Genomic DNA, 57671 nt, shown 5'->3' on the forward strand with positions numbered 1-57671 from the left:
ATGCAGGCCCGGCACGTCGAAGCGCTCGACGTCACCGTGAACGAGGTGGGCAAAGTATGCGCGTACCGAGTCCGGCGTCAGTTGCTCGCGCAGCAGCGTCAGGTACTCGGGCCGCCGCGCGATCACGCCGATGTTCTCATCGTCGCCCTTGTCGCCGCTGCGGGCATAGGCCAATGCCACCAGCGGGCGCTGCACGCGGGGCTCGTCGGGCACCGGCGGGAGTGCCGGGATATCGATCGCGGCGGGGGCGGCAGCGTCGCCACACTGCGCGGCCTTGGACAGCACGATCTCGCCGTCCTCGAACGCCACGCGCATCGGCACGTCGCCCTTCGGCACCAGGAAGGAAAACACCTTGACCACGGGTTGGATGTCGACGCGGCCCGAGAACGACGAACGCGTACCCGCCGCCATCGACGTGCCGGCCGACGAGCATTCGCGCTGCAGGAAACTCAGCGCCTTGGCCTGCGCGTGCCGTGCGCCAATGCGCAGCACGACCTCGCGCGTCGGCAGCTCGCGCGCATGCGGGCCGTATTGGGATTCACAGCCGAGCAGCTCGACGATCGTCTCGCTGTAGTCGGGCAAGCCGCGCTCGGCCAGCATGGCGCGCGTGCGCGTGAGCAGCGCATCGGCCGTGCGGCGTGCCTTGGCCGGCGCGTCGATGCCGCGGATCGCCATCATCAGGCTGATCTGGTAGCCGTCCTGCCACGTCGCATTGCCCTTGTAGTGGCCGCCCGGTGCCCGGCCGCGTGCGCCGGACACGCGCACCTGTCCCGGCGCGGCCAGTTCGGTGCGCACCGTGCGGAAGTCGCAGGTCACGTCGGGCATCAGGTAGTTGGCCGGATCGCCGACCTCGTACAGCACCTGCTCCGCCACGGCGGCGGGATCGATCAGCCCGCCCGTGCCTTCGGGCTTGCTCAGCACGAAGCTGCCATCGTGCGCGCAGTCGATCACGGGATAACCCATGCGGTCCCAGTCCGGCACGCGCTGCCAGTCCGTGAACAGGCCACCCGTGGCCTGCGCACCGCACTCGATCACATGGCCCGCGAGCGTGCCGGCGGCCAGGCGGTCCCAGTCGCTCCAGTCCCAGTCGAACTCGTGCGCAAGCACCCCAACCACCACGGCACTGTCCACGCAACGGCCGGCAATGACGATGTCCGCGCCAAGCGCCAGCGCGCGCGTAATGCCCTGCGCGCCGGTGTAGACGTTGGCCGACCATGGCTCGGTCGTTGGCACCGGCTGGCCTGCCAGGTCGGTCAGGCCGTCCGCGCACCATTGCGCGAAGTGCGGCTGCACATCGTCACCGGTCACCACGGCGATGCGTGGCGACAAGCCCTGCTGCGCGGCCACCTTGAGCAGCGCGTCACGGCAGGCTTCCGGATTGAGGCCGCCGGCATTGGCCACGACGCGGATGCCGCGGCGCAGGATCTCGCCGAGGTTCGGCGCCATGGCGGCGTTCACGAAATCCGTGGCATAGCCGAGTGCCGGGTCTTTGGCACGCGCACGCGCCAGGATCGACATCGTGGTCTCGGCCAGGTAGTCGTAGACCAGGTATTGCATGCCGGGCACGGCCAGCAACTGCGGCGTGGCGATCGCGGAGTCGCCCCAGAAGCCCGAGGCGCCACCGATGCGTACGGTCTTGGCGGTATCGCTCATGCCTTCTCCTGTTCAGCGTCATCGGCTTCCACGCGCGCCAGCAGCGCGCCGGCACTGGCCTGTCCACCAGGGCGAGCCGACAATTCCGCGACCACGCCGGCAAACGGCGCGGCAATGATGTGTTCCATCTTCATGGCCTCGAGCACCACCAGCGGCTGGCCAGCCTGCACGCGATCTCCCTCGGCCACGTGCACGGCCACGATGCGCGCGGTCAGCGGCGCCTGCAGCATGCCGTCGGCATCGCCTGCGTCGCGGCGGCGGCGCGGATCGTGGCGCTGGAACTTCCACGCACGGCCGGCCTGGAACAGGTGCAGCGCATGCTTGTCCGTGGCAAACACCAGCGGATAGGCGACGCCGTCGCACTCCACCAGTGCAGTGCCCGCCTCCGCGTCGGCCCGCAGTACGCGCAGCACGCATTCCTGGGCCGGCGCTTCGCTGTCGCGCTCGCGCAGGCTGACATGCCAGCCATCGCGGCCGGCGCGCAGCATGGCCTGCCACGACTGGCCCGCAGCATCCAGCGCTACGCTGGCCGCCGCGCGTGCCAGCGCCGCCGGCCGGCTGCCGCCTTCCAGCACGCCTGCGGCCACCAGCGCGGCGCTGGCTGCCACATGCTGCGGCGGCACCGTGGCTTGCAGCGCGGCTTGCATGTGAGTGTCGACGAAACCGGTGTGGACGTCGTTGCCGGCAAAGGCCTCGCTAGCCAGGCAGTCCGCCAGGAACGCCTGGTTGGACGGCACGCCGAGCAGCACGCAATCCTCAACCGCGCGCAGCAGCTTGCGCCGCGCTTCTTCGCGATCGGCACCGTGTGCCACGAGCTTGGCCACCATCGAGTCATAGTGGGTCGGAATCGCCCCGCCCTCTTCCAGCGCGTGGTCCACGCGCACGTCGCGGCCCGTGGCAGGCGGTCGCCAGCGCATCAGCGGCCCGCCCTGCGGCAGGAAGCCTGCGGGCACGTCCTCGGCGGTCAGGCGGACTTCGATCGCGTGGCCGTTCAGCTGCACTTCGTCCTGCGTGACCGGCAACAGTTCACCGGCTGCCACGCGCAGTTGCCACTCGACGAGGTCGAATCCGGTGATGGCTTCTGTCACCGCATGCTCGACCTGCAGGCGCGTATTCATCTCCATGAAGTAGAAGTTGCCTTCGCTATCCAGCAGGAATTCCATGGTGCCGGCGCCGACGTAGCCGATCGAACGCGCGGCACGCACGGCAGCCTCGCCCATGCGCGCACGCAGCGCGGGGCCGACGGCCGGCGACGGCGCTTCTTCGATGACCTTCTGGTGGCGGCGCTGCACCGAGCAGTCACGCTCGCCGAGGTGGATCACGTTGCCGTGGGTGTCAGCAAACACCTGGATTTCCACATGGCGCGGAGCGATCACGGCCCGTTCGAGGATCAGTTCGCCGGAACCGAATGCGGTCTCGGCTTCCGAACGCGCACTCGTCAGCGCAGCGGGCAAGCCTGCGGCATCGCGCACCAGACGCATGCCGCGTCCGCCGCCACCAGCTGCTGCCTTGACCATCAGCGGAAAGCCGATCTCGCCGGCCTGCGCGAGCAGCGTGGCGTCGTCCTGCGCCGTGCCCTGATAGCCAGGCACGCAGGGCATGTCGGCGTCCAGCATCAGGCGCTTGGCCTCGGCCTTGTTGCCCATCGCGCGGATGGCCTTCGCCGGCGGGCCGACAAAGATGAGTCCGGCAGCCGCAATCGCTTCCGCGAACTCGGCGTTCTCGGCCAGGAAGCCGTAGCCGGGATGCACGGCATCGGCGCCGCTGCGGCGTGCGGCATCGATGATGGCGGCAATGTTCAGGTACGACTCGCGGGGCGCCGCGGCGCCGATGCAGACGGCGCGATCGGCAGCAGCCACGTGCGGGCTGTGGCGGTCGGCTTCGGAATAGACAGCCACCGTGGCCAGGCCGAGGCGGCGCGCGGTGCGCATAATGCGCACGGCAATCTCGCCGCGGTTGGCGACGAGCAGCGTATGGAAGGGTCGGCGGGTAGCGGACATGAGGGAATCCCGTGAATCTCTTTGAAATCTCAGGCGACGGCCTGCGCCGCGCGGACGGTGTCGGCATCGAAGCGCGCGACCCAGCTGGCATCGCGCTTCTCGCGGAAGGCAGCGACGCCCTCGGCGCCTTCGTGCCGCATGCATTGGGCAAACAGGTGCGAGGCCTCGTCGAGCAGCGGCGAGAGTGACGAGGACGCTTCGCGACCGCAGCGGCCCACCAGCGTCTTGAACACGCGGTTCGCGTTCGGCCCGCAACGGCCGATGCGCGTCAGCCATTCGGCGATCAGCGCATCGAGTTCGGCGCTGTCTTCGGCAAGCTGGTCGACCAGGCCGATGGCGACGGCCGACTGGCCGCTGACGCGCTCACCGGTCAGCCCGAGGCGGCGCGTCGCGACTGCACCGAGACGCTGCACGACGAACGGCGCGATCTGTGCGGCAATGATGCCCAGCGTGGTTTCCGACAGTGCAAAGCGCGCGTCGCGCGTGGCCAGCACGATGTCTGCCGCGCACGCCAGCCCCATGCCGCCGCCCATTGCAGCGCCGTCCACGGCGGCAATCACGGGCACCGGCAGCACCGACAGGCGCTCCATGAAATAGCCGAACTGGCGGTTGCGCGTGGCGACCGGGTCCTCCTGGCTGGCCTCGGCCTGCAGGCGCGCCTGGAAATTGCCGACGTTGCCACCGGCGCTGAAGATGCCGCCGGCGCCGCGCAGCACCAGCGCGCGGACTTCCGGGTCGGCCTCCGCCTGTCCCACCGCGGCGGCCAGCGCCGCCACGACTTCAGGCGCCAGCGCGTTGCGCGTGGCCGGGATGTTCAGCGTGGCGAACAGCACGCCGCCGGAGCGGCGAACGATCACGCCGTCGTTCTGGGAGGTGTCTGGCATGGCAGTGTCTCGTCGAGTGTGGAAAGACACGCGCTCAGCCGCGCGACATCAGGCCCATCTGCTTGGCGATGACCTGCAGCATCACCTCGTCCGCACCGCCGCCGATCGAGCCGAGGCGGAAATCGCGATACGCACGCGACGCATGGTTGTCCCACGTGTAGCCCATGCCGCCCTGGAACTGCATGCACCAGTCAGCCACCTCGCGCGACAGGCGCCCGGCCTTGAGCTTGGCCATGGACGCCAGCTCGGTCACTTCGCCGCCGTTGATGTAGGTCTGCGTGGCGACATAGACCAGCGCGCGCAGCGCTTCCATCTCGGTCTTCAGTTCCGCCAGCTTGAACTGGATGAACTGGTTGTCGAGCAGCGGCTTGCCGAACGCGATGCGCTGGCGCAGGTAGTCCGCGGTCTCCTCGATCAGTGCGGTACAGGCCAGGCGGCGCGCGGCACCGTTCAGGCGTTCTTCCTGGAACTGCTTCATCTGGTAGATGAAGCCCATGCCCTCTTCGCCGATGCGGTTGCGCACCGGCACGCGCACTTCGTCAAAGAAGATCTGCGCGGTGTCGGAGCACCACATGCCGAACTTCTTGATCTTCTGGATTTCCACGCCCTTCACGCGCTTGCCGTTCTCCTTGAGCGGCACCACGATCAGCGACTTGTTCTTGTGCACGGGGCCGTCGGACGTGTTGCACAGCAGGCAGATCCAGTCGGCCTGCGTGCCGTTGGTGATCCACATCTTGGAGCCGGAGATCACGTAGTCGTCGCCGTCACGGCGTGCGCGCGTCTTCAGCGATGCCACGTCGGAGCCCGCTCCGGCTTCCGAGACGCCGATCGAGCACACCATGTCGCCGGCAATGGCGGGCGCCAGGAACTCGCGCTTGAGCGCGTCGGAACCGAACGCGGTCAGCGCCGGCGTAGCCATGTCGCACTGCACGCCAACGCCCATGCCGATGCCCTGCGCGCGCGCATAGCCGAGCGCCTCGGCCGCGGCGATCGCGTAGGAGAAGTCGAGCCCGAGGCCGCCGTATTCCACCGGCTTGGTAATGCCCAGGAAGCCGAGGTCCCCCATCTTCTTGAACAGTTCGTGCGCCGGGAAGATCTCGGCGGCTTCCCACTCATCGACATGCGGATCGATTTCCGCCGACACGAAGCGGCGGATGCTGTCCATGATATTGCGGTGGTCTTCGGTGTACAGCATGCTGGTCTCCAGGAATTCTTGTTGGCTTGTTGGCTTGATATTCGTTGATGGCTCAGAGGCGTGCCACGCCAAACTGCATGGCACGCGGCTCGCGGCGGCTGGCTTCGCGGGCGGTGGCCAGCACGAAGGCCAGCACGGCACGCGTGTCGCGCGGATCGATCACGCCATCGTCCAGCAGCAGGCCGCTGGTCACGAAGGCGCTGGCCTGGCGCTCGAAGTTGGCGACGATCTCGGCGGTCTGCGCCGCGAGTTGCGCTTCGTCCACGGCCTTGCCTTTGCGCTCGGCCTGCTGGCGCGCCACGATCTCCAGCGTCATGGCGGCCTGCTCGCCGCCCATCACCGCGGTGCGCGCATTGGGCCACGAAAAGCAGAAGCGCGGATGGAAGCCCCGGCCGCACATGCCGAAATTGCCCGCGCCGAACGACGATCCGCAGTAGATCGTGATCTGCGGCACGGTGGAATTGGAAAGCGCCTGGATCATCTTCGAGCCGTGCTTGATCATGCCCGCCTCTTCCGAGGCGCGCCCCACGATAAAGCCCGTGGTGTTCTGCAGGAACACAATCGGCGTGCCCGACTGGTTGCAGAGCTGGATGAACTGCGCGGCCTTGGTCGCGCCGGCCGGGTCGATCGGGCCGTTGTTGGTAATGAAGCCGACCGCGTGGCCTTCGATGCGCGCATGGCCGCAGACGGTGCCGGGGCCGTAGTCTGGCTTGAACGGCAGCCACGCGGAATCGTCGACGATGCGCGCGATGACTTCGCGCATGTCCACGGGGCGCTTCATGTCGAGCGTCATCACGCCATCGAGTTCGGCCGGGTCCAGGCGCGGCGCGCGGACCGGCTGCGCCGGAGCAAGAGCCACATCAGGCCAGTCCAGGCTCGCCACGATATCGCGCGCGGTGGCAATCGCATGCTCGTCGTCTTCGGCAAGGTACTCGGCCAGGCCGCTCACGGTCGCGTGCAGGTCGGCACCGCCGAGTTCCTCGTCGGTCGCAATCTCGCCGGTCGCGGCCTTGAGCAGCGGCGGGCCGGCCAGGAACGCGCGCGCGCGGTTGCGCACCATGACCACGTAGTCCGACAGGCCCGGCATGTAGGCGCCGCCAGCCGTGGACGAACCGTGCACCACGGTAATGACCGGCAGGCCGGCCGCCGAGAGGCGCGCCAGGTTGTAGAAGATGCTGCCGCCGCGGATGAACTTGTCGACGCGGTACTTGCGCAGGTTGGCGCCGGCCGATTCGACCAGGTGGATGAACGGCAGCCGGTTTTCCAGCGCGATCTCCTGGCAGCGCATGAGCTTCATGTTGCCGGCCTCGGTCATGGCGCCGGCGTCGATGCCCGAGTCCGTCGCCAGCACCATGCAGCGCACGCCGCAGACGATGCCGATGCCGGCCACGAGCGAGCCGCCGGGAATCGACGTCTCATGGTTCGGGTCGTCCATGCCGAAGCCGGCCAGCGTGGCAATGGGCAGGAACGGCGCGCCGGCGTCGAGCAGGCGGCCGATGCGCTCGCGCGGCAGCAGCGCGCCGCGCTTGGCAAAGGCCGGGCGGGCGCGCTCGGAGGCGGCCACGGCGCGCTGCTCCAGGCTGTGCAGGCGGTCGATCAGGGCCTGCATGCCGGCGCGCTGGCTGGCAAACGAGTCGGAGGACGGGTCGATGCGTGTCTCGATGGGAATCATGGCGCTGGCTTGGTTGGCGTGATGGGAGGATTGCAAACCACCGCGCCCCGCGGGACAACATCAATCGCTCAGTTTGTGCATAATGTGCACGCCCAACCCAATGCTCCCCGACCGGAAGCCGCCCGCGCATGCCTGCCAAGCCATCTACGCCCAGTGGGGTCCAGAGCCTCACCCGCGCCTTCGCCCTGCTGGAACTGCTCGCCGAGCACCATGAAACCGGGTTAACCCTGCAAGAACTGGCCATCAAGGCCGAGATCGACCGCACCACGGCCCACCGCATGGCCCGCTTCCTGGAGGCGGCTGGCTACATCGAGCGCGAGTCGGCCAGCAAGCGCCTGTACCTGGGCACCACGGCCATGTCGCTCGGCCTGCGCGCGATGAACCGCCCGCCGCCCGGCAGTGTGCTCGTGACCAAGATGAAGGCGCTCGCGCGCCTGACCGGCGACGCCGTATTCCTGATCGTACGCATCGGCGACCACGGCCATTGCCTGCACACCGAGGAAGGCAGCCACCGCATCAAGTCCTTCCACATGCTGACCGGCAGCTCGCGCCTGCTGGGCCAGGGCACGGGCAGCATGGCCTTGCTGGCGCGCCTGGACAACGACGCCGTGCGCGCGCACTACGAACGCCACCGCGCCGAGTACGAAGCCAGCGGCCGCAGCCTGATGAAGCTGATGCGCGGCGTCGAACGCAGCCGCACGTGCGGCTACGCGCTGGCCGGCGCCGATGGCGTGGCCGGCGTCGGCTATGCACTGCCGATGGCCATGCACGCCGACGCGGCCATCAGCATTGTGTCGGCGGCATCACGCATGCCGGTGGCGCGCCGGCACGAGATGGGGCAGATCATTGGCGGGATGTTTGCGGGCGAGTGAGGCGCGCCCTGCAACGTGCGAACGATGCCGCTGTGCAGGGCAGGTTCGCATCCGGGGGAATCCCCGTCGTCATCCCCTCAGGAGAACGGGCGGCTTGAATGAAAAGGCTGCGGGAACAGCCTCTTCGTTCAAGCGCTGGAGGGCGTCGGTCCGCAGAATCAGCAGACCGAAACACTCTCCAGGAGCCCATCATGTCTCGCATGTCAGACCGCCTCCGGCGGGCCATTGACGCCGAAATCCAACTCGCACGCACCGCCGAGTTGCGCGGTGAGTTTCACACCGCGTTCCGGCAACTCGAACGTGCTCATGTCCTCGCGCAGCGGTCTACCGCGCATCACGTGCGCGTCCACTGGCTGATGCTGCGGTTTGCCATGCGGAACCGCCTGACGGGGGAAGCCATGGGACAGCTATGGCGTGTTGGGGCCGCCGCGCTGCTGACGCGGGTCGGCTTGCTGCCGTGGGGAAACCCGGGCGGATCTGGCGTGAGCGGCATCACGCCGTCCCCGGTTGCACCCGACCTGCAACGTGTCATCGACAGCGCCCAATGAAGGCCAGCCCCATGCCATCCCCCGCCCGCGCCCTCTGCGCACTTGCGATGTTCTCAATGCTTTTTGCCGGCTACGGCTGCAGTACGCCGCCGCAGGACCTCGACCTGTCCCGCGACAAGTTCACGAACGACGGCCGCTACAGGGTCGCGATCCTCGCGCCGACGCCGGCGCCTGCCATCAACCAGATGCATGCCTGGACGGTCAGGCTGACCACGCCGGAAGGCCAGCCGGTCAGCGACGCCCAGTTCTCGGTGGCCGGCGGCATGCCGCAGCACGGCCACGGCTACCCGACGCAGCCGCGCGTCACGCGCGGCCCCGAGGCAGGCACCTACCTGCTCCAGGGCATGAAGTTCAGCATGAGCGGATGGTGGGACCTCAAGCTGGGCATTCGCGCGGCGCCAGGCCCCGACACGGTGGCGTTCAACATCGTTGTCGACCCTGCTTCGCAGCGCCAATGATGAAGTCCCGCCTGAAGGCCGTCGTGGCGATTGGCGGCGCACTCATGGCAATCGCCCTCGCGTTGCGGGTGTCGGCATCCCCGCCGCAATCCGCGTTGCGTGACCCTTGGCTGCCGGATGACCTGCGGACACTCGCGAGCCTGCAACTGGACCCATCCAGGCCGCGCCCCGCGGACCCCTCCAATGCCTACGAAGCAAGCGGCAATGCGGCCAGTCTTGGCCGCGCGCTCTTCAGCGACGCCCGCCTGAGCCGCAATGGCCGTGTCTCGTGCGCAAGTTGCCATCAGCCGAACGGCCAGTTCGAGGATGGACGTCCCGTGGGGCTTGGCATTGCCACAGGCACGCGCCGGACCATGCCGGTGATGGGCGCGTCTGGCGCCCCGTTCCTGTTCTGGGACGGCCGCAAGGACAGCCTGTGGTCGCAGGCACTGGGACCCATGGAGGACGCCGCCGAGCATGGCGGCAATCGGGTGCGCTTTGTCCGGATCATGCAGGCGAACTACGCGACGCAGTACGCGCAGGTCTTCGGGCCGCTGCCGGCCATGCCCGCGCTTCCGACGGATGCCTCGCCACTGGGCACGCAGGAAGAGCGGGCGGCCTGGGCCGCCCTGCCGTCCGCCACGCGCGAACAGGTGAATCGCGTGTTCGCCAACATGGGCAAGGCCATCGCCGCCTATGAAAGCCGCGTGCGATATGGTCCTTCGCGTTTCGACCGCTATGTGGGATCCACCCTCGCCGCGGATCGCCGCGGACAGGACGTGCTCACTGCGCAGGAGGTGCGCGGACTCAGGCTGTTCCTCGGCAAGGGACAGTGCATCACTTGCCACAACGGACCAATGCTGAGCGACCAGGCGTTCCATAACACGGGGATACCACCGTTGAACCCCGCACGTCCGGAGCGCGGGCGGGCCGACGCCATCCCGAAACTGCTGCGCGACGAATTCAATTGCCTTGGACCATTCAGCGATGCCAGCCCCGAACAGTGCGCGGAGCTGAACTTCCTGGCAAAAGACGATCCTGCCCATCTTGGCGCCTTTCGCACGCCGAGCCTGCGCAATGTCGCAGAACGAGCGCCTTATATGCATGCCGGGCAGTTCGCCACGCTGACTGACGTGGTCCGGCACTACGCGAAAGCTCCGCCCGCGGCAATTGGGACAAGCGAACTGGCACCCGCTGGCGAGGCACCGGGATCACGGCAGGCAATCCGGCTGTCGCCGCAGGACGTCGAAGACCTGGCTGCATTTCTTGGCACCCTGACCGGCACCATCGATCAGCCCCGTTAGGAGGACGGTGCACGCATCCGTTCGCTCAGCGGCCCTTTCATCTGCATCGCGGACGGTGCCAGTCCGAACATGGTCCGGCACGTGCGCGACAGATGGGCTGAATCGGCAAAGCCGGCGGCGTGCGCGGCACTGGCGAGGTTGTCGCCGCGCATGAGGATTTCCCACGCTTTCAGCAGCCGGCGCCAAAGCTGGTAGGTCCGCAGCGGCATCCCGGTTTCTTCGACAAAGACATGGCGGAACCGGCTCGGGGACAGGTGCACGACCGCCGCCACGTCTTCGAGCGCCAGCGTATTGCCATCCTGCGCACGGAGATGCTCGATCGCCGCCAGCACCCGTGGATCCGATGGCACGTGCGGGATGGTCCGCGACAGCGAACTCACCAGTGCCTGCGCGGCGCCTTGCACGGCTTCGGCAGTCCGGGTCAGGCGCCACGCCTGCTCCAGCGCCGGGACCACGCCAGCCAGCATCTCTTCGCTCAGGAACTCGACCTGCCCACCCATCCTTGCCGACAGCGCGCGGCCCTCCTGCGTCTCCGGCTCGATGAACAGCACCGCGCTCCAGTCGCACGACGAGACATCGATGCTGTGCACCGCGCGGGACGGCACCAGTGCGCCATGGCAGGCGATCGATGGTCCGCGATGGCCCGACTGGACCTGAAGACCCGAAGGCGCCCCAATCACCAGCTGGATCGCGTAGTGCGAGTGCGGCGCGACCGCGCCGCCTCCGGAACCGATGAACAGGCAGCCTCCAGTCCAGGCAACGTAATCGCCCTGGTATCGCGCGGGCGCCGTCCCGGAGCGCTGCACACTGTCCTCCGTGTTCGCCGGGTCGGTCGGGCTCCCTTGGGAATCGCGTCGGGTCATGCCTTGCTTAGCTGTGGGGTTTTGATGGTTCGGCGGATTGCCTCCCAGTAGAAGCTTCACGCGCCGGCGCTAGTGTCGCATGGCACGCGCGCAGGAGTGCACTGCACCGTTCAGGGCAACCGGGCCATCAGCCGGTCGCGCAGCGACGGCGGCAGCACGAGCCTGCCTTTGCCGTCAGCGGCAGCCGCATCGAACACCAGCACGCTGCGATCCCAGTGCAGGCGGACCGGTCCCGAGTTCGGGACGGTGCGCTGGGCCAGCACGACATTGCGGCCCGCGCTGTACACGCGCACCAGCACCTTGTGCTGCGAGAGGTAGCAGTACTCCGCTTCATACCTGGCGGAAGCATCCGGCATGGGCAGGCGCCGGCAGTTGTGGGCGCCGGCGCGCTCCCAGGCACCGCTGCCATAGACGATGGCCGTCCACATCGCGCCCAGCGCCAGCCCGCAGCGCGTGACGGCGGCAGCGAGCCGCATGGCGCGTTCGCGTCGGCCTTCGCGCCGCGAAAACACGAACCACACCGCACGCGCCACGCCGAGCACCAGCACCAGTACCGCCACCCCGGCCAGGTGGAAATAGAACGATGATTCCGGCATGGTTGCCATGGCATGGCTCATGACCGCTCCCCAGACAAGCGTGGATGGAAACCCAGACTCCGTCATTCATTCCGCGCACACATGAAATTCGCGTTTTAATTTTGATTAATTCATTATTCCCGCGCGGAATTCAAATAATAATAATCGCGACCATGGATATTTAAATCCGGGGAATTACGGTGCATTACCGTGAATTCCAACGCATCATGGCAAACGAGAGAAGAGCCTCAACGCTATTTGCAGGCACTCGCCAGCAGCATAGCGCGAAATTCGTGCGCGGTCGGCACAAACACTTCCGCAAGCGCGCCCGTCAGCCTGACGTCTCCGCCGCGCGCCACGGTTTCCAGTCGTTGCGCGAGCCGCTGGAAGCCTTCGCAGCGGGCCAGATGCGCCGATGCTTTCACGCGGTGTGCGACGCTGCGCCACGTTTCCAGGCTGTCGTCTTCCGTCTGGAGCCGATCGAGGTCCGATTCTGTGGATGTCGCAAGCGCTTCCACCAGTTCGGCGGCGAGCGTGGCGTCGCCGAACGTCTGGCTGGCGATGGCATTGGCCAGGCCTGCGCGCTCGCTGACCGAAATGGCCACGTATTGGTGTCGCGCCAGCAACCTGAACAAAGCCTCTTCCGTCATGGGGTCACTCAGCACGTCGTCGCACAGTGTCGATACGTCCTCCTGCGCGGGGCCGACGCAGACCAGCAGCGCGCCCTGCCGGCGCGCGCGCTGCAGCAACGGCGTGGCGACAATCTCGGGCGGGGCCAGCATGACGCGCGGCACGGCAGCCGCCAGTAGCGCCTCGGCTTCCGTGGCCGTCACGCATTGCGCCGGCAAACCCGCATCGCTCAGATACTGCGTGGCCGGTTCGATCCAGGCGCTGCCCGACGTGGCGAGGATGAATGCGCTATGCATGGGAATCTCCATCAGCCGATGGCAATGTGGTTGCGCCGCGCGAAATCGATCACGTCGACGAGCGACCGCGCGCCCAGCTTTTCCATGATACGGGTCTTGTGCGTGCTGACCGTCTTGTTGGAGATAAACAGCACTTCGCCGATCTGCTTGTTGGACATGCCCTTGGCCAGCATCTGCATGATCACGAGTTCCTTGTCAGACAGGCTGCCCAGCCGGCGCGTTTCATCCAGCCCGTCGGCGCGTCCGCCATCGACATCCGGCATGACCGAGTACCCCGCCAGTACGGATTCGACGCACCGCACGATCTCGGGCAATTCCTGGGTCTTGCTGACATAGCCATTGGCGCCGGCCTGCCGCGCACGCGGCGCGAAGGTATTCTGGTCCTGTCCGGAGATCACCAGGATGCGCACGCTGGGCTGGATGGCCTTGAGGCGCGGGATGACGTCCAGGCCATTGATGCGGGGAATGTCGAGGTCGAGGATCACGACGTCTGGCGCATACTGGCGCACGATCTCGACAGCAGCCTGGCCATTGTCCGCTTCCAGCACATGCGTCACGCCGAGGACCTGCGACAGGTGCGTTTTCAGCACGACGCGTACAGCAGGATGGTCGTCGACGATCAGGATTGTGGCCACGGCAAGCACTCCATCGCTAATGGCATTGGGCATTGCCTGACGAACAATCCGACAGGCATTTATGGTCTGGCACATCATTGTGCTCAGCATTTTTCCGCGCAGGCGCAGGAAATTTCCGAGCGCCTGTACGACTTTTCCCGATTGACCTTCACGAGCAGGATCCTGCACCCGCCGACCTCCCTTGCGCACTGCAACGGCGCGCGGACAGTCGCCTCATGATGCGCCTTACCGCGCCCATCGGGCAATGCATGCGCGCAGGTCGTCCATGCGAACGGGCTTGGCGAGGCAGGCGTCCATGCCCGCGTCGTGGCATTGCCGGGCCACTTCCGCGCCGGCAGAAGCGGTCAGTGCGACGATCGGCACGTCGGCATTGGCGCCCGGCCCGGATGCCCGGATCCGGCTGGCCAGTTCGAAGCCGTCCATGCCGGGCATCTGGCAATCGGTCAGTACCAGCGCAAAACGCTGTTGCCGGAGCTGCTCCAGCGCGGCTTCGCCCCCGGACGCCACCGTGCAATCCTGCCCCAGCATCTCCAGTTGCCGGCGCATGATGACCTGAAATGGCAGGTGGTCTTCCACCACCAGGATGGCCTTGCGCACCTCCAGCGGCTCTATCGGCGGCGGCGGCCCTGCCGGCCCTGCGACGGTCTGGAGCGCAGGGCTCGCGGCCACCGGCAACGTCACGCACAGCACGATCGTGGTGCCCGCCCCAGGCTGGCTTTGCAGCGTCAGCGTGCCGCCCATCCGTTCCGCCAGGCGACGGCAGATCGCCAGCCCCAGCCCGCTGCCGCCAAACCGGCGCGAAATGGAGCTATCTGCCTGCGAAAATGGCGCGAACAGCTGCTCCTGCTGCCCGGGCGCGATACCCACGCCGGTATCAGCGACGCTGAGCGACACACGCTGGCGCTCCCCCATGTCTTCGAGCAGGTCCAACCGCACGGTGATGCCGCCCTGCGCCGTGAACTTCACCGCATTGCCGATCAGGTTGAGCAGGATTTCCTTGAGCCGGGTGGGATCTCCGAGCAAGGCGCCGGCAACGCGCGCATCGGCTTCGAACGCGAACGCAAGCCGCTTGGCTGCGCCCCCCGGCCCGTGCACCTGCATCACCGACTCGACGAGGGCGCGAGGATCCAGCGGCAACAACTCCAGCGTGAGTTGTCCGGCCTCCAGGCGGCTGTAGTCGAGAATGCCGTCGAGGATTTCCATGAGCAGGCGCGCCGCATTGTCGGCCAGCGCGACCTCGCTGGCCTGCTGCGGGTTCATCGGGCTGCCGCGCAGCAGTTCCAGCGCGCCGATGACCGCTGCCAGCGGCGTGCGGATTTCGTGCGTCATCGTGGCCAGGAAGCGCGCCTTCGCCTGTGCGGCGTTTTCCGCGGCCGCGCGCGCCGCCGCCAGCGCTTCGAGCTGGCGATGCTCGTCGGTCGCGTCGCCGGCATAGCCGCTCCAGCGCAACTGTCCGGATGGCGCACGCACCGGTGCGCCCACGAACAAGCGCAGCCACCGCGTTTCGCCGTCGACAAGAATCCGGAGTTCGAACTGCGCGGCCGATTGCGCGGCAGCGGACTGATGCAACGCGTCGGCCATTTTCAAGCGGTCATCGGGATGGATCGACGGGTATTCGCCATCGACCACGGCGAGCAGCCGCTCGGCGGACCAGCCGCGATACCGCTCCGCCTTCGCGGAAAAGTACGAAAACCAATACCGGCCACCCGGCTCCGCGCAGAGCTGGAACGACGCCACGGGCAAGGCGTCGGCAATCTCGTCGAGCAGGCGCTTGGCCCCGAGGGCGGCCTGTTCGGCGGCGAGCTGGGCGGTAATGTCGATGGTCGCGGAAACGGTGCCTGCCTGGGTGCCGTCCGGCAGGCGCAGCGGCTGCGTGGCAAACAGCAGGTCATGCCAGTCGCCGGCGGCATCACGCACGCGCAGCGTCTCGTCGACCCGCTGGCCAGACGCCCGCGCGCGCGCGATCGGCGATGCCACGGCAGCAACGATGTTGGGCGGCACGCCGGCGTCTTCCATGGTCTTGCCCAGCATCGTCTCGCGGCGGATGCCGAGAAAATCCTCAAGCACCGCATTGACCGCGACGAAGCGCCCGCGCTCGTCCCGCGCCGCGATCGGATATGGCGCGGCATCGATGATGGCGGCCAGCACATCGCGCTGGCTGCCCAGCGTTCGCAGGCGCCGGTGCCAGTGCAGCAGCCAGGCGGCCATCAGCACCAGGCAGGCTGCCAGCAGGCCAGTGATCGCGGTCGGCGCAGTCAGCATCGGAAAACTCCATCGCAGACAGGTAACAGACAGGTAGGGCAAGACAATGATAGCGTTGCCCGGTGGCTTGCCAGCCGCTCGGCCCGGTGACCGCGACGGCATTCGGCTAGCGTGGCTGCCGTCTGAATAGGAATTTTCCCCAGCCAGACTCCGACGCGTCTGAAACTGGGGCGATGCAGGCATCCATAGAGTCATGGATCGCGCCCCGCAACGGCAACGCCGAGCAGGGCTGTCCTCCATGCCTGTCGCCTGCATTGAATTTGTCCGCCTTGCCCCCGCCCATCGTCTGGCTGGCTTTGAGCCTGACGCTGCTGCTCGCGTCCGCGCTGCTGGCTGCACGCGTGCGCGTGTTGCGGCGCCGGCTCGCGCGCAGCCAGGCCTGCACGGCACGGCTGCGCCAGCGCCTGACGCTGCATACGGCGGTGCTGGACAGCATTCCCCTGCCCGTCTATGTGCGCGACGCCCGGCAGCGGCTCATCACCTGCAACCGGCGCTACGAGGAACTGGTCGGCGCCTCACGCGCATCGCTGCGAGGCCTGCCGCCGGACAAGCCGGAACCGCTCGCCGGCGTGATCACGGACGTTGCTGAACTCTCCGAGGACTATCGCGACGTCATTAGCTCGGGCCGCGCACTCAGCAAGGACCGCTGCCTGCACATCCAGGGCGAAAAGCGGCATGTACTGAACTGGGTCGCACCGTTGCAGGGCCCCGGCAAGGCCGTGACGGCACTGGCCGGTGGCTGGGTCGACCTGACCGAGCGCCACGACATGCTCGCCCAGCTGGCCGAAGCCAAGGCGCGTGCCGAGGCGGCAAACCGGGCCAAGTCCACCTTCCTCGCCTCGGTCAGCCACGAGATCCGGACCCCGATGAACGCCGTGGCCGGCATGATCGAACTCGCCCTGAAGCGACCGGAGATGCCGCCCGACGAGCGCCGCATGCTGTCCACCGCGCACGATTCCGCGCTCGCACTGCTCGCATTGATCGACGACATTCTCGACTTGTCGAAGATGGAAGCGGGCAAGCTGCGCGTCCATCCCGTGCCCGCCAGCTTGCCGGCGCTGGTGGAGGAAGTTCTGCAGATGCTCGGGCCGGTAGCCGCGCAGAAGCCGTTGCCGCTGGTGCCGGTCATCGACCCGGGGATCGCGGCAGCGCATATGGTCGATCCACTGCGTGTCAAGCAGGTACTTGGCAATCTGGTGTCCAACGCCATCCGCTTCACCGACAAGGGCGAAGTACGCGTGCATCTGCACGGCGGCCGCGTGCATGCGGGAAAGCAGAAGATCGTGCTGACGGTCACTGACACCGGCATTGGCATCGCACACGCCGACCAGGCGCGCCTGTTCCAGCCGTTCGAGCAGGCGCACGATCGATCCCGGCCACAATCCGGTGGCACCGGGCTGGGCCTGGCCATCTGCCGCCGGCTGGTCGCGGCCATGGGCGGCCAGATCCGTCTCGATAGTCAGGCGGGGACCGGCACACGTGTGCGGGTCACCCTGCGGCTGCGCACGGCCTGCTTGCCCGTCTCGCCCGAGCTGCCCGCGGCTTCCGCATGCACGGCTGTGACCGATGCGCTGCATATCCTGGTCGTGGACGACCATGCGCCGAACCGCCTGCTACTGAAGTGGCAGCTCGAACATCTGGGCCACCGCGTGGACACGGCCGCAGATGGCAGCGAGGCACTGGAGCGGCTGGCCCGGGCTCCGACGGCCTCCGAGGGGCCATTTGACCTGGTGATCTGCGACTGCGCCATGCCAGTCATGGATGGCCAGACCTTTGCGCGCGCACTGCGCGCGCGCAACGACGCGCTCGCCCGAATTCCGGTGATCGGATGCACGGCCAGCGCGGTGCCCGAGGACCATCAGTCAGCGCTTCAGGCTGGCATGGATGGCGTGCTGGTCAAGCCGGTCGGCCTGGCGGCACTCGCCGAAGCCGTGCGCGCGTATGCCTGTGCGGGTCGCGGACTGCCTAGCCTGGCACAGATGCCGTTGCCATGGCCCACGGCTGGCACGGAGCCAGCGCGCGTGTCTCCGGCGCCGGACCGATGGTGCGAGGTCTGCCGGGCCTTGAATGTCCAATGCGGGCGGGCTGGTGACGGCTCGTGATACTGGGCTGAATTGTGGGGAGTTGTCGTTCTTGGCAGGCGCCGCTGTTTCGCCGGCGTAGCCGGCGAGTCACTTTTGTCCGAGCGACAAAAGTAACCAAAAACGCGTTTTGGTTGCCCCAAAGGGGCGAATTTTTATCGTAGTGGGCCAGGGGTGTTGTACGGGTATGGGCTTCAGAGTGATTTACGCTGCCTGCCGCGTGGGGCACCACCGTGGTCAGAATTACAGCGCTGATTGAACGAGCCCTGCAAGCGTTTGTGGACCCTGCTGCGAGCGATATCGTGTGATCGCCTTCGGCTGCGCTGCGCGCAGAGCTCAAGTCTGAGCACACAAGTCCAGGGCAAACCACGCCTCGGTGACGACGCCCGCGCATGGCATGCGCGAAGTCGAGAAAGGACCTCGGACGAACCTGGGCGCCAGCGACGCTGATGAGCTCGCACCCAGACGACGACGCGCGCGCAGCGCAGCCGAAGGCGTCCCACCACTGACCTGGTTGAAACGCTGTACCCGAGTCCGTCTTGGGGATCGTCCAAACGCCGTGCCGCGCGAGGCACAGGTTCTGACTCACATGGCGTAGCAGGGTCGAACGGCCGACCACCATCGTTGGCGTCCAAAGCCGCTTGAACCACTGCCGCCGTGGAATTGATGGCCAGCGGCAACGACGCGCTTTTCTGCCTACTCTTTTGTCGCTCGGACAAAAGAGTAGGTCGCCGGCTACGCCGGCGAAACAGCGGCGCCTGCCAAGAACGACACCCCATTCCCAACCACAAAACCCCCGCCACTCAGCAGAAGAACTATAAAAAAAACCCGGCTGGCAGCCAACGCAAAGCCACCCCGCCGGAGCAAAACCTGCAAGCTTGCACACTCGCAGGCGGTAGTCAGAAGATATGGTTCATCCCAAGGCTGAACGCGGAGTTACCAGCAGCGGGGTTGCCCACATCATTCGCGTTCCACACGCGGTAGAACCCCGACGTCGCCGTATTCGGCGCACGGTTCCAGATATGCGCATATGAGGTATAGACGCTGGTGCGCTTCGACAGCTTGTACACGTACCCGATGCCCGCCTGCTGCGCATCATTATTGGCAGCGGTGCGATCGTTCTTGTAGATGTAGGACGCAACGATCCGCCCTGCACCCACGGGAATGGACGCGCCGATCAGGACATCTTCGGACTTGTAGTTCGGCGTGCCCGGCACGATCGCTCCGCGGTTGATCACGTAGTTGAGATAGCCCGTGGCAACACCAAAGTCGTACTTGGCGCCGAAGAACACCTCGCGCGCATCCTTGCCGGGACCGTTCGCGTCATGCGCATCGGCATAGGCAACGCGCCCCATGAATCGCTCGTTCGAATACCCGAGCGAAGCGCCAAACTGGCCATTGGTGCTCACGCTGCCCGGGGCTTCGCCAAAGCTGTATGACACTTCACCGTCCAGTCCGCCCAATGTGTTGGGCAGGTTGTACTTGATCGCGTTGTCGAAGCGGTTGCTGCCGCCACGGCCGCCAGCCGAGATCAGGTTGGCCGAGGTGCCCGCGAGCCCCGTCACGAACGGATCGAATTCGACCTGGGCAAGCGCCAGCGTCGTGTATTGCCGACCCAGCGTCATACGACCCGCCCTGGCGTCGAGACCGACATAGGCTTGTCGGCCGAACAGCAGGCCGCCCTGGCCAGAGGCGCCGGTGTCCATCAGAATGCCGGCCTCCAGCGTGAAGAATGCCGCCGTGCCGCTACCGAGATCTTCACGCCCGCGCATGCCGACGCGCGAGCCGGACATCATGCCGCTCGTCACCTTGGTCACCGAGCCTGCGGCCGCGCCGCTTTCATGGACGAGGCCCATGTCCGCCACACCATAGAGATTCACCGACGATGACTGCGCCCGCGCCGCGCCATACGTGCCAAGCGCAGCCAACGCGGCCGCCAGGATTACCCGCTTCTTCATTCCGCCGTCCTTCCAGTCATTGAGTTGCAAGATTGAATTTCCAAATTCATGTTTTTCTTATAAATTCCTGCAGCGCGCGAGCGACGTCCTCCCAGGTACATGGGCCTTACATGTGATACGGGATAGAACTCGTCACGCGCGCGGCTGGCGCGATCAGTCGGCCTGGATGCCGAATTCCTTTACGAGCTTGCCGTAGCGCGCGTAGTCGTTCGCGATCAGCGTGCGCAAGGTTGCGGGGTCACCGCCAACGGGCGTGGTGGCAACGGTCGCCATGCGCGCGACCACCTCGGGCATCTTCAGGATCTCGTTGAAGTGCTTGTTGAGCATGCCGACCATTTCGGCGGACATGCCTTTCGGCCCGAGTACGGCTTGCCATGCCCCGACTTCGACATCCTTGTAGCCGAGTTCAGTCAGCGTCGGGACATTGGGCGCGAACGGCGAGCGCTTTGTGTCGGCGACAGCGAGAGGACGAAGCTTCCCGGACTGGAAGTACTGCGCTACCGGGCCCAGCGTCGAGTACATCATCGGCACCTGGCCGCCCAGCAGGTCAACGATGGCGGGTGCGCTGCCACGATAGGGAACCTGAGCGATTTTGACGCCTGCGGACTTGTTGAACAGTTCGCCGAGGATGTGCATCGGGGAACCGTTGCCCGGGCTGGCGTAGCTTTGCAGATTGCCGGACTTCGCGCGCGTCACGAGTTCCGACATCCTGGTCACGCCCGCCTCCTTGTTCACAATCACGAACAGCGACTGCGTGCCGAGTTCGACGATAGGCGTGAAGTCCTTCTGCGGATCGTAGCTGGCGCCGGTGCCAGGCTTCAGCACGAGCGGCGATATAGCCAGCGTGTTGGGGGCAACCAGCAGCGTGTATCCGTCAGCCGGAGCCTTGGCCACATAGGCGCTGCCGATGGTACCGGCCGCCCCCGTGCGGTTTTCGACGACCACGGGCTGGCCAAGGCGAGCGGTGAGCTTTTCCGCAAACAACCGTGCCAGCACATCGCTATCGCCACCTGCCGGATAGGCTACGACGAGCGTGACGGGCCGGTTCGGATAGCCGTCCTGGGCAATGGCGCCTCCCGCCAGCGTGGCCGCGGCCATGGCAGTCAACGCAACGAGCATGCGACGTCTTGCAGTCTTGTTCATGGGGTCGATTTCCTCTGTCTGTCTTCCGCGTTTCGTATATGAAACGTTGTTTTAGTAAAACCGCGAACAAATTATAAATTTCGTTGCTACAAATAAAAGATCGCGTTTACCCTGCAAGACAGGCTGCGGTGAAGCCGTAGCCGCTTGTGGCGGAAAATTTCGTTGTCACGGTAAAATTTATTTGTATCCAGCCCCCACCGCCAGCTGATGCTTGCGCTCAAGGTCTGCCCCCTCCACTTGCCGCCCATCATCAAGACAATCATGCGGACTTCCGATCTGCCAAGCAGGCTCCAGAGCCCTGATCCGACACCAAGCCAGACAATTTCGGGAAAGGCGTATCAGCTTCTGCGCGCGGACATCATTGCCGGCAGTCTTGCGCCAGGAGAAAAGCTGCGCCTGCAGGCACTGCAGGATCGCTATGAGCTGGGCCTGAGCCCGATTCGCGAGGGGTTGATGCTGCTTTGCGGCGAGGGCCTGGTCAGCAATGAGGGGCAACGCGGCTTCAGCGTGTCGAAGCTGTCCAGGGACGATCTCCTTGACCTGATGCACGCGCGCATCTCGATCGAACTGCTGCTGCTGGCAGACGCTATCGAGCACGGCGACGATGACTGGGGCGCCAATATCATGGCCGCCTACTACAAGCTGACCAAGGCACGCCTGCCCACCGATGCCTCCGACACCGTCGCCGTGGAACTGTGGGAAACGGCGCATCGGCGCTTTCACTTCGCGCTGGTCGCGGCGGCGCGGTCACGCTGGCTGCTGCGCATCGACGAGCAACTGGTGGATCATTCGGAACGGTATCGCCGCATCCGCCTGGCCTATCGCGAATCGAGCCAGGCGCTGGCCGATGATGTCATGCAGGAACACCTGGACCTCATGGAAGCCGTGCTGGCGCGCGATGTGGAAAAGGCCTCCGCGCTGTTGCGGCAGCACCTCATGCGCACCGCGGAAGTCCTCAGCAAACGCTTCGCCGACTAGGCAACGGCTCCGGGAAGCGCCACGTAGGCCACGATCTCGATGCGCATGCCCGGCACCACCAGCGCCTTCGCAATCACGGTCGAGCGGTTCGGATATGGCGCGGTGAAGAATTCCCGGTAGACCGCGTCGACAATGGGAACGTCCTCGACTTCCACGAGCGTGACCAGTACCTGCGCCACGCAGGACAGGTCGGCACCGGCAGCCTCCGCGGCCCGGCGCAAGTTTTCAAAGGTCAGTCGCGCCTGCTGGGCAATGTCACCGGTATAGACCGTGCCATCCGGCCGTACGGGACCATGCGCGGTGAACAGCAGGCCGGCGGCGCTGACCGCCCACGAAAACGGCTGCGCCGGCGTGGGCAGCCCGGTGTCGATCACCTTTCTCATCGCGACGTCTCCATGACCAGTTGCGCAAGCCGCGCGTACCACGGGTGGTTCGGATCGGCGAGCGCCGTATGCGTGCCGAAATGGTCTTCTCCGGCATGCTCATGGCAGCTTGCGGCGGCCTGCCGGGCCGCGAGCATCGCGTAGAGGCTGCGATTGGAGCGGATGACGCGTTCGCTGTCATGCTGGCCATAGCTCAATACCATCGGCACGGTGGTTCCTGCGGACCACGTCAGCGGGCTCATGACCGCGTCCGACTCGGGCCTATCGAGTAGCGTGGTGTAGACGCGCTCCTCGAGACTGCCGGGTGCCGGACTCGGGTGGTACAGGTTCATGATGCCGCTGATCGGCAGGCAGCCACGCACGCTGTCCGGCGCAACGCCCGCTGCCACCAGCGCCCCCTGCCGCATGGCTGTCATCGCCGCAATGCCACCGCCAGCCGAATGACCGGCCAGGTACAACCGCGCCGGATCACCGCCCCATTTCGCGATGTCGTTCTGCAGGCTGGCCAGCAGCAAGACCGCGTCGTCGAATGCTGCAGGCAACCGGTGCTCGGGCGCCAGTCGATACGCGGGCGCCACCAGTACCATGCCGAGCGCCGTCACCCATGGCGCCATGAACGACACGTACTCCTTGTACCCGTTCGTCCAGCCGCCGCCATGCCAGAACACGAGTACTGGCGCGTTGTGCAGCGTGTCGGTCGTGAACACGTCATACCGGTGTTGGACTGACGGGCCGTACGGTACGTCCCGCGATGCCGCGACATGGTCCGGCAACTCGTCCGCCCACGCCAGAACGGTCTTCTCATAGGCGACCGCCGCCTCGAACGGAAGCGGCGGTTGAGGCGGCACTGCGGTAGTGCCGGTGCGGACTGACGTCATGGATGTTTGTCTCGTATGGATTGGGGGTCAGGCGCAAGGCAGTACCGCGAGTGCAGCACCGGCCCTGCCCCAATGAACACGAAATATACACATCGATAGTATTTGCCCGCAACACTATAATTTATAAATCTATGCCAAGCCCGCATGAGCGCCGCAACATGTGTGCAATACAACACTTGGCTGATAGTGAGAGTCCCAGCCCTCCAGGATGGCGAACCCGAACGCTTCAGCGCGCCTGACGCAAGGGATCTACCAGGTGCCGCAGCCCGTTGTGATCCAGCTCCTGCATCAACGCCAGCAGGCGGCCCAGTTGACCGGGCGGGAATCCTTCCCTCGCAAACCAGTTCAGGTAGTTGCCAGGCAAGTCTGCGATCAGCGTTCCCTTGTGCTTGCCGAAAGGCATCTCGCGCGTGACGAGCAGTAGCAGGAGTTCTCCGTCTGGCAGCATGATCGGTGGCGAATGGAAGTTGGCGGCCGGCATTATATCGACACGGTAGACGCCACAACCGGTCGCACTGCGGTGTACGCTACCAGATGCCCGCCGCATGCCGCCAGCGCATCGGGCGCATCCGCATGGATCCGTTTCACCGTTTCAACCTGGCATGGATTTCGCGCAGCCGGCAGGCTGCCGACGAGATCCGACCAAACGGAGATCCTCACATGACCTCATCCGCCTCCTCCCGCAGACAGGCATTCCGGCAACAGGCCGCATCGAAAAAAGCCTTGCTCATTCCCGGCGCCTTCAACGCCATGAGCGCCCGGGTCATCGAAGACCTCGGCTTCAAGGCCGTGTACCTCACGGGGGCCGGTGTCACCAATATGTCATTCGGCCTGCCTGACTTGGGCTTCATCGGCCTGAGCGATATCGCCGAGCACACGGCGCGGGTCCGGGATGCGGTGGAACTGCCGTTGCTCGTCGATGCGGATACCGGTTTCGGCAACGCGCTGAACGTGCGCCAGGCCGTGCGCACGCTGGAGCGCGCAGGCGCCGATGCGATCCAGCTCGAGGACCAGGTCATGCCGAAGAAGTGCGGGCATTTTGCCGGCAAGGATGTCGTCAGCACGGACGAAATGGTAGCCAAGATCCGGGCCGCGACCGACGCGCGCGACGACCCCGACTTCCAGATCGTCGCGCGCACGGATGCCGCGGCCGTGCACGGCATCGAGGATGCGATCGATCGCGGACACCGCTTTGCCGAAGCCGGTGCCGATATCCTGTTCTTCGAGGCGATCGAGGGTCAAAGCGATATCGCTCGCCTGCCGGGCCTGTTCGATGTGCCGCTGCTGATCAATATCGTCATCGGCGGAAAGACGCCGGTGCAAGGGCTCGACGCGCTGGAGCGGCTTGGCTACGGCCTCGTGCTCTACGCGAACGCCGCCCTGCAAGGCGCCGTGCGCGGCATGCAGCAGGCGCTCGGCAACCTGCAGGCAAACGGCCAGATGGATGAGGATCCCGCCATCGTGGTGCCCTTCAGCGAGCGCCAGCGGCTGGTCAGGAAGCCCTTGTACGACGAACTCGATGCCCGCTACAAGACGGATGAATGAGTACGCGGAAATCATCCACCTGCCCCGCGCCCGACTGTGGAGGCACCATGAAGACAGCGCTTATTGTCCTTGACCTGATCAACGACATCGTCCATTCCGAAGGCAAGCTCGCCGGCGGTGGCACAGCGGCCCAGGCCGGCGCGCGCGGCCTGCTGGCAAAGGCCAATGCCGTCATCGCCCACGCCCGCGCCCGCCGGTGGCCGGTCATCTTTGTGAAGGTGGGATTCTCGGACACCTACGCCGAGCAGCCGAAGGCGTCGCCGTTCTTCGGCAAGGCCCATACGATCGGCGCCTTGACGCTTGGAGCATGGGGTACAGAATTCGTCGAAGGCCTTGATGTACAGGCCAGCGACAGCGTGGTGGTCAAGCACCGGATCAGCGCATTTTCGGGCACATCGCTTGAAACGATCCTCCGGGCAAACCAGGTAGAGCGCGTCGTGCTGGCAGGCGTCAGCACCACATGGGCCGTGGAATCGACAGCGCGCGATGCGCACGACCGCGACTATCGCGTCGTCGTCATCGAAGATGCCTGCGCCGCGAGAAGCGAGGAGGACCACCAGCATGCGATGAAGAACATCGCTGGCATTGCGACGGTCATGACCGTTGATGACTTGCTCGCCAGCCACGATGTGCCTGCCTGAAGTCCACAGCAGGCGAGGACTTCAGGCATCCGGTGCCGAAGCGATCATTTACATGGCCGGTAAGAATTGGCGGCCACGGCAGCGATACCGCTGCCCTGCCCTGTCTTCCCGTGGCCTGCCAGCCACCTGGCATCCGGGCACGCACCCTGCAACAGGCCGAGGACGCAGTGGCCGCGAGGCCACCGCATCCCCATCGAACGAAGGAGCCGCAACATGCCCAATGAAAACCGCAACCTGACCAACCTCGCCATCGCGGCTGCGGCCGGTGCCGCGCTGATGTACCTGTTCGACCCGCACCAGGGCGCCCGGCGACGCGCACAATTGCGGGACAAGGCAGCGGCCGGGAAGCATGACCTGGCCGATTACGCGCAGACACAAGCCAAGCGCGTGCTCGATCATGCGCGGGGGCTCGCAGCCAAGGTGCGGCCCCATGTGAACGCGAGCCTGCGCGACGTCGACACGAGCGACTACCAGATCGGCGAACGGATCCGTGCGCAACTCGGCCGTGTGCTGAGCCACCCGGGCGCGGTGGAGGTCGATGTGAGCGGTGGATGCGCTTGCCTCAGTGGCCACATTCTGGCCAGCGAGCATGACGCCGTGCTGTCGACGGTGTGGGCCGTGCCTGGTGTCACGGACCTCGCCGACGAACTGACTATCCATGAGAAAGCCGGCAATATTCCTGCCTTGCAGGGCTGATACCTGATTCGCCATCGAAGACTGTCCCGGGGTCTTGCCGACCCCGGCCAGTCCTACATCACCCGCCCGAACCACCACAGGGACAGCAGCCCCGCGCACGCCGCCAGCAACGCGCCGAGCGCGGCAAAGAACGCCGTCACCTCGACCTGGTCGCGCTTGTCGAACGCGAGCCTGGTGTTGAGCGCGCGGTACACCTTCTTCAGCGCGGCAGTGTCCTCAAGCCGGAAATATTCGGCGCCGGTGGTGTCGGCGACCTGCTTCAACACCTTTTCGTCCAGCCTCACGCGCGCCGACCAGCCATCGGCCGACAGCACGACGCCTTCCGTCGTGCCCACGCCAACCGTGTAGACGCGCACGCCGTACGTGGCTGCAAGCTGCGCGGCCTGTACCGCGCCCGGACCCGAATTGCTTTCGCCGTCGGAGAACAGCACGATCGCCCCGGACGCGTACGATCCGGGCCGGACCGGCTCGCCGTCTTCTGAATCGCCCGGAGCCGCTTTGCCTGGCTTGGCGGGCTGGGCGATATCGCCACCGTTCATGAGACGTTCTGCATCGTTGGTCGTTTGCGGCAGCAGCGTGGTCAGCGCGATCAGCAAGCCGTTGCCCAGCGCGGTGCCTCCTTGCGGCTTCAGGCCTTCGATCGCCGTCGCCACGTCGTCCTTGCTGTGGCTGGGCGCCTGTGCCAGCGCCGCCGTACCCGCCATGGCCACCACACCGACGCTGACGCCCGCCGGCTGGGCATCAAGCAGCACCTTGGCCGCCTGCTGCGCCGCGCGGATACGGCTCGGCCGGACATCCTGCGCGCGCATGCTGCCCGACAGGTCGATCACGAGGATCACGGTCTTGATGCGCGACGGCAGCGTCATCACCGCCTGCGGACGGGCAATGGCAAAGATCAGCGCGGCCAATGCCAGCAATGCCAGCACGGCAGGCACATGGCGGCGCCAGCCAGTCCCGCCTGTCATGGCAAACCCGATCGACTTGAGGGCCGGATGGCTGACTGTCGTCCGCCGCCGCCGCGCGTCGAACCAGACATAGCCCGCAGTCAGCACGAACAAGAGGCCGAGCAGCCACAGCATGTCGGGCCACAGGAAGCTGAACAGAGGCAGCCGGTCGATGGCGTCTGTCATGCCGCGTTCCTCGCAGGCGCTTTCGTCGCCGGTTTCGTCGCCGCTTTCGCGGCCCCTTGCCGGAAGCGGCGCTCACGCGTGAACTGCAACAGTGCAAGGTCCATCGGCGCATACGTCGACAGCGTCAGGCATTCCACGCCGGCGCGCGCGAAAGCCAGGCGCAGTTCGGCCTCGCGCGCTTCAGCGGCTGCCGCAAAGCGCTTGCGGAACGCGGGATCATGCGTGTCGATAAACATCTGCTCCGCGGTTTCGGCATCCTGCAGCACGACGAGCCCGAGGTCGGGCAAAGCCATTTCGAGCGGATCGACCAGCCGCACGGCCACGACTTCATGACGCCGCGCCAGCATGCCGAGCGAGGTCTGCCAGCCCGGCGTACTGATGAAGTCGGACACGACGAACATGACCGAGCGCCGCTTTGCGACAGCGCGCGCGCGTTCCAGCAGGTCGCGCAGCCGGGTTTCGCCGGGGCACGCGGCCGGCGTGGCGTGCATGCGGTCAAGCAGGTGCAGCAGCTGGCGCCGCCCCGTGCGCGGCGGAATCATCGACGCATCCGCGTCCGCTGCCCCACCGTAGAGCACGGCGCCGATGCGGTTGCCGTAGCGCGTCAGCAGCAACGCCATCACGGTCGTGAAGTCGTTCAGCAGATCGCGCTTGCGCACCTCGCCCGAACCGAACTCGATCGATCCGCTCAGGTCGAGCACGAACCACGCGGAGAGATCACGGTCTTCCTGGAACTCGCGCACGTGCGGCGTCTGCAGACGCGCCGTCACGTTCCAGTCGATATGCCGCACATCGTCGCCCGGCCGGTACTCGCGCAAGTCGGCAAGGTCGAGGCCGAAGCCGCGGAACAGCGTGCGGTAATCCCCCTGCAGCAGCCCGTCGAGGCGCCGCACCACGGTCCATTCCAGGCGGCGCAGCAGGCTCTCTGTCCGCTTTGTGCCCACACTGACAAGGGCCGGACCGGCAGGCGTGGCGGCAGATGCGGCAGATGCAGCCGCCTCGGCGCCGCGCCGGCGCCTAGCGCGCAGTCGCTCGAACATGGGATTCGAGCGGGCGTTCCGGAACCGGCAGCGCCTGCAGGATGCGGCTGATGAGCTGGTCGGCGGTCGCGCCGTCCGACATCGCCTCGTACGACAGCGACAGCCGGTGGCGCAACACGTCGGGCACGAGGTCGATCACGTCTTCGGGCACCGCATAGTTGCGGCCGCGCAGGAACGCGAGTGCGCGGGCGCCTTCGATCAGCCCGATCGTGGCACGGGGGCTGGCTCCGAAGGTGATGTAGCGCTCGATCTCTTCCAGGCCATAGCCGGACGGCTTGCGCGTCGCCGCCACCACGCGCACCGCATACTGCACCAGCGACGGGTCGACGTACACCTTGCGGCACTCGTCCTGCAGGCCGGTCAGGTGTTCCGGCGTGGCAATCGGGCTCACGCTGATGCGCGGTCCCGTCACGCGGTTGACGATGACGACCTCTTCCTCCTCGCTCGGATAGCCGACTAGCACTTTCATCATGAAGCGATCGACCTGTGCCTCGGGCAACGGGTAGGTACCCTCGGTCTCGATCGGATTCTGCGTGGCCATAACGAGGAACGGCGTCGGCACACGATGCGTCTCGCCGGCGATGGTCACCTGCTTTTCCTGCATCACTTCCAGCAGCGCGCTTTGTACCTTAGCCGGCGCACGGTTGATTTCATCGGCGAGCAGCAGGTTGGCGAACACCGGGCCGCGCACGGTCGAGAACTCGCCGGTGCCCTGGTTGTACATGCGCGTGCCGACCAGGTCCGCCGGCAGCAGGTCCGGCGTGAACTGGATGCGCTTGAAGGATCCGCTCATGGTCCTGGCCAGCGTATTGACGGTCAGCGTCTTCGCCAGGCCGGGCACGCCTTCCACGAGCAGGTGGCCGCCGGCCAGTATGGCGACCAGCACGCGTTCGAGAAAGTGGTCCTGACCGACGACCACGCGTTTCACCTCGTACAGCAGGCGCTCCATCAGATCGGCGCTGTCAATCGCGCCACGGGCTTGCTCGTTCATAGGCCTCCGCTTTCAGAAAGGAGAAGATCCGATGGAAACGCCGGCACTTTCGATCGTCACCGCAAAACCGATGCCAAGGAATGTACCGCTCTTGTTGGGATTGAGGATGGCCGTGACGATTCCCACCACTTCGCCATCCATATTGATCAGCGGCCCGCCGGAATTGCCGGGGTTGGCCGCGGCGTCGAACTGGATGAGGTTGTCCAGGCTCTGCCTGGCGTCCGGCGAAATGAACTGGCGATCAAGGCCCGATACGACGCCCGCTGACACCGACGGCCCGATGCCGAACGGGAAGCCGACCGCGACGACCTCCGCACCCGGCGCCAGGTTTCGGCTGGAGCCCAGCGTCGCGGCCGGCAGGTCGTCGGGGATTGTCTTCGGCTTGACCACGGCCAGGTCTTTTTCGGGGATGGCCTGAAGCACCGAAGCCTCGGAAGTCTGGCCATCGTGGAAGCGGACCTCCACGCGCTTGGCATCGGCAACGACGTGATAACTAGTCAACACCAGCCCGCTCTCGGTCACGACCACGCCCGAACCAATGTGACTCGCTTCACGCTTCTCTTTCGGTGCGTCCTTGCCTGCGGGCGGGGCGGCCTTGGCGAGTTCGTCGTGCGGCTTGCGTCGCGATGGCTGGGAAGATTTCGGACGTGTGGCCGGTGCATCACGTCGCGCACGCGGCACGGGCGCCGCTTCCTCGGTCGGGTCTGCCGGCGAAAAACTACGGATCTCCACCACGGACTCGCGAATTGCCTCGGCCGCGCGGGCGGTGCGTGACGGCAGGCTCTTGGTCTGCAGCGTGTGCAGCACGGCCGCGTCGATATCGGCCTGCGTAATCACGCGCTGCGCCGGCCGCGAATGCCAGGCAACAGCCAGCACCGCCACGGCGGCAAGCGCCAGCCCGGCCGAGATCCATCTGTAGATCGCCACACGCTTCATCGCTCGCTCCCGAGGTCCCGTGCCGCCCTTGAAAATACAGTACCATCCTCTTAACCACGCGCCAAGGAGCAGGGCATGCAGTTTCTCTGGCCGCAAATGCTCTGGTTGCTGCTTGCGCTCCCATTGCTGGCAGCCGCTTACCTGTACCTGCTCGCACGGCGCAAGAAGACCGCCCTCCTCTACGCCAGCCTGGCCCTGCCGCGCGCGGCAATTGGCCGCCGCCAACGGCTACGGCGTCACATTCCCCCGGCACTGTTCCTGTTCGCACTCGGCGCGGCCCTGCTGGCTTGCGCACGCCCGACGGCCACCGTCACGCTGCCGTCCGACACCATCACGCTGGTACTGGCGATGGACGTCTCACGCAGCATGGAGGCCACCGACGTTGCGCCCACACGGATCAGCGCCGCGCAGCAGGCCGCGCGCGAGCTCATTATCGGGCTGCCGGCCAGCGTGCGCCTTGGCATCGTCTCGTTCGCGGCCACCGCGACCGTGGTGCTGCGGCCCACCAGCAACCGGCAGGACATGCTGGACGCGATCGACCGGTTCCAGCTCCAGCGCGGCACGGCGACAGGCAGCGGGCTGATCCAGGCGCTGGCCGTCCTGTTCCCCGACGATGGCATAGACCTGGAAGCGATACTGTTCGCCGACGAACCGGTCTTTTCCACGCGCCGGGCCGTACCGCTAGACGAAGCCGCCGCAGCCGACGCCGCACGCAAGCGCGAGCAGGCGATGCAGACGGCACAACCGGGCTCCTACCGGCATGGCGCGGTCATCCTGCTCAGCGACGGCCGCCGCACGGTCGGCCCGGACCCCGTGGACGCCGCCCGCATGGCGGCTCAGCGCGGCGTGCGCGTCTATACCGTGGGCTTCGGCACGCTGGGCGGCAATGCACCGGAAACGAGCCTGTCCTACTACATGCAGCTGGATGAACCCGCCTTGCGCGCCGTGGCGACGATCACTGGCGCGGAGTACTTCCAGGCGGGATCGGCAGCGGATCTGAGCCAGGTGTATCGCCAGCTCAGCGCCCGCTTTGCGCTCGAACGCCGCGAGACCGAGATCAGTGCGCTGCTCGCGGCGGCATCGGTGCTGCTGCTGGTGTCGGCTTGCGCACTGTCGATGCTGTGGTTCCGGCGGTGATTGATGCATTGCGTCATCCGGTGGCGCGGCGTCGCCACCGGATGGGCCCGTGATCCTGCTAGGCATCGATGGCTTCGTGCAGCGTCCTTTCCTGGCGAGCCGCGTGCATCGACGCATAACCCGGCGCCGTCGACGCTGCCGCCTCGGGCCCGACATAACGAAGCACCAGCGGATCTTCAACGATGCCCTGCAGTCGCTCCACCACAAAGCTCCAGGCGCCCTGGTTTCTCGCTTCTTCCTGGCACCAGATCACCTCTTTCAGATACGGATAGCGCTCTAGCTCCCGGGCAATCTGCTGCTCGGGGAACGGATACAGTTGCTCCACGCGAAGCAGCGCAATGTTGTCCTTCCCGGATTTCCGCCGACGGGCCAGCAGGTCGAAATAGATCTTTCCTGAACACAGGATAAGGCGGGTAACCCGGTCTTCCTCTTGCTCCGTGCGGACCTCGGCCAGGACCTCCCTGAACTCGCCGCTGGCGAGTTCGTCGAGAGCACTAACGGCCTCCTGGTGTCGCAGCAGCGACTTCGGTGTCATAACGACAAGCGGGATACGGTCATGCCGCGTAGCCTGCAAACGCAGCAGATGGAACATCTGCGCCGGCGTCGTCGGCTGGCACACGCGCATGTTCTCCTGCGCGCAGAGTTGCAGGTAGCGTTCAAGCCGTGCCGAAGCATGTTCCGGGCCTTGCCCCTCCTGGCCATGCGGCAACAGCAGCGTCACGCCGCTATGCTGGCCCCACTTGGCTGCACCGGCGGAAAGGAAGTTGTCGATGACGACCTGCGCACCGTTTGCAAAGTCGCCAAACTGGGCTTCCCACAGCACCAGCGAGTCCTTCCGGACCAGCGAATAGCCGTATTCGAACGCCAGTACCGCAGCTTCGGAAAGAATGGAATTGGTGACCGCGAACTTCGCCTGGTCGTCAGATACATGGTCCAGCGGAATATAGGTACCTTGACCCCGCATCTCGCGCTTCTGGTCGTGGAGCACGGCATGGCGATGACCGAAGGTACCGCGTTCGCTGTCCTGCCCGCTCAACCGCACGCCGGTCCCGGCAGAAAGCAGCGACGCAAAGGCCAGGTGCTCGGCCATGCCCCAATCCAGGGGCCGCACGCCCTCTGCCATTTCCCGGCGCGCGCTGATCACGCGGGCAACCAGCGGGTGCAGCGTATGCCCGGCCGGTATATCGGTGATCCTGAGGGCAAGGCCCTTTAGCATGTCGCGCGTAGGCGTGGCGTATCCGGGCTGTGTCTTGCTCCTGCCCGAGTCCTGCGGCCACGAGGCTTCAACCTGCGTCTCCGCGGACGGCTTGTCGTCTTTGCCGCCCTGGGCGGCGTCCAGACGCGCACGATACTGCTGCGCGTACCGTTCCACATCCTCCGCGTTCACGACGCCCTCGTCGACAAGCTTTTCCGCATAGATGGCGCGCACGCCCGGATGCTCCGCGATCGAGCGGTACATGAGTGGCTGCGTGATGGCCGGGGTATCCTGCTCCTGATGGCCGTGCCGCCGGAAGCAGATCAGTTCGATGACCACGCTCTTGCCGAACGCCATGCGATAGTCGACCGCCAGACGCGTGGCGGCGACCACGGCCTCGGGATCATCGCCATTGACATGCAAGACCGGCGCTTCGATCATTTTGGCAATGTCGGTGCTATAGAACGAAGAGCGGGCATCGCGCGGATCGGAGGTGGTAAAGCCAACCTGGTTGTTCACCACCACATGCACCGTGCCTCCGGTGCCATGGCCGCGCGTACCGGAGAGGTTCATCGTCTCCATGACGATACCTTGCCCCGAGATCGATGCATCTCCATGGATCTCCACCGGCAACACCGCGCCCATGCCAAGCCCCAGCACTTCCGCGCGCGCCCTGGCAATGCCCTGGACCACCGGGTTCACGATCTCCAGATGCGACGGGTTGAAGGCCAGCGTCACTTCGGCCGGTCCTGATGCCGTCTGCAGCGTGCCGGTGAAGCCCTTGTGATATTTGACATCGCCGGCCGGCAGCCGGTCAGCGGTCTTTCCCTCGAACTCGTCGAACAGCGCGGCCGGAGGCTTGCCGACAACATTGACCAGCACATTGATCCGCCCGCGATGCGCCATGCCGAGGATCGCACTGCGGATGCCCTGCGTGGCCCCATAGGCAACCAGTTCATCCAGCAATACGATCAGGGATTCGCCGCCCTCGAGCGAAAAGCGTTTCTGCCCGACGTAGCGCGCGTGGAGATACTTCTCGAGTCCCTCCGCTGCCGTCAGGCGCTCAAGGATGTGCCGCTTGTTACCGTCGTCCAGGTTGGTCCTGGCACGCGTGGATTCCAGACGCATCTGCCACCAGCTGCGCTGTTTCGGATCGGCAAGGTGCATGAACTCGGCGCCGAGCGTGCCGCTATACGTTTCCTCCAGCGCCTGCACCAGATGACGAAGCGTCATGTCTTCGTCGGCGAAATTCGCGTCGGACAGCAAGAACCTGGCATCCAGGTCCGACCGGGACAGACCATAGTAGCCAGGGCTCAGCTCCGGCAATGGCGCCCGCACCGTCCAGCGCAGCGGGTCGAGATGCGCATTGCGCGAACCGACCATACGGTAAGCCGCGATCAAGGCCTGCACGGCGAGATGTTTGCGTACGGAGGCATGGCCGGCGTCCGCAAGATGGCCGACCGCCTGCGGACTTTTTGCCAGCTCGGCAAAGCGGGACACGATGGGACCATGCGCAACATCGCCGGCATTCGATCCATCGACCGCAGGCATCTGTTGCAGGGCATCGAAGTAGCCGCGCCACTCGTCGGACACCGATGCCCGATCCTTCAGGTACGCCTCGTATTGGTCTTCCACATACGGGGCATTGCCTCCAAACAGGAAGGAGGTATTTCGATCTCGAATCATAAGAGTAGCCATGTCCTGAATCGGGCGCCTGCCCGCATTTGCCAGAAGATCGCGCGAGGTAGCCACCACGTCCCCGGCCCATCCACCGCGCACATGCCTATCCTTCGCTCGTAGATTCAGTCTATGTACAGCGGGCTTTCACGGACGGCCGGCCTGTTCCTGTTTGAGGACAAGTCCTGTCTGTTTTGGGCCATCGTGGCCGGAGCCCCGGCCCTTTCCGCATAGCGGCCAGGTTCCGTTCGGCAGCACATACGTTCGCGCGAACGCGGCAAGAAGCGCGGTTGGCCCGCAATCGACAAACTATGGCCAGTTTCCGACCCCTCTGCGACGCACAGGATCGCGCGTCTTCCCTATAGTCGAAACACCGCTGCATGCATCGGGTCGGTGCCACAGGCAGCAAGACCTGTCCGGTTACTGGTTGTGCCGGGCGAGCGCGAAGGACAACAGCAATGAAGCATCCACAGGTAGCGCCAACGCATGGGCCGTCCGGCCCGTTGCCGGACATCATGAAGCCGGGGCTTTCGGCAGTGTTCTGCGGACTGAATCCCGGGCTGCGGGCTGCGGCCAGCGGCCATCACTTCGCTGGACACGGCAACCGGTTCTGGCGCGTGATTCATCTTGCGGGCATCACCGAGCGGGAGCTCGAACCCGTAGACGACCGGCAATTGCTGTCATACGGATACGGTCTGGCAACTGCGGTCAGCCGGCCAACTGCCAGCGCGGCCGCGCTCTCCCACAAGGAATACGTCGACGCATCGCTGCGCCTGATCATCAAACTCGAACGCTTCCATCCCGCCTGCGTTGCGTTCCTCGGCAAAGCTGCTTATGCGGCCATGACGAGCCAGCGTGTTGTCTCCTGGGGCCCGCAGCGGCGGCGCATGGGCGGCGCATGGGTCTGGGTATTGCCCAATCCGAGCGGGCGAAATCGCGCGTTCAGTCTCGCCAATCTGGTCGGTGCCTATAGCGAGTTCCGTGCGACCGTGGAAAGTCAAATCCGCTGCGGGGAATCCCCACAGTGTGCTGAAGTCAATGGCCTGAGATGAACAGGAGGTAAGCAGGATGGTATGGACGACTGACGAAATGGTTGAGCGCGCAACGACGCATATCAACGATGGGGATTTTGTCTACCTGGGCCCGGGCCTGCCCGCGGCGGTGGCCGGTCGAATTCCGGCCGATACTGAAGTCTGGCTGCATGTCCATGACGGCATTCCGGGATTCATGCACTATCCGACCGACGATTTCATGGATGCAGGATTCATTGCCGGCAACCAGGAACAATGCGCCGAAGCCCGATCCAGGGAGATCTACCATTCCACGGACTCCTTCGCGGAAATGACCAGCCTGTCCATGGATCTGGCGATCCTCGATGCGAGCGGCGAGCATGGAGACGGTATGGACATTGCCAGGTGGGCAATCGGGTGCGGCGCAAAGCAGGTCGTACTCCTGCTCGGAGGTGTCCGCGGCATCCAGGACATTACCGATGTCTTGACGGGCAGCCGAGGCGGCGGAGTCGCCTACAGGGTCATCTCGGACCAGGCTGTCATCGATGTCACCGATCAAGGCATGGCATTTGTCGAGCGAGCAATGGGCGTACCGCCGGCTGAAACCGAGAAGCCGGAGTCGCTTCAGTTCGCTTGACGTCAACACCGTACGTGCCACGGCTGGCCCGGATATCCGCGCCAGCCGAAGCATTGTTCTCATAGCCCTTCCGCCGCTCACCACCCGCCGTCCCTGACGCGCCGCAACAACTCACGCCTGCTTCAGCCCCCCTCCCCGAAAGCCAGGAATGGAATTGGAGAGACCCACCATACTCTCGTTTTCCGGAAGAATGACTTTCAATATCGCCCGCTAATCTTTCAGCGCGGAAGCAATTACCATCGTCCGGGCGAGGCAAGCTTCCCTGCCAGGGCAACTGTCCTGGGCGCGACATCCGCTGCATGACAGCCCTCGACCTGCGCAGGTGCGCGCAGCGGTCGCGGGTGCCCCTGTAGGCGGGCTTTCTTTTGCATAGACTTCACCGCATGCATCGACAGCAGTCCGTCAACTGTCGGCAGGCTGCCGATGAGGTTGCTATTGCCCGTACCACTACGCAACACACGTGGCTGCAGCAATTGCTGCAGCCAATGTGACGTAAATGAAGATGAAAATTGCTCTTGTCGTGTTTGATGGTGTCCAGGCGCTGGACGTGGCCGGTCCAATGGACGTTTTTGCGGAAGCCAACCACCTGTTGCCTGCTCATAAGCGCTATGAAATCAACCTGGTCGGTGTTCGTCCCACCAGTGTGATGTGTTCAAACGGTATGCAGATCAGCGTACCGCTCGACTATCGCAACTACCACGACGATTGCGATCTTCTGCTGGTTGCAGGCGGGCCGCGCGCTCCCGGGATGGAGCCCGACCCCGAATTCTTGTCGTGGCTTCATGACAAGTCGCTGAAAGCACAAAGATTCGGTGCCGTGTGCAACGGGGTATTCCTGCTTGCTCATGCCGGGCTCCTCGATGGGCGGGAAGTCACGACGCACTGGTCCGAGACCAAGCGGCTTCAGGACCATTTCCCTCGTGCCTTCGTGCGGCCGGACAAGATCTTTGTTCGCGACGGAAGCCTGTTTACGTGCGGCGGCGTCACCGCCGGGATCGACCTCTGCCTCGCGTTGCTGGCAGAAGACTTTGGTCACGCCCTGGCGGTAAAAGTCGCGAAGCGGCTGATCGTCTATATTCGCCGCGACGGAGGCCAGTCCCAGTACAGCCCGTACCTTGCCGTGGGCCCTGAAGAGGACTCCATCGTCAGCAAGGCGCGGCGGTACGTGGACGATCACATTGCGGATGCCTTCTCCATCGAGGAACTGGCCGATGCCGTTGGCGTGAGCCGCCGGACCTTCAGCCGCGTCTTCGCCAAACACGCCAAGGTTTCGCCTTCCGTGTTCGTGGAGCAGGTGCGCGTGGATTTTGCAAAGAAGCTGCTCGAGCAAACCGATGTGCCGCTCAAGACCATCGCGTTCAGAAGTGGATTCCATAGCTCGACACATATGCGGATGATCTTCTCGCGCCGCCTTGATATCACACCGAAGGAATATCGCCAGCGCTTCCAGGAAACCGAGAGCCGGGCGGAAGATATGGCGCACTACCACGGCCACAGCCAGCCGGCTTCGCTGCCACACCAGCCACGACGTGAGGATCACCGACGCCCGGCTTCGCATGCGCTTGCCGCTGCCGGACATTAAGCCTGCGTCGACCGGCGCGGGCTGGCGCTGACGGCAAGCGTCAGACCAGCTCGCGCCGATAGCCACCACGGATTCCAATCACCGCCCGGACAGCAACTCACCGTTGAAGACTACGCGCAACGTCCGGACAGAAAGCATCACGATCACCCCGGACACAAAGGCAAGCAGAACCACGGACAACACCGTAATCGGCCACAGGCGCACCGTATCCGCATACCTCAACGTCGCATTGGTCAGTGCGGCGATCGGAAAACTCACTCCCCACCAGCCAGCGGAAAAAGGAATGCTCCGACGGAATACCTTGAGCACCAGCGTAAAGAACAGGAACAGCCCGAAATAGAACAGGAGCGCTGCAAACACATCGATGCTTTGCGTGAAGTTCGTATAGGCCAGGAATCCCACTTCGAACGGCGCGATGAGAATCATCAGCGATGGAATCATGTGGCTCGCGAGCTTTTCATGATGAATCAGCCGCGAGATGATCATGGTGAACAGCACAAGTGCAAGAACGGAGCCTATGCCCAGGGAAACGATGTTCAGTTCCCGCGCCCACGGCATGCGCATGCCTCCCCCCGCCACGGCGATGTCAAGTGTCGCCACTCCCGGAATCAACCACGCAGGCAAGGCGTGTCCTGAATCGATCTTCCCGCGAACCAGCCGGCTGAAGATTGTGAAAGCGAGGGCAATCGTTGCAACCGCTCCCACCGTCCAGACGACTTCCGCCACGGCTTCATTGGACGGACCGATCAGCGAAGAGATCAGAAGGATTGCGATCGGCACCGTGCCGAAGAAATTGCCAGCGATCGGGTGGCAAAATTCCTTCGCTACCGCATCGGGATGCTTTGCGATCTTTGCAGCGTACGAGACCGTCAATACCAGGAATGCGATCACCGCCACCACGCTGATCACATCGGAAATGATCGGACTGACGCCGAACTGGCTTGCCGTCTGTCTCCACGCAAGGGCAAGCCCGGAAATTCCCATGACCGAAGCAAACAGGTTCACAGGAAGGTTCTTCACCGATATTTCATTTTTCTCAATCGTCTGTTCAGAGGGGGATGGGAAGGTATGCATCGTTTTTCCTCAGCGAATGTCCATGCCATGGACCTGTTGCCCTGCACTGCCCGGGCAAGTATAGGTTTGGACATCGCGTGCCGTTCCAACGACTCGATGAGGATAGTGGCCAGATTCTGCATGTTTCTGGCCACTCGCGCGCTCAGTTCGTAGCAGGGGTCCTGGCGTACGTCGATTCCCACCCACCGCCGAGGACCTTGCACAGGGTAATGAGGTTGGTGGCCGCGGTTGCGCGGCTTTGCTCGAGATTGCTTTGCGCCCGCAGCAGCTGCCTCTGCACGTTCAGCACGTCGAGGTAATCGACAGCTCCGGCCTTGTACCGCCGCTGCGCAATCACGAGAGCACGTTGGTTCTCGCTCACGACCGTAACGAGCCGGTCGCGCCGCCTCTGCTCGGCATCGTAGGCAACCAGCGCGTCGTCAACCTCGCGCCATGCGTCGAGCACGGTGCGCTTGTACGCGATAGCGGCCTCCTGCTGCTGGGCCTCGCGCAGATGCAGTGTTCCCTTGAGTCGACCGCCCTCGAAGATCGGAAACGTAATCGACGGCCCGACCACAAACTGGCGCGAGGCCCAGTCGGCGAGGCTGGAAAGCTGCAGACTCTGGAACCCGGCGCTTCCGTTCAGCGAAATCCGCGGATAGAAGTCTGCCTTCGCCATCCCGATCGATGCCGTGGCCGCGTGCAACTGCGCCTCGGCTCTCCTGATATCGGGCCTGCGCTGCACGATCTCCGACGGGAAGCCGACAGGCACGCGCTCGGGCAGCTCAGGCACTTCACGCCGTTCTGCAAATTCCTGCCGCAACGCGCCAGGCTCCTGGGCCAGTAGCAAGCCGATGGCGTTGATGGCAGCTTCGAGCCGCGCTTCCAGCGTTGGAATCAGGCTTTCGATCGACGCCACCTGGGCTGCGGCATTGGCTACGTCGAGATCCGTTGTCACGCCCTCGCGTGACCGCACCTGCGTAAGCCTGGCAGTGTCACGAGCAATCTCGAGGTTCTGCGTCGTGATTTCCAGCAGCGACTGGAGGTCGCGGAGCTCCACATAGTCCCGTGCAAGTTCGGCCCGGGCAGACAAGAGGATGGCGTTCCTGTCCTCGAACGAAGCTTCCGTCAATGCGCCGGCGGCTTCGACACTGCGCCGCACCCGGCCCCAGATATCGATCTCCCAGGAAGCATCAAAGCCAAACTGGTACAGGTCAAACGGTGGCGAACCGCTCGACCCTGGCACCGGCGCAACCCCGAGCGGCGACGCACCCGACGCCGGTTGCGGCGGGCTCCCGGTTGGGCTGACTCCCAACAGCGAGACAATGCCGTTCGGACTCCCGCGCTCGCGATAATAGGATGTGGCGCCGTCCAGCCGGGGAAGCTGGCCCGCGCCGACGACCTGTTGGGTCGAGCGGCTTTGCCGCAAACGCGCCGACGCCGCGGCCACGTCGAGATTCGCGTCGACCAGCCGGCTCTCGAGATCATTCAGCAGGGGATCGTTCAGCAGCGTCCACCACTCCGAGTTGAACTCCGCGTCAACAGCCTTGCTGCTTGCCTGGGCGGACTGGATGCGATGGAAGACATCTGGCGCCGAAGGCGTCGGGCGCTCGAAATCTGGCCCCACGGCACACCCGGCCAGCGCAAGGCAGGCCAGTATCGCCAGGATCGAGGCCCGCATGGAGAAATCGGCGGCGCTCATCCTCTGTTACCTCCCTGGGGCAGCACATCTTCACGGCGGGCCATGGCGACATCCACCTCTACCGAAAGACCCACGCTCAATCCGGATGCCGCCTTCTGCCCGCGATCGATGGTGATCTTGACCGGCACGCGTTGGACGATCTTGGTGAAGTTGCCTGTGGCGTTATCCGGTGCGATAGGCGCGAAGCTCACCCCGGTAGCGGGCGCCAGGCTGTGGATATGGCCCTGGATCTCGACGCCCGGCAGGCTGTCAACCTTGATGCGCGCGCTCTGTCCCGGCCGCATGCCGGCAATCTGGTTCTCCTGGAAATTGGCCACCACGTACGCGTCCGAAACCGGCACGATGGCAAGGACCGAAGCGCCTGCCGTCACATATGCACCGACACGCGCCGAACGCCTGCCGATCTTGCCATCCACCGGTGCGTGGATTTCCGCATACGACAGATTGAGCTTTGCCTGCTCCAGTGCGGCTTCGGCGCGCGCCATGGCGCCCGCGGCCTTGTCGCGTTGGGTGCCCAGGACCATGAGGTTCTGTTCGGTGGTGCTCAGCGCGGCGCGATCGCGGGACTGCTGCGCGACCTGCTCTGCAAGGGTACTCGACGCACGTTGCTGCTCCTGCTCGGTTCCGGCTCCGGCTTCCGAAAGATTCCGGTAGCGCGACGCGTTGGCGCGCGCAAACTCGACCGATGCTTCGTCGGACCGGAGCTTCGCCCGTGCCTGCTCGACCAGGGACGGATGCCGCGCGATTTCAGCGTCATAGTTCGCCACCATGGCCTTGGCCGCCAGAACGTCTGCCTGAGCACTTTGCAGCGCCGCCCGGAAGTCGCGGTCATCGATACGGACCAGGACCTGCCCGGCCTTGACCCATTGGTTGTCATCGACCAGCACCTCGGAAATCTGGCCGGCGATACGTGGGGCTACGAGCGTGAAGTCCGCCGTTACATAGGCATCGTTGGTGGACTGCGCACTTGAGCCTGGAACGAGGGTTGCGCAGGCCCACGCAACGATGCCGACCGCGATGATGATCGCTGCAAGGCGGATATTCTTGATTGGCGGGCGGGTAGCGGATGACATGATGATCTTCCCTTAGTGTGAAGAGGGTGGCGTAGTGCTCCAGGGCGGATAGATGCGCACGGGCAATATCGGAACGAGAAACAGCAAGGCAATGGCAACGCAAGCCATCACCCGGTACAGATCGGCCGAGGTCAGCACGAGCGCCTGTTCGTGAACACGATGGGCGAGCTGAGCCAGGGTATGCGCTGTATCGACGCCCCGGCCCGTCACGACTGCGTGATTGCCAAGCTGGTCCACGAGCATGTTCGAATGAAAGCGTTCGCGACCGGTACCCAGCCCCTCGATCAGAGCCGTTGCCACGGCTGCGGAAAAGGTCTTGAGCGAATTGAACATGGCCGAGGCGAACGGGCCCTCCGTGGGAGGCAATCCCGTGGTGACGCCCATCAGGATCGACAGGATCACCATTGGCTGGGCCATGATCTGCAGCGCCTGAAGCCAGTAGAAATTGACGCGTATCCATTCGGAAGTCATGAGACTTCCCAGCGCGCACGTGGCAATCATGAGCAGCAGCCCAACCGTCATCACCCACCGGGAATCCACGCGCCGAAGGTTCAGGACGGCCGCCGTCAGCGGCAGTGTGATCAACAGCGGAAGCGCAAGCAGTAACGACAGAGGTGCCGTTTGCAGCGGCCTGTATGCGTGAACCCTGGCGAGGTATTGGCCGGGAATGGCTGCCACGCCGACCAGCAGGATCACGGCACCCGCCAGCGTCATGAGCCCATGCGCGAAGTTCCTGCGGGCGAGCAACCGGAGCTTGAAGAAGGGAAGCGGGTGAAACCACTCGTTGAAGAAGAACACAACGAGAAGGAGTGCGCCGCCGCCGAACATCACGCGGATGAACTCGGAGTTCAGCCAGTCAAGGCGGTCCCCTTGCAGCAGGCCGGTCACGAGCATGGCGACTGCGGGGAATCCTGTCAGCAACCCGGTCCAGTTGAATGCACTGAGCCGCTCAAGCTTGTACGGATCATCCGGAAGACCCCACCGGACGGCCGCACAGCTCGCAATACCGAGAGGCACGATCTGCCAGAAGACCATCTGCCAGCTGACGTACTCCGTCCACAACGCGGCAAGCGGGGTACCGACTGCGGGGCCGAAAGTCGCCGTCAACGCGTAGCCGGCGAGTCCATACAGCTTGATCTTCGGAGGAAGATAGCGCAATGCCACGATGATCAGCATCGGTGGCAGGCAGCCGCCCGCGACCCCCTGCAGGACGCGAAGCAGGTAGAGCGCCTGGAGGCTCGGCGCAAACGGGCAAAGAGCGCCAAGCAGCATCGTGGTCAGCACGGCGCCGATCGTGAATCGCTTCAGCGTAAAGGTAATGCCGAACCAGGGCGCAAAGACCATCGTAGCGACATTGGCTGCTTCGAACAGCGTCGTGAGCCAGGTCCCGTCGTCACGTCCGATCGAGAACACGCCCTGTACATCGGCCAACGCCAGCGCGGTCACCTGTTCATTCAGGATGGCCAGCAAGGATGCGAGCAAGACGCCGATCAGGCCGGTCGCGAGGCGCAGCGACAGTGCGGCACCCGCTGGCTTTGGCTGCGCTGGGGTCCCCTCCTCCTGCACGGAGATCGCGCGCGTCTGTTGCTCGACGGGCGGCACATCCGTTGCAGTGGTTGAAGGATTCGCGCTGGTCATAAGCGTCCCCTGACGATTGGATTCCTGAGTGAAAGAAGGTGCGGCGTCCCTGCCCATCTTCGCTATGAGCGGATGGCAGGATCCAGACCGCAGGGAAGCTTTCCGGCAGTCTGGCGTCGCCGCTTTGAAGCCGTTGCACCGTTGAGACAGGATCTGCCCAACTCGCCAGAACGGCTGCGGGCGACGTCAAATCTTGCGTGGCACCTCTTCGAAGTACTGGGGCGCTTCGCGTCGGTCGAACATGCCGTACTCCCGCACGATGCGGATGTTCCTCAGGCGCACATCGCCTGGCAGCCTGGCGTTCTTCGCGAACGCCAGGGCCGCGGCCTCGTCGTGCCACGTCAGCACGGCAATCACTTCTTCGGGTGACAGCAGGGCCTTGAACACATCCCAGGCAAGCAGGCCGGGCGCTTGCGCATCCAGTCCAAGCGATCTCGCAACGGCCTCCGCGCTCGCTCCGTTAAGCCAGTAGCGCGACCGATCGGCATCGAGCAGTGTCACGGCCTTGCCCGCGCCTGTTTCGGTCACATCCAGACGCTGCTGATGCAAGGCCTGGCCGCCCGGCAGATGGGTGTCGGTGCCAACCTCTCCAATGCGCAGGCGGTAGTCGGCAAAGATCCGGTCACGGGCCGCCTGCTGGACCTTGTGATGCTTCGTTGTGGTACGCCAGCGGATCAACGACTTTTCGTCACGCCAACTCGACAGCGAGAGCAGCCATCCTGCACGCGTCAGGCTTTCATAGCGCTCGTTGTCGATAAACCCTTCGATCTTTTCAAGTTCGGGTCTCAGCATTTTCGCCATGCCAAGATAGGCATCGAACTGCTCGGGGATGGGATTGACTTCAAGCATTGCAGAGAACACGGCCGACTCCTTCAATTCGTTGGCTGGACGATACGATGCAGCGGGTGCGCCTGCATTCCGCGGCGCCTCTCCGGCGCATTGCAGCGCGCTGGTGTTGGTGCATTCAATGTACGAGATGGAATGATTGTCTTGCGGAGGAAGCGCGTCCGTATCTGGCCAACTTATTCGAGAATCTTGCCAGCAGATGTTTGAAATCCTTCTTAACCACCTCTGCATGCAATAGTCTTTTTCCCCCTGGTTAAAAGACATAAATAGCCGGACATTTAGACCGGCGTGGTGGCGCGCAAGTGACGCACTCGCAGGCGGCGAGTAAGGCGTCTCCCCATATGGCCCGGATCCGGTCACCATTGACCAGTAACTGAACTTCTTCGGCCAGCGCGGCGCCGCCGTCATTGCCACAATGACGCACGTCACCCTCACAATTCTTCCAGGCGCACACCAAGAACGTGCTAGGTGGGCAGGCGCAGGTACGGAGAACCCGTCGAAGCCATGGTCCACAAGCTGGTGCCGAACATAAGCTGTTCTCGAGTTGGAAGGGAAATTGTCCGTTTAATCCTGGCTGCTGATGTTGCCGGCACCAATTTCCAAGCGATCCGGCCGTGACCCGAAATCCAGAACTTGCCCCCTCACTTCCCCTGACGCCTGCGCAATCGAGCGAGCGCTTGTCGGGCGCCGATATCATCCTGCGCGTCCTTAGCGAACAGGGCGTCGATACGGTATTTGGCTATAGCGGAGGCGCCATCCTGCCGACGTATGACGCCGTTTTCCGCTTCAATGCCATGCATGAGGCCGATCCCGGGCGTCAGATCAGGCTCGTTGTCCCCGCCAACGAGCAGGCTGCCGGCTTCATGGCTGCCGGTTACGCGCGCGCCAGCGGGAAAGTCGGCGTGTTCATGGTGACATCCGGGCCCGGCGCGACGAATGCGGTCACGCCGATTGCCGACTGCAATGGCGATTCCGTCCCGGTGGTTCTGATATGTGGCCAGGTGCCGCGCGCAGCCATCGGTAGCGATGCCTTTCAGGAAGCCCCTGTCTTCAACATCATGTCCGCCTGCGCCAAGCAGGTCTTCCTCGTGACGGATCCTGAAAAGCTCGAACACACCCTGCGGACGGCATTCGAGATTGCCCGGACGGGACGCCCCGGTCCCGTGGTCGTCGATGTGCCGAAGGATGTCCAGAACTGGACCGGTACCTTTCATGGTTCCGGCACCTTGCAGTTCCGCGGCTACTCTGAACGTCTTCGCAAGGTTGCGCACGGCGCTCGCCTGGACGAAAAGAAGCGCACCCGCTTCTTCGATCTTCTCGGACAAAGCAGGCGGCCACTGCTGTATGTCGGTGGCGGCGTCATAGCGGCCGGTGCCACGGCGGAACTGCGCCAGTTCAGCGAGCGCTATGGGATCCCCGTGGTGACGACGCTCATGGGACTCGGTGCAATGCCCGCGGATCACGAACTGTATCTTGGCATGCTTGGCATGCACGGTGCCGCGTGTGCCAACTATGCCGTTGAGGATTGCGACTTCCTGATTGCTGTCGGTGCCCGATTTGATGATCGGGTTGCCGGTGGGCGTCCTGACGCGTTTGCTCCCGGTGCGCGATACGTTGCGCATATCGATATCGACGAAGCGGAGATCAACAAGATCAAGCGGGCGCACTGGAGCCATGTCGGCGACGCCAGGCGTGCGCTGGTGTCGCTGGCGGAACATGGTCTGGTCGAGCGGTCGCATTCGGACTGGCTCGATCACGTCGCCGAACTGAAACGGATTTACCGCATGAATTACGACCGGACCAGTCCCGCGATCCAGCCACAGTCTGTCGTGGAGATGCTGGGCCGGATCACCGGAGGGCGCGCGATTGTCAGCACCGGAGTCGGCCAGCATCAGATGTGGGCGGCACAGTACTTCCGGTTCAGCGAACCCAGAAGCTTCCTGACATCCGGCAGCATGGGGACCATGGGCTTCGGCCTGCCCGCGGCGATCGGCGCGCAACTGGCGCGGCCCGACGCGCTGGTCATCGATATCGATGGCGACGGCAGCATCCGCATGAACCTCGGGGAACTGGAGACCGCGACAACGTACGGGGTACCCGTCAAGGTTCTTCTGCTCAACAATCGCGGCGACGGGATGATCCGGCAGTGGCAGCGCCTGTACTTCGAGGGGCGCTTTTGTGTTAGCGACAAGGCACTCCACCGCAAGGATTTTGTCCTCGCGGCGCAGGCGGATGGCTTCGAGTTTGCGTGCCGCGTAGAAGACGCCGACAAGGTCGAGGCGGCGCTCAGGGCCTTCGTCGAGTTCGAGGGCCCCGCCCTGCTGGAGGTGATGGTTGACGAGAACGCTGACGTATTCCCGATGGTGGGGCCCGGCCAGAGTTACTCAAGCATGATCACGGGACCATTCATCCCTTCACGATCCGGGCCGGAAGGGGCGGAACATGGGGCGCCGCATCTCCCTGCCGCCGATATGTTCTAGCCGCCTGGCGCCGATCCCGTACGCGTGCGCAAGCGCGGTGTCACGAAATCGAGGAAGGCCCGCAGCTTCAATGGCAGCGGGGCTTGTCCCTTGTGCACAAGGCTGACTGGCAACGGCGCGGACTCGAACTCCTGAAGCACGACACAAAGCGTGTTGTTGTGGATGGCGTCTGCTACCTGGTACGACAGCGCACGGATCAACCCGACCCCCAGAATCGCTGCGGCAATGGCGGCCTCTGCGGTATTGACTGCCAGCCGGGAATGCACGGGCACGGATACTTCCGACTTGCCGACACCAAAGACCCAGGCACGCGTAGACGCAAGTACCTCGAAGTTCACGCAACTGTGTGCCGCAAGGTCGCCCGGTGCCGACGGCACGCCGCGGGATGCAAGATATTCCGGACTCGCGCACACGACGCGGCGGACTGTCCCGACCCGCGTCGCGATGAGTGTGCTGTCGGGCAATTCCCCGATCCGGACTGCCACGTCGGCATCCTCATCCATCAGGTGCACGACGCGATCGGTGAGCACGAGGTTGACGTCGATCTCCGGGTAGTGCGCGAGGAATTCCGCTATGACCGGCACAACGTGCAAGCGTCCGAACGCCACGGGAGCGGTAACGGCAAGTTCGCCTTTGGGGGAGACATGTTCACCGACGGCAACGCGTTCGGCCTCCCCCACCTCTTCGAGAATTCGTCGGCAGGCCGCGACGTATGCGTCCCCAGCCTCCGTCAGCGAGAGCTTGCGCGTAGTACGGTGCAGCAAGCGAGCCTTCAGGTGGGATTCCAGTTCTGCCACCTTTCGGCTGACTGTTGGCAGCGGCACGCCGAGGCGGCGCGCGGCGGCCGACAGGCTGCCCGCATCGACGACCGCGACCAGGAGAGACATCGATTCAAAAAGGTTCACTGACGCTCTCCACCGATGGACTAAGGCTGGCTAATTCTTTTCGATTATTTCTTCATGTGCAAGGGAACGGCCGGTGATCCAGCGACTTTGCGCGGGCCATCGTCAGAACCGGTGACGAATACCCATCACCGCACCGAACTGGTCCTTGCCTGGTTGCACATTGAAGACCGCGTTCGCGCCGCTGCCACTGTTAAAGCCATTGACGCCCAGCTGCGAGTTCTCCTTGTTGAGCGCGTAGGACATCGACACGTACAGGTCTGTGCGTTTGGACAGCGAATAGTCCCCGGTCATGGCGAACTGCCACGGGTCCGATCCGGTCTTCCGGAAGTCCTGGTAGTAAGCGGTACCGGTCAGCGAAAAGGCAGGCGTCAGCTTGTACACGATACCCAGCCAATACAAGTTCGAGCCGGCGTTCGCCGTCTGCGCGCCAGGCAGTGCCGCACCGCCGTACGCCTTTGCCAGGCGATATCCCGCATACAACCTGGCGGCACCAGCGGCATAGGTGCCAGCCACCGAAGCGCGCCTGATGAGTGGCGCCTGGTTTGCCGGCGTGCCGACATGGGCGTCGTCATAGGCCACGCCAACCGAGAAAGGTCCGGTGGCATAGTTCACGAACGCGCCGAAATCACGGCCGTAGACGTTGCTGCCCGCGACCTCGGTGCCATTGGATTGGAAAGCGTAGAAGGCCTGGGCGGTCATTCCTCCGAATGTGCCCACATACTTGATGGCATTGTCGGCGCGCGCGCCGAACTCAGGAGCAATCGAAAGCATGCCATAGCGGTCGGCAATGACATTGGGATCGTAGACAATGCCGAACTCGCGCATGGATGTCTGCTGTCGTCCAAGATGCACCGCGCCATACCGGCTTTCCAGGCCCACATGCGCGTCACGGCCGAACAGGCGCCCGCTCTGTCCGGAGTTTCCGGTATCGATATCAAAGCCACTTTCCAGCTGGAGTACAGCTCTCAGCCCGCCGCCCAGGTCCTCCACGCCGCGCAGGCCCCAGCGCGAGCCTGACAGATTTCCCGATGTCACCCGCAAGAGACCACTGCCGTTACGCCCGGTATTGTCGATGTACTCGACGCCGGCGTCCGCCAGCCCATAGAGCGCCACGCCGGACTCGGCATAGACGACATTGGCGGCAAAGGATGCTGCCAGTACCGCAAAAACCTTCTTCATCAAACCCCACTTCGTTTTATTGAAACACCGCAGAACATTCGAAAAGAGCAGCGCCTGTTGCCTGAGCACTGTTCCACAGGAAACAGAACGGCGCTGCCCGAGACATGCCTTCACTTCAATCCAGACCCATAAGCAAGTGCTCTACCTCGTCGTAACGGTGCCAACTTCGCCTGCAACACGACGCCCTTGTGTCAGCGCCGACACGGCTACCGACACGACGATGTTGACTACCAGCGCAATCACGCCAACGTATGTCGGATAGACACCATCGCCGATATGCAGCGCATACACCGGCTTCAGGCCCAGGGAAATGGCGAGTCCCGTTCCGGTGACGATGCCAAAAAACCAGCCGGCAAGCAGCCCGGACGCAGTCAGGCGTCGCGTGTATAGCGTGAACACGACCGCTGGGAATATCTGAAGAATCCAGACGCCGCCGAGCAGTTGCAGGTCGATCGCGTATTGCGTGGGCAGCACGATGATGAAGAGCAACGCGCCAAACTTCACCACCAGCGAAAACAGCTTGGCGCTCTTTGCCTCCTTTTCGGGGCTCACATCCGGCGCCATCAGCGGCTTGTACAGATTGCGCGTGAACAGATTCGCCGCGCCGATCGACATGATCGCCGCCGGCACCAGCGCGCTGATGGCGATCGCGGCTGCGCAAAAGCCCACGAACCAGGACGGAAACAACTTGAGGAACAGCACCGGCACCACATCCGAAGCCGATGACACATGCACGCCGGCGGCAATCGCCATATAGCCGAGCACGGCAATCAGGCCCAGCAACAATGTGTACGCCGGCAGCGCGATGGCATTCTTGCGCACAGTGTTTGCAGAACCCGACGACAGTATCCCCGTCATGGTGTGGGGATACATGAAGCCCGCCAGCGCCGACCCGAGTGCCAGCGTCGCATACGCCGTGAATTGCGATGGCTTGAGGATGATGCCGGTGGCGCCGCCCTTGGCGGTGAAGAACGTGTCGGCCGCATGGAACAGCGCACCATAGCCGCCAAGCTTGCTGGGAATGACCGAGATCGCGGCAATGACCACGATATAGATCATGATGTCCTTGACGAAGGCAATCATCGCTGGCGCACGAAGCCCGCTCGAATAGGTGTAGACGGCGAGAATGGCGAAGGCGACGATCAGCGGCAATTCGCCATCGACGCCCAGCCCCTTGATCACCACTTGCATGCCAATCAGCTGCAGCGCGATATAAGGCAGCGTGGCGATGATTCCGGTGATCGCCACTGCCGCCGGAAGCCATCGTCCTCCGATCTCGCCCTGGACATAGTCGGCAGCCGTGATGTGGTTCTTGCGGTGACACACCTCCCACAGCCTTGGCATGACTGCAAACACGAACGGATAGACGATGATCGTATAGGGCATCGCGAAGAAGCCGTACGCACCCACCGAATAGACCAGCGCGGGGACCGCGATGACCGTATAGGCCGTATAGAAGTCCCCGCCCACCAGGAACCATGAGATCACCGTGCCGAATTGCCGGCCGCCAAGTCCCCATTCATGAAGCTGTGACAAATCCCCCCGCTTCCACCGCGCCGCGACGAATCCCAGCACTGTGACGAGGACGAAGAATGCAATGAACACCGCCATTGCCACGCTATTGACTGCGGGTGTCTCGCTCATTTCATCCTCCGATAGACGACGTACAGCAACAAGGAGGTGATCGGCACCCAGAGGAACTGATACCAGTAGAAGAATGGAAAGCCCAACCATTCCGGTTGGGCGCTGTTATAAAGCGGCAGCCACAAGAGGCCGATGTATGGGGCAAACAGGAGCGCCCAGATCCAGCTGCGGCCTCCTTTGTCTGGCGTAGTCAACGTTGCTCTCCTGAAGTTCCTTGAGCGGGCACGGATGCGCGCACGGGGGATGGGAATCGGAATCGACGGCGTCGATCGGATGCCTTCCTGACGGGATGGCGCGCGCAAGTTCGATCGCAATGCAATGCATCACAACCATGCATCGCTGATCCAAATGGTAGTGAAGCGAGCGCGCGCGGGTCGACGCAAATGGGCCAGTCTCTGGCCAATGTTTGCGAGATACGGGCCAATCGCCGGACTCGGGATGGCAGAGCATTTCCCGCAGCAAGGTTGGCAAGATTCACGAACGAAATGGCCCAATCCATGCACGGCTTCCCCTTCAGAAAAGGCGCGCCGCTTCATAAGATTCATTGAACGCCGGGTGGTGATGCCTCCGGGATGTGTCGGAGTTAGAGCGGCCCTGGGTGCCGCACGGGGCCATGCTGCACAAGAAACCTGATGAGATCGTGGACTGGGGCGACTGGGACAATTTCTGCCGGGTCGTCGAGGCCGGGGGCTTTACTGCCGCGAGCGACCGTAGCGGCGTTCCGAAGTCGTCGATCAGCCTGTCGCTGGCCCGCCTGGAAGCCCGGCTGGGCAATCGGCTGCTTGACCGGACCACGCGCAAGGTTCGCGTAACGGATCTGGGTCAGACGCTATGTGACCGGATCACGCCTTTGCTGAATGAACTGCGGGAAGCGGATAACGATGCGCGGTCAACACGGCAGCAGGTATCAGGCACGCTACGACTGGCAGCGCCTTATGAAACAGGCAGGATTCATCTGGCGCCTGCACTGGTGAAGCTGCTCAGGGCGCATCCGGATCTGAAGGTCGAGATTGACGATACGCGAAGGATTCCCGACCTGCTGGAGCACCGATACGACATTGCCTTCGTCAAGATCGATGCAAAACTGCCCGACAGTTCGCTGGTCAGCAAACACGTTGTGGCAATGGAACGCGCCTTCTACGCAGCCCCGGAAATGATTGCCAGGCGCGGGCTCCCGCGGCAACTCGCGGATATCGGGTCGTGGCCCATGATCGTGGACGGTGACGATACTTATTGGGATCTGTTTGAAAACGGGCGGGAAGTCGGGCGGGTAGCCATATGCCCGGCCATCCGGACGCCGAATGTTGAAATTCGCGTGCGCACCGCCATCGAAGGTCTTGGCGTCGTACGGCTGATGCCGGCATACATCGAAGATCAGGTCAGGCGGGGAGAACTGGTGCGGTTGTTCCCTGCATTTCTTTCGTCTCCGCTCAGGGTATATGCGCTGACTCCGGCCCGCAGGCTTGTACCACCCAAGGTACGAGCATTGCTGAATGCATTCGAAATCCCGGAGACAGACGCGTGACCGCTCCGCTATCCGATCCCGGCGTCCTTGATAACTGGCCACTCGAGTACCAGTGATCGCCAGCCTGCGCAAGTGCGAACCACAGCTCCGTCCCGCTGCACCCGCACCCTACCTTGTTAAGGTATGCTTTCGCCTCCGAAACGATCTTCTCCAGAGGGGCAAATGCGGCGCGTCGTGTTCAATCAGAAGGGTGGCGTGGGCAAGTCGACCATCGTATGCAATCTCGCGGCGATCAGCGCCAGCGAAGGGTTGCGCACGCTTGTCGTCGACCTGGACGCGCAATGCAATTCGACCCAGTACCTGATGGGCGCGCAGGCAGCCGAAGCCACGCCGACGGCGGCGCATTTCTTCGAGTCGTCGCTGACCTACAGCTTCAAGCCGGTGGACCTGAGCGAGTTCATCCACACGACGCCGTTCGAGAATCTCGATGTGATGCCGGCGCACCCTGACCTGGACTCCCTGCATAGCAAGCTGGAATCGCGCTACAAGATCTACAAGCTGCGCGACGCGCTGATCGAGCTGGAATCGGTCTATGACGCGATCTACATCGACACGCCGCCGGCGCTGAACTTCTACACGCGTTCCGCGCTGATCGCGGTGGAGCGCTGCCTGATCCCGTTCGACTGCGACGACTTCTCGCGCCGGGCGCTCTACACGCTGCTCGACAACGTGAAGGAAATCCAGCAGGACCACAATGAAGCGCTGCAGGTCGAAGGCATCGTGATCAACCAGTTCCAGCCGCGTGCGAGCCTGCCTGTGAAGCTTGTCGAGGAACTGGTCAGCGAAGGGCTGCCGGTGCTGGCATCGCGGCTGTCATCGTCGGTGAAGATCCGCGAATCGCACCAGCATGCCACGCCGATGATCCACCTCGATCCGCGCCACAAGCTGTCGCAGGAGTATCTGGCGCTGCACACAGAACTGGCAGGGTGAAAGCCTGCGGGTGCGGCGTCGGGATTCGATCACGTAGAATTCCGGGCTGCCGCCCTGCCCGCGTTCGTGCCAGGGCATGATTTGCCAGCCTGCCATGCCAACACCCAAAGCCACCATTGACCGGTCCACCAGCGAGCAAGCGCTGCAATTGCTCGATGCCGCCACCGCGGAAGTCCTTGCCAATGGCCTCGGCGACCTGTCTCTCCGGAATATGGCCGATGCGCTCGGCACCAGCCACCGGATGCTCATCTACTACTTTGGCTCCGCCGATGGCTTCTGGCAGGCGCTGCTGCACCGTATCCGGCACGCGGAACAGGACGCACGCCAGCGCGTGATCGTCGACGGCATGGACCCGCAGGCGGCAATGGAAGCGGCGTGGGAACGCTACTCCGCGCCTGCCTACCTGCCGATCATGCAGTTGCTGTTCGAGATCTATGGCAAGGCAATCCATGACCGCGAACGCTTCAGCGGCTTTCTCGACGACGTCATCGGGAGCTGGGCCACGATGCTCACTGAGCGCTTCCGGGAAAGCATGGGGCTTGATGAGGCTGAGGCGCGCCTGCGGGCGCGTGTCGAGGTCGCCATGATGCGGGGGTTGCTGCTGGATCTTGTCACCACCGGTGACCGGGAAGGCACTACGGCTGCGTTGAAGTATTTCGCCAGCAGGATGGCGCAGGCGCCTGGCTCCGGCAAACCCTCAGCGTAGATTTGGCGGCTTGACCGGGTTTTTCGCTCTTGGCGGGGGCTTGTCGTTTGGGCTGGGTTTTCGCTCTTGGCAGGCGCCGCTGATTCGCCGGCGTAGCCGGTGGGGCTTCTCGTTGGGGCCGGTTATCGCTCTTCGCTGGCGCGGCTGTTTCGCCGGCGTAGCCGGCGACCTACTTTTGCCCGAGCGGCAAAAGTAGGCAAAAGCGCGTCAAGAGGTTGCCCCAAAGGGGCGAATTTTTATCGTAGTGGGCCAGGGGTGTTGTACGGGTATAGGCTTCAGAGTTCTTCACGCTGCCTGCCGCGTGGGGCACCACCGTGGTCAGAATTACAGCGCTGATTGAACGAGCCCTGCAAGCGTCTGTGGTCCCTGTTGCGAGCGATATCGGGTGATCGCCTTCGGCTGCGCTACGCGCAGAGCCCTAGTCTGAGCACGCAGGCCCAGGGCAAACCACGCCTCGGTAACGAGGCCCGCGCATTGCATGCGCGAAGTAGAGAGAGGGAGAAGAAATACAGCCCTCGAGCGCCAGCGACGTTGATGAGATCGCACCCAGACTGCGACGTGCGCGCAGCGCAGCCGAAGGCGTCCCACCACTGACTTTGTTGAAAGGCTGTACCCGAGTCCGTCTTGGGGATCGTCCAAAAGCCGTGCCGCGCCAGGCACAGGTTCTGACTCACATAGCGTAGCAGGGTCGAACGGCCGACCACCATCGCAGGCGTCCAAAGCCGTTTGAGCCACTGCCACCGTGGAATTGATGGCCAGCGGCAACGACGCGCTTTTTGGTTACTTTTTGTCGCTCGGACAAAAAGTGACTCGCCGGCTACGCCGGCGAAACAGCGCCGCCAGCCAAGAACGACACCTCAACCCCAACAACAACCCCCCAAAAATCCCATCAAAGCCCCATATCCCCCTCTCGTAAACCCCGATTCCACCCACCAATGTACCACATGGTACATTGCACCCCACACCCTGATTACCAGGGTGCCTCTCGCAATGAATCAAGGTGGAATATGGACCGGCGACAACTACTGGCCTGGGCGGCTGGTACTGCGGTAGCGATGACGCTGCCCGGTATCGGGCAGGCGCAAACTTTTCCCTCCAAACCCGTACGGCTCGTGGTGCCGCAAGCCGGTGGCACCGGCAATGACGTGCTGGCCCGCGCCCTCGCGGAGAAGCTCGCGCTGACGTGGAAGCAGCCTGTCGTCGTCGAGAACAAGCCCGGCGCCAACGGCACGCTGGCAATCGGCTACGTGCTGGGCCAGCCCGCAGACGGGCATACGCTGTTCTTCGCCGGCGTCTCCAACCTGGCCTTCAATCCGTTCCTCTATCCGAAGCTGCCGTACAACCCGACCCGCGACCTGACCGGCGTGGCGATGCTCGCAAATTCGCCGTTCGTGTTCGTCGCGGCGCCGTCGCTGAACGTGAGCACGTTCCAGGACTTCGTGCGCATGGCGAAGGCGCGTCCGGGCGAGATCAGCTTTGCGTCGGGTGGCATCGGCAACTCGACGCATCTGGCCATGGAACTGGTGGCCGAGCGCACCGGAATCCGCATGCAGCATGTGCCGTTCAACGGCGCCGGCGGTTCCACCAGCCTGATGAGCGGGCAGACGCCGGTGATGATGAACGTGATTGCCGGCGTGCAGCCGTTCTTCGCCAGCAAGAAGCTGGTCCCACTGGCCGTGACCGGCGACAAGCGTTTGCCGGCACTCCCATCGGTGCCCACGTTCAAGGAACTCGGCTATGACGTGCAGGTGCCCGGGTGGTATGCCATCGTGGCGCGCGCGGGCACACCGGCAAACGTGGTCCAGAAGGTCAATACCGATATCAACCAGGTCCTCGACGATCCCGGCTTCCGCGAAAAACTCGGCAACCAGTTCCTCGACCCGATCAAGGGACCGCCGTCCGAAGTCGAGCGCTACATGAAGCGCGATGCCGACGCCTGGGGCCCGATCATCCGGCGCCTGAACATTTCCCTCTGAGTTATCGAGATTGATATGGCACACCTGAGCAAGGCAGTACACGACTATCGCCTGTCGGCCATGCACCGTCTGATGGACCGCCTGCGCGTCGATGCGCTGGTCTTCGGCACGCCCGACTTCTTCCAGTACGCGACCAATTACCAGCTCGATGTCTGGCCGTGGGAGCGGCCCGTGTTCGTCGTGGTGCCGCGCAACGGCGAGACCTTTGCAGTCATGAACGAACTTTCGACGAACCACCTGCGCTTCGCCACTAGCAAGGGCACCGTGTGGCTGACGGACGTGACGTTCTACGCAGAGCATCCGCGCGTATCGAACCGGCTGCCGCTGCCCGCGCAGTTGCCCGAAGTCGTCGCCGCGCTGCTGAGCGCGAAGGGGCTCGGCATGTCGCGCATCGCAGTCGACACGCAGCATCCGATTCTTGCCGGTGCTCAGCGCTACCTGCCCGAGCTGACCCTGCGACCGTCGCTCGCGGAAATGCGCAGCCTGCGCTGGGTCAAGCACGCCGAGGAGCATCAGGTCATGCGCGACCTCGCAGCGCTGACCGACTGGGTGCAGGACCGCTACCGCGAAAACATCCGCCCCGGCCGGCTCGTGCAGGAACTCGACCACGCCATGGCAGCACTGATGGTAGAAGAAGCGGCGAACCGCTTCCCGGGCGAGGACTTCGACATCCTCAAATGCTGGACGCTGACGGGCGCCGCGTCAGCCTCGCCGCACGGCGACGGTGCCGCATGCGGATCGCGCATTGCGCGCGGCGATACGATCGTCAACCTGATCCTGCCGCGCCTGAATGGCCTCCATGTCGAGAACGAACGTACATGGTTCTGCGGCCGGCCCGACAGCGAGCAGTCGAGGCTTTACCAGGTCGCGGCACAAGCGACCGACGCCGCGGTGGCTGCTGCAGTCGTTGGCAAGCGCGTGTGCGACATGGATGCCGCGGCGCAGGCCGTGATCGAAGCCGCCGGCTGCGGGCAGTACATCTTCCACCGAACCGGCCACGCGGTCGGGCTGATGCTGCATGAGTATCCGGAGGACATGGCCTTCAATACGCGGCCGCTGCTGGCAGGCGAAGTCTATTCATCGGAGCCGGGGCTGTATGTCTACGGACTCGGCGGCTTCCGACTCGATGACACGGTCATCGTTGGCGACAAGCCGGAGGTGATCGTCAATACGCCCAAGACACTCGAGTACGCGACCGTGGCGTAAGGCTGGAAGTTCGCCGTTCAGCAGCCAAGCCGGGCCAGCCCTTCCTGGATGGCCCGGTATTGCTGCCGCAGCGCTTCCATGGATTGCCATGCATTGCCCTGCCGCATCGCCAGCTCGGCATTCCTGCGCTGCACGAACAAGCCATTGCAGTCATAGCGGCGGCTGTTCTCCGCGGCGACCAGTTGCTGGCGCTCCACCGCCACCTGTTTCTGTTCGGCCTGGTGGTCGGCGTTGCGGCGGCGCAGGTAGTCGGCCTCCTGCTGTTTGGTCAGGTCGCTCTTGCCGATGCTCGATACGGTACCGCCGCCGCCACTGGACGTGATATCGGTGTAGCCCGATGGACAGTAGTCGTCCTGCGTGTAGAGGACGCTGTTGCCGCTACGGCATTTGGCCGCGTGGGCAACGGGAGCACATGCGAAAGCCACAGCAAGAGCGACTGTCCTGAGCATTGCCGAATCCGGAGTTGGAGAGGCAAACATTCACGCGCGCCACCCGGAGTCGTCAACCCTCCTGAAGACGGATGAGGCGCGCAAGTCCGCGTCAGTCCAGTTCCAGGCCGCCGTGCGCCAGCACCTGCCGGAATACTTCCAGCCGCGCGTCGCCGGTCTCGGCCAGCTTCCGGCACACGTGCATATGCTGGTCCATGTCGCTGTGTCCGCGCAGCACCTCCTCGAATTCCTGCTCGGAGATTTCGAGGTGGACACCCGTCAGGATCGCGCGGCCCCGGCCGACCCGCGAACTGACGATGGCCGGCGGTGTGTCTTCGATATCCGAATAGACGGCCAGTACTTCCGTATCGGCACCGGGCGTCTCGCCGAGATCGAAGCGGCAGCCGCCGTGGTAATGCGTGTAGGCCGACATCGGCGCGCCCGGCAGCTGGCCGGTGGTCCGGAGTTCGACCGCGGCGGCCGTGCGCGGCGTCCCGTCATAGAGCCGGCCGCCGGTCAGTTCGGGCAGCGAGCCTACGGCGACCGCGTCGACAAAGCTCAGTTCACGCGGACCGCAGATCGCGCCGCGGGTGCCGGCGTGGAACGCCAGCTCCCGGCATGCGTAGTAGGCGCCCGCGCAGATCCCCAGGTAGACGCCGCCTTCCTCGACAAAGCGCCGGATGCGCGCGTTGGGCGCGCCATTGAGTTTCGCGCAGTACGGCAGGTCGGCCCCGCCGGGCATGACGAACATGACTGCGTCGTCGAACAGCGTCGGGTCATGCCGGATATCCGATGCCATGACCGCACGCATCTCGTACGTGCCGGACTGCAGTTGCTGGCCGATGGTGCGCATCAGGCATGCGGTCCAGTCGGACGCGCCGGCATCGATGTAGGTCAGGATGTGGGGCTTTGACAT

Annotated in this window: 50 protein-coding genes (1 of these 50 only partly in view); 19 read left to right on the forward strand and 31 right to left on the reverse strand. The window is 64.4% G+C overall.

Translation table 11 applies throughout. The features are described from left to right. The 5 genes in view from KHO41_RS13800 to KHO41_RS13820 are tightly spaced (at most 52 nt apart) and all read right to left on the reverse strand, a layout consistent with a single transcriptional unit that may run on beyond the window. On the reverse strand, positions 1-1653 hold the 5' portion of the coding sequence (locus KHO41_RS13800) for an acyclic terpene utilization AtuA family protein (RefSeq protein ID WP_211953844.1). 147 nt of this gene lie to the left of the window's left edge; only the first 1653 of its 1800 coding nucleotides appear in the window; it begins with the start codon at positions 1651-1653; the stop codon falls past the left edge of the window. Further along, a complete protein-coding gene (locus KHO41_RS13805; RefSeq protein ID WP_211953845.1) occupies positions 1650-3653 on the reverse strand; it encodes an acetyl/propionyl/methylcrotonyl-CoA carboxylase subunit alpha in 2004 nt (667 codons plus the stop codon). The genes KHO41_RS13800 and KHO41_RS13805 overlap by 4 nt, the downstream gene beginning before the upstream one ends. 29 nt (positions 3654-3682) lie before the next feature. Beyond that, positions 3683-4537, reverse strand: coding sequence for an enoyl-CoA hydratase/isomerase family protein (locus tag KHO41_RS13810; RefSeq protein ID WP_211953846.1), 855 nt, complete (start codon positions 4535-4537; stop codon positions 3683-3685). A gap of 34 nt (positions 4538-4571) precedes the next feature. Further along, on the reverse strand, positions 4572-5732 hold the full coding sequence (locus KHO41_RS13815) for an acyl-CoA dehydrogenase family protein (RefSeq protein ID WP_211953847.1): 1161 nt from the start codon (positions 5730-5732) through the stop codon (positions 4572-4574). A gap of 52 nt (positions 5733-5784) precedes the next feature. Next, entirely contained in the window at positions 5785-7404 is a 1620-nt protein-coding gene (locus KHO41_RS13820) for an acyl-CoA carboxylase subunit beta (RefSeq protein ID WP_211953848.1), read from the reverse strand. Between the two features lie 128 nt (positions 7405-7532). Between KHO41_RS13820 and KHO41_RS13825 the strand changes: the two genes are divergently transcribed. The 4 genes from KHO41_RS13825 to KHO41_RS13840 all read left to right on the forward strand — a co-directional run bounded on the left by KHO41_RS13825 (position 7533) and on the right by KHO41_RS13840 (position 10565). Continuing rightward, complete coding sequence (locus KHO41_RS13825; protein ID WP_211953849.1) at positions 7533-8276, forward strand: IclR family transcriptional regulator; 744 nt, start codon at positions 7533-7535, stop codon at positions 8274-8276. A gap of 191 nt (positions 8277-8467) precedes the next feature. After that, positions 8468-8824, forward strand: a complete 357-nt coding sequence (locus KHO41_RS13830) for a DUF3703 domain-containing protein (protein WP_211953850.1) — start codon at positions 8468-8470, stop codon at positions 8822-8824. 11 nt (positions 8825-8835) lie between these two features. Further along, positions 8836-9282, forward strand: a complete 447-nt coding sequence (locus KHO41_RS13835) for a FixH family protein (protein ID WP_244873834.1) — start codon at positions 8836-8838, stop codon at positions 9280-9282. Continuing rightward, positions 9279-10565 (forward strand): cytochrome-c peroxidase, encoded by a 1287-nt coding sequence (locus KHO41_RS13840; RefSeq protein ID WP_244873835.1) that lies wholly within the window; start codon positions 9279-9281, stop codon positions 10563-10565. The genes KHO41_RS13835 and KHO41_RS13840 overlap by 4 nt, the downstream gene beginning before the upstream one ends. Here KHO41_RS13840 and KHO41_RS13845 read toward each other — a convergent pair. The 5 genes from KHO41_RS13845 to KHO41_RS13865 form a co-directional block, all read right to left on the reverse strand. Then, positions 10562-11428 (reverse strand): helix-turn-helix domain-containing protein, encoded by an 867-nt coding sequence (locus KHO41_RS13845; protein WP_211953851.1) that lies wholly within the window; start codon positions 11426-11428, stop codon positions 10562-10564. The two genes, KHO41_RS13840 and KHO41_RS13845, sit on opposite strands and share 4 nt — an antisense overlap. Positions 11429-11538: 110 nt before the next feature. Next, positions 11539-12045 (reverse strand): hypothetical protein, encoded by a 507-nt coding sequence (locus KHO41_RS13850; RefSeq protein WP_211953852.1) that lies wholly within the window; start codon positions 12043-12045, stop codon positions 11539-11541. Between the two features lie 212 nt (positions 12046-12257). Then, on the reverse strand, positions 12258-12929 hold the full coding sequence (locus KHO41_RS13855) for an Hpt domain-containing protein (protein ID WP_211953853.1): 672 nt from the start codon (positions 12927-12929) through the stop codon (positions 12258-12260). Between the two features lie 11 nt (positions 12930-12940). Next, positions 12941-13564 carry a response regulator transcription factor gene (locus KHO41_RS13860; protein ID WP_211953854.1) on the reverse strand — a complete coding sequence of 208 codons (624 nt, stop codon included), beginning with the start codon at positions 13562-13564 and terminating at the stop codon, positions 12941-12943. A 225-nt stretch (positions 13565-13789) separates the two neighbouring features. After that, on the reverse strand, positions 13790-15826 hold the full coding sequence (locus KHO41_RS13865; RefSeq protein ID WP_211953855.1) for a hybrid sensor histidine kinase/response regulator: 2037 nt from the start codon (positions 15824-15826) through the stop codon (positions 13790-13792). 269 nt (positions 15827-16095) lie between these two features. Between KHO41_RS13865 and KHO41_RS13870 the strand changes: the two genes are divergently transcribed. Then, the gene (locus KHO41_RS13870; RefSeq protein WP_244873836.1) at positions 16096-17928 is read left to right on the forward strand and encodes an ATP-binding protein; all 1833 of its coding nucleotides are present in this window, start codon (positions 16096-16098) and stop codon (positions 17926-17928) included. A gap of 878 nt (positions 17929-18806) precedes the next feature. Here KHO41_RS13870 and KHO41_RS13875 read toward each other — a convergent pair. Beyond that, complete coding sequence (locus tag KHO41_RS13875) at positions 18807-19895, reverse strand: porin (protein WP_244873837.1); 1089 nt, start codon at positions 19893-19895, stop codon at positions 18807-18809. A 123-nt stretch (positions 19896-20018) separates the two neighbouring features. Beyond that, the gene (locus tag KHO41_RS13880; RefSeq protein WP_211953857.1) at positions 20019-21008 is read right to left on the reverse strand and encodes a Bug family tripartite tricarboxylate transporter substrate binding protein; all 990 of its coding nucleotides are present in this window, start codon (positions 21006-21008) and stop codon (positions 20019-20021) included. Between the two features lie 261 nt (positions 21009-21269). On the opposite strand from KHO41_RS13880, the gene KHO41_RS13885 reads away from it, so the two are divergent. Next, positions 21270-21986, forward strand: coding sequence for an FCD domain-containing protein (locus tag KHO41_RS13885; RefSeq protein ID WP_211953858.1), 717 nt, complete (start codon positions 21270-21272; stop codon positions 21984-21986). Here the strand turns inward: KHO41_RS13885 and KHO41_RS13890 are convergent. The 3 genes from KHO41_RS13890 to KHO41_RS13900 form a co-directional block, all read right to left on the reverse strand. Continuing rightward, positions 21983-22369, reverse strand: coding sequence for a RidA family protein (locus KHO41_RS13890; protein WP_211953859.1), 387 nt, complete (start codon positions 22367-22369; stop codon positions 21983-21985). The two genes, KHO41_RS13885 and KHO41_RS13890, sit on opposite strands and share 4 nt — an antisense overlap. Further along, entirely contained in the window at positions 22366-23247 is an 882-nt protein-coding gene (locus tag KHO41_RS13895; protein ID WP_211953860.1) for an alpha/beta hydrolase, read from the reverse strand. Before KHO41_RS13895 ends, KHO41_RS13890 begins: the two co-directional genes overlap by 4 nt. 226 nt (positions 23248-23473) lie before the next feature. Continuing rightward, positions 23474-23695: a DUF3820 family protein gene (locus KHO41_RS13900; RefSeq protein WP_211953861.1), complete on the reverse strand. Its 222-nt coding sequence runs from the start codon at positions 23693-23695 to the stop codon at positions 23474-23476. Positions 23696-23907: 212 nt separating this feature from the next. Between KHO41_RS13900 and KHO41_RS13905 the strand changes: the two genes are divergently transcribed. From KHO41_RS13905 to KHO41_RS13915, 3 genes are all read left to right on the forward strand, one after another. Continuing rightward, positions 23908-24792 carry an isocitrate lyase/PEP mutase family protein gene (locus KHO41_RS13905; RefSeq protein WP_211953862.1) on the forward strand — a complete coding sequence of 295 codons (885 nt, stop codon included), beginning with the start codon at positions 23908-23910 and terminating at the stop codon, positions 24790-24792. Positions 24793-24839: 47 nt separating this feature from the next. Then, positions 24840-25433 carry an isochorismatase family cysteine hydrolase gene (locus KHO41_RS13910; RefSeq protein WP_211953863.1) on the forward strand — a complete coding sequence of 198 codons (594 nt, stop codon included), beginning with the start codon at positions 24840-24842 and terminating at the stop codon, positions 25431-25433. Between the two features lie 213 nt (positions 25434-25646). Continuing rightward, positions 25647-26129 (forward strand): BON domain-containing protein, encoded by a 483-nt coding sequence (locus KHO41_RS13915; RefSeq protein ID WP_211953864.1) that lies wholly within the window; start codon positions 25647-25649, stop codon positions 26127-26129. 53 nt (positions 26130-26182) lie between these two features. On the opposite strand, the gene KHO41_RS13920 is transcribed toward KHO41_RS13915, so the two are convergent. From KHO41_RS13920 to KHO41_RS13935, 4 genes are read right to left on the reverse strand one after another with little or no spacing between them, the layout of a single operon-like run. Beyond that, the gene (locus tag KHO41_RS13920) at positions 26183-27259 is read right to left on the reverse strand and encodes a vWA domain-containing protein (RefSeq protein WP_211953865.1); all 1077 of its coding nucleotides are present in this window, start codon (positions 27257-27259) and stop codon (positions 26183-26185) included. Beyond that, positions 27256-28299: a DUF58 domain-containing protein gene (locus tag KHO41_RS13925; protein WP_211953866.1), complete on the reverse strand. Its 1044-nt coding sequence runs from the start codon at positions 28297-28299 to the stop codon at positions 27256-27258. Before KHO41_RS13925 ends, KHO41_RS13920 begins: the two co-directional genes overlap by 4 nt. Next, the gene (locus KHO41_RS13930; protein WP_211953867.1) at positions 28277-29290 is read right to left on the reverse strand and encodes an AAA family ATPase; all 1014 of its coding nucleotides are present in this window, start codon (positions 29288-29290) and stop codon (positions 28277-28279) included. The genes KHO41_RS13925 and KHO41_RS13930 overlap by 23 nt, the downstream gene beginning before the upstream one ends. A gap of 12 nt (positions 29291-29302) precedes the next feature. Continuing rightward, on the reverse strand, positions 29303-30226 hold the full coding sequence (locus tag KHO41_RS13935; protein ID WP_211953868.1) for a trypsin-like peptidase domain-containing protein: 924 nt from the start codon (positions 30224-30226) through the stop codon (positions 29303-29305). 75 nt (positions 30227-30301) lie between these two features. On the opposite strand from KHO41_RS13935, the gene KHO41_RS13940 reads away from it, so the two are divergent. After that, a complete protein-coding gene (locus KHO41_RS13940; protein WP_211953869.1) occupies positions 30302-31363 on the forward strand; it encodes a VWA domain-containing protein in 1062 nt (353 codons plus the stop codon). 58 nt (positions 31364-31421) lie between these two features. On the opposite strand, the gene KHO41_RS13945 is transcribed toward KHO41_RS13940, so the two are convergent. After that, positions 31422-34256, reverse strand: a complete 2835-nt coding sequence (locus KHO41_RS13945; RefSeq protein ID WP_211953870.1) for a 2-oxoglutarate dehydrogenase E1 component — start codon at positions 34254-34256, stop codon at positions 31422-31424. A gap of 494 nt (positions 34257-34750) precedes the next feature. Here KHO41_RS13945 and mug point away from each other — a divergent pair, with 494 nt between their 5' ends. The 3 genes from mug (at position 34751) to KHO41_RS13960 (ending at position 37464) form a co-directional block, all read left to right on the forward strand. Further along, positions 34751-35287, forward strand: a complete 537-nt coding sequence (gene mug / locus KHO41_RS13950; protein WP_244873838.1) for a G/U mismatch-specific DNA glycosylase — start codon at positions 34751-34753, stop codon at positions 35285-35287. A gap of 16 nt (positions 35288-35303) precedes the next feature. Beyond that, a complete protein-coding gene (locus KHO41_RS13955; protein WP_211953872.1) occupies positions 35304-35882 on the forward strand; it encodes a hypothetical protein in 579 nt (192 codons plus the stop codon). Between the two features lie 502 nt (positions 35883-36384). Next, complete coding sequence (locus KHO41_RS13960; RefSeq protein WP_244873843.1) at positions 36385-37464, forward strand: GlxA family transcriptional regulator; 1080 nt, start codon at positions 36385-36387, stop codon at positions 37462-37464. Between the two features lie 78 nt (positions 37465-37542). Here the strand turns inward: KHO41_RS13960 and KHO41_RS13965 are convergent, their stop codons facing one another. From KHO41_RS13965 to KHO41_RS13985, 5 genes are all read right to left on the reverse strand, one after another. After that, on the reverse strand, positions 37543-38538 hold the full coding sequence (locus KHO41_RS13965; RefSeq protein ID WP_211953874.1) for an SLAC1 anion channel family protein: 996 nt from the start codon (positions 38536-38538) through the stop codon (positions 37543-37545). Positions 38539-38680: 142 nt separating this feature from the next. Continuing rightward, the gene (locus KHO41_RS13970) at positions 38681-40219 is read right to left on the reverse strand and encodes an efflux transporter outer membrane subunit (RefSeq protein ID WP_211953875.1); all 1539 of its coding nucleotides are present in this window, start codon (positions 40217-40219) and stop codon (positions 38681-38683) included. After that, positions 40216-41292 (reverse strand): HlyD family secretion protein, encoded by a 1077-nt coding sequence (locus KHO41_RS13975; RefSeq protein WP_211953876.1) that lies wholly within the window; start codon positions 41290-41292, stop codon positions 40216-40218. The genes KHO41_RS13970 and KHO41_RS13975 overlap by 4 nt, the downstream gene beginning before the upstream one ends. A 12-nt stretch (positions 41293-41304) precedes the next feature. After that, positions 41305-42930, reverse strand: a complete 1626-nt coding sequence (locus KHO41_RS13980) for an MFS transporter (RefSeq protein ID WP_211953927.1) — start codon at positions 42928-42930, stop codon at positions 41305-41307. Positions 42931-43116: 186 nt separating this feature from the next. Beyond that, the gene (locus KHO41_RS13985) at positions 43117-43791 is read right to left on the reverse strand and encodes an antibiotic biosynthesis monooxygenase family protein (RefSeq protein ID WP_211953928.1); all 675 of its coding nucleotides are present in this window, start codon (positions 43789-43791) and stop codon (positions 43117-43119) included. 599 nt (positions 43792-44390) lie between these two features. Between KHO41_RS13985 and ilvB the strand changes: the two genes are divergently transcribed. Then, complete coding sequence (ilvB, locus tag KHO41_RS13990; RefSeq protein WP_211953877.1) at positions 44391-46256, forward strand: biosynthetic-type acetolactate synthase large subunit; 1866 nt, start codon at positions 44391-44393, stop codon at positions 46254-46256. Here ilvB and KHO41_RS13995 read toward each other — a convergent pair. The 4 genes from KHO41_RS13995 to KHO41_RS14010 all read right to left on the reverse strand — a co-directional run bounded on the left by KHO41_RS13995 (position 46253) and on the right by KHO41_RS14010 (position 50178). Further along, complete coding sequence (locus KHO41_RS13995) at positions 46253-47161, reverse strand: LysR family transcriptional regulator (RefSeq protein WP_211953878.1); 909 nt, start codon at positions 47159-47161, stop codon at positions 46253-46255. The two genes, ilvB and KHO41_RS13995, sit on opposite strands and share 4 nt — an antisense overlap. A 102-nt stretch (positions 47162-47263) precedes the next feature. Then, the gene (locus KHO41_RS14000; RefSeq protein WP_211953929.1) at positions 47264-48340 is read right to left on the reverse strand and encodes a porin; all 1077 of its coding nucleotides are present in this window, start codon (positions 48338-48340) and stop codon (positions 47264-47266) included. Positions 48341-48481: 141 nt separating this feature from the next. Next, on the reverse strand, positions 48482-49984 hold the full coding sequence (gene mctP / locus KHO41_RS14005) for a monocarboxylate uptake permease MctP (protein WP_211953879.1): 1503 nt from the start codon (positions 49982-49984) through the stop codon (positions 48482-48484). Beyond that, positions 49981-50178: a DUF3311 domain-containing protein gene (locus tag KHO41_RS14010; protein ID WP_211953880.1), complete on the reverse strand. Its 198-nt coding sequence runs from the start codon at positions 50176-50178 to the stop codon at positions 49981-49983. The genes mctP and KHO41_RS14010 overlap by 4 nt, the downstream gene beginning before the upstream one ends. Positions 50179-50597: 419 nt before the next feature. Here KHO41_RS14010 and KHO41_RS14015 point away from each other — a divergent pair, with 419 nt between their 5' ends. From KHO41_RS14015 to KHO41_RS14035, 5 genes are all read left to right on the forward strand, one after another. After that, positions 50598-51509, forward strand: a complete 912-nt coding sequence (locus tag KHO41_RS14015) for a LysR family transcriptional regulator (RefSeq protein WP_244873839.1) — start codon at positions 50598-50600, stop codon at positions 51507-51509. Between the two features lie 162 nt (positions 51510-51671). Beyond that, positions 51672-52439 (forward strand): ParA family protein, encoded by a 768-nt coding sequence (locus KHO41_RS14020; protein WP_211953882.1) that lies wholly within the window; start codon positions 51672-51674, stop codon positions 52437-52439. Positions 52440-52533: 94 nt separating this feature from the next. Next, positions 52534-53145: a TetR/AcrR family transcriptional regulator gene (locus KHO41_RS14025; protein WP_211953883.1), complete on the forward strand. Its 612-nt coding sequence runs from the start codon at positions 52534-52536 to the stop codon at positions 53143-53145. Positions 53146-54152: 1007 nt separating this feature from the next. Continuing rightward, entirely contained in the window at positions 54153-55121 is a 969-nt protein-coding gene (locus KHO41_RS14030) for a Bug family tripartite tricarboxylate transporter substrate binding protein (RefSeq protein ID WP_211953884.1), read from the forward strand. A gap of 15 nt (positions 55122-55136) precedes the next feature. Next, complete coding sequence (locus KHO41_RS14035) at positions 55137-56327, forward strand: M24 family metallopeptidase (RefSeq protein ID WP_211953885.1); 1191 nt, start codon at positions 55137-55139, stop codon at positions 56325-56327. 17 nt (positions 56328-56344) lie between these two features. Here KHO41_RS14035 and KHO41_RS14040 read toward each other — a convergent pair whose 3' ends face one another. Next, complete coding sequence (locus tag KHO41_RS14040; protein ID WP_211953886.1) at positions 56345-56752, reverse strand: hypothetical protein; 408 nt, start codon at positions 56750-56752, stop codon at positions 56345-56347. A gap of 115 nt (positions 56753-56867) precedes the next feature. Continuing rightward, positions 56868-57671 carry a BPL-N domain-containing protein gene (locus KHO41_RS14045; protein ID WP_211953887.1) on the reverse strand — a complete coding sequence of 268 codons (804 nt, stop codon included), beginning with the start codon at positions 57669-57671 and terminating at the stop codon, positions 56868-56870.

It is taken from the genome of Cupriavidus numazuensis (genome assembly GCF_905397435.1).
In the GTDB taxonomy this organism is placed as follows: domain Bacteria; phylum Pseudomonadota; class Gammaproteobacteria; order Burkholderiales; family Burkholderiaceae; genus Cupriavidus; species Cupriavidus numazuensis.

Bases quoted from the DNA above. Each gene is read 5' to 3' on its own strand.
- KHO41_RS13805 (WP_211953845.1), bottom strand. From the start codon at position 3,653: ATGTCCGCTACCCGCCGACCCTTCCATACGCTGCTCGTCGCCAACCGC.
- KHO41_RS13810 (WP_211953846.1), bottom strand. From the start codon at position 4,537: ATGCCAGACACCTCCCAGAACGACGGCGTGATCGTTCGCCGCTCCGGC.
- KHO41_RS13815 (WP_211953847.1), bottom strand. From the start codon at position 5,732: ATGCTGTACACCGAAGACCACCGCAATATCATGGACAGCATCCGCCGC.
- KHO41_RS13820 (WP_211953848.1), bottom strand. From the start codon at position 7,404: ATGATTCCCATCGAGACACGCATCGACCCGTCCTCCGACTCGTTTGCC.
- KHO41_RS13825 (WP_211953849.1), top strand. From the start codon at position 7,533: ATGCCTGCCAAGCCATCTACGCCCAGTGGGGTCCAGAGCCTCACCCGC.
- KHO41_RS13830 (WP_211953850.1), top strand. From the start codon at position 8,468: ATGTCTCGCATGTCAGACCGCCTCCGGCGGGCCATTGACGCCGAAATC.
- KHO41_RS13835 (WP_244873834.1), top strand. From the start codon at position 8,836: ATGCCATCCCCCGCCCGCGCCCTCTGCGCACTTGCGATGTTCTCAATG.
- KHO41_RS13840 (WP_244873835.1), top strand. From the start codon at position 9,279: ATGATGAAGTCCCGCCTGAAGGCCGTCGTGGCGATTGGCGGCGCACTC.
- KHO41_RS13845 (WP_211953851.1), bottom strand. From the start codon at position 11,428: ATGACCCGACGCGATTCCCAAGGGAGCCCGACCGACCCGGCGAACACG.
- KHO41_RS13850 (WP_211953852.1), bottom strand. From the start codon at position 12,045: ATGAGCCATGCCATGGCAACCATGCCGGAATCATCGTTCTATTTCCAC.
- KHO41_RS13855 (WP_211953853.1), bottom strand. From the start codon at position 12,929: ATGCATAGCGCATTCATCCTCGCCACGTCGGGCAGCGCCTGGATCGAA.
- KHO41_RS13865 (WP_211953855.1), bottom strand. From the start codon at position 15,826: ATGCTGACTGCGCCGACCGCGATCACTGGCCTGCTGGCAGCCTGCCTG.
- KHO41_RS13880 (WP_211953857.1), bottom strand. From the start codon at position 21,008: ATGAACAAGACTGCAAGACGTCGCATGCTCGTTGCGTTGACTGCCATG.
- KHO41_RS13885 (WP_211953858.1), top strand. From the start codon at position 21,270: ATGCGGACTTCCGATCTGCCAAGCAGGCTCCAGAGCCCTGATCCGACA.
- KHO41_RS13890 (WP_211953859.1), bottom strand. From the start codon at position 22,369: ATGAGAAAGGTGATCGACACCGGGCTGCCCACGCCGGCGCAGCCGTTT.
- KHO41_RS13895 (WP_211953860.1), bottom strand. From the start codon at position 23,247: ATGACGTCAGTCCGCACCGGCACTACCGCAGTGCCGCCTCAACCGCCG.
- KHO41_RS13900 (WP_211953861.1), bottom strand. From the start codon at position 23,695: ATGCTGCCAGACGGAGAACTCCTGCTACTGCTCGTCACGCGCGAGATG.
- KHO41_RS13905 (WP_211953862.1), top strand. From the start codon at position 23,908: ATGACCTCATCCGCCTCCTCCCGCAGACAGGCATTCCGGCAACAGGCC.
- KHO41_RS13910 (WP_211953863.1), top strand. From the start codon at position 24,840: ATGAAGACAGCGCTTATTGTCCTTGACCTGATCAACGACATCGTCCAT.
- KHO41_RS13915 (WP_211953864.1), top strand. From the start codon at position 25,647: ATGCCCAATGAAAACCGCAACCTGACCAACCTCGCCATCGCGGCTGCG.
- KHO41_RS13920 (WP_211953865.1), bottom strand. From the start codon at position 27,259: ATGACAGACGCCATCGACCGGCTGCCTCTGTTCAGCTTCCTGTGGCCC.
- KHO41_RS13925 (WP_211953866.1), bottom strand. From the start codon at position 28,299: ATGTTCGAGCGACTGCGCGCTAGGCGCCGGCGCGGCGCCGAGGCGGCT.
- KHO41_RS13930 (WP_211953867.1), bottom strand. From the start codon at position 29,290: ATGAACGAGCAAGCCCGTGGCGCGATTGACAGCGCCGATCTGATGGAG.
- KHO41_RS13935 (WP_211953868.1), bottom strand. From the start codon at position 30,226: ATGAAGCGTGTGGCGATCTACAGATGGATCTCGGCCGGGCTGGCGCTT.
- KHO41_RS13940 (WP_211953869.1), top strand. From the start codon at position 30,302: ATGCAGTTTCTCTGGCCGCAAATGCTCTGGTTGCTGCTTGCGCTCCCA.
- KHO41_RS13945 (WP_211953870.1), bottom strand. From the start codon at position 34,256: ATGGCTACTCTTATGATTCGAGATCGAAATACCTCCTTCCTGTTTGGA.
- mug (WP_244873838.1), top strand. From the start codon at position 34,751: ATGAAGCCGGGGCTTTCGGCAGTGTTCTGCGGACTGAATCCCGGGCTG.
- KHO41_RS13955 (WP_211953872.1), top strand. From the start codon at position 35,304: ATGGTATGGACGACTGACGAAATGGTTGAGCGCGCAACGACGCATATC.
- KHO41_RS13960 (WP_244873843.1), top strand. From the start codon at position 36,385: ATGAAAATTGCTCTTGTCGTGTTTGATGGTGTCCAGGCGCTGGACGTG.
- KHO41_RS13965 (WP_211953874.1), bottom strand. From the start codon at position 38,538: ATGCATACCTTCCCATCCCCCTCTGAACAGACGATTGAGAAAAATGAA.
- KHO41_RS13970 (WP_211953875.1), bottom strand. From the start codon at position 40,219: ATGAGCGCCGCCGATTTCTCCATGCGGGCCTCGATCCTGGCGATACTG.
- KHO41_RS13975 (WP_211953876.1), bottom strand. From the start codon at position 41,292: ATGTCATCCGCTACCCGCCCGCCAATCAAGAATATCCGCCTTGCAGCG.
- KHO41_RS13980 (WP_211953927.1), bottom strand. From the start codon at position 42,930: ATGACCAGCGCGAATCCTTCAACCACTGCAACGGATGTGCCGCCCGTC.
- KHO41_RS14000 (WP_211953929.1), bottom strand. From the start codon at position 48,340: ATGAAGAAGGTTTTTGCGGTACTGGCAGCATCCTTTGCCGCCAATGTC.
- mctP (WP_211953879.1), bottom strand. From the start codon at position 49,984: ATGAGCGAGACACCCGCAGTCAATAGCGTGGCAATGGCGGTGTTCATT.
- KHO41_RS14015 (WP_244873839.1), top strand. From the start codon at position 50,598: ATGCTGCACAAGAAACCTGATGAGATCGTGGACTGGGGCGACTGGGAC.
- KHO41_RS14020 (WP_211953882.1), top strand. From the start codon at position 51,672: ATGCGGCGCGTCGTGTTCAATCAGAAGGGTGGCGTGGGCAAGTCGACC.
- KHO41_RS14025 (WP_211953883.1), top strand. From the start codon at position 52,534: ATGCCAACACCCAAAGCCACCATTGACCGGTCCACCAGCGAGCAAGCG.
- KHO41_RS14030 (WP_211953884.1), top strand. From the start codon at position 54,153: ATGGACCGGCGACAACTACTGGCCTGGGCGGCTGGTACTGCGGTAGCG.
- KHO41_RS14035 (WP_211953885.1), top strand. From the start codon at position 55,137: ATGGCACACCTGAGCAAGGCAGTACACGACTATCGCCTGTCGGCCATG.
- KHO41_RS14045 (WP_211953887.1), bottom strand. From the start codon at position 57,671: ATGTCAAAGCCCCACATCCTGACCTACATCGATGCCGGCGCGTCCGAC.